The 56,035-nt window shown below is 62.7% G+C and carries 55 protein-coding genes and 6 tRNA genes; 39 read left to right on the top strand and 22 right to left on the bottom strand.

From position 1 onward, the window contains the following. Positions 1–78 precede the first annotated feature (78 nt). From IFU31_RS17265 to minC, 4 genes are all read right to left on the bottom strand, one after another. A complete protein-coding gene (locus IFU31_RS17265) occupies positions 79–714 on the bottom strand; it encodes an RluA family pseudouridine synthase (RefSeq protein WP_122479338.1) in 636 nt (211 codons plus the stop codon). A 90-nt stretch (positions 715–804) separates the two neighbouring features. Continuing rightward, positions 805–1,059 (bottom strand): cell division topological specificity factor MinE, encoded by a 255-nt coding sequence (gene minE / locus IFU31_RS17260; protein ID WP_122479337.1) that lies wholly within the window; start codon positions 1,057–1,059, stop codon positions 805–807. Beyond that, entirely contained in the window at positions 1,059–1,871 is an 813-nt protein-coding gene (gene minD, locus IFU31_RS17255; RefSeq protein WP_122479336.1) for a septum site-determining protein MinD, read from the bottom strand. The genes minE and minD overlap by 1 nt, the downstream gene beginning before the upstream one ends. Positions 1,872–2,023: 152 nt before the next feature. After that, complete coding sequence (minC, locus tag IFU31_RS17250) at positions 2,024–2,761, bottom strand: septum site-determining protein MinC (RefSeq protein WP_122479335.1); 738 nt, start codon at positions 2,759–2,761, stop codon at positions 2,024–2,026. 139 nt (positions 2,762–2,900) lie between these two features. Here minC and IFU31_RS17245 point away from each other — a divergent pair, with 139 nt between their 5' ends. Further along, positions 2,901–3,830, top strand: coding sequence for a lipid A biosynthesis lauroyl acyltransferase (locus IFU31_RS17245; RefSeq protein ID WP_122479334.1), 930 nt, complete (start codon positions 2,901–2,903; stop codon positions 3,828–3,830). A gap of 107 nt (positions 3,831–3,937) precedes the next feature. Here the strand turns inward: IFU31_RS17245 and IFU31_RS17240 are convergent, their stop codons facing one another. The 3 genes from IFU31_RS17240 to IFU31_RS17230 all read right to left on the bottom strand — a co-directional run bounded on the left by IFU31_RS17240 (position 3,938) and on the right by IFU31_RS17230 (position 6,701). Next, positions 3,938–4,717 (bottom strand): MlaA family lipoprotein, encoded by a 780-nt coding sequence (locus IFU31_RS17240; protein ID WP_122479333.1) that lies wholly within the window; start codon positions 4,715–4,717, stop codon positions 3,938–3,940. Next, positions 4,710–6,008: a serine/threonine protein kinase gene (locus IFU31_RS17235; RefSeq protein ID WP_122479332.1), complete on the bottom strand. Its 1,299-nt coding sequence runs from the start codon at positions 6,006–6,008 to the stop codon at positions 4,710–4,712. The genes IFU31_RS17240 and IFU31_RS17235 overlap by 8 nt, the downstream gene beginning before the upstream one ends. 180 nt (positions 6,009–6,188) lie before the next feature. Next, on the bottom strand, positions 6,189–6,701 hold the full coding sequence (locus IFU31_RS17230) for a DUF2062 domain-containing protein (RefSeq protein WP_185793954.1): 513 nt from the start codon (positions 6,699–6,701) through the stop codon (positions 6,189–6,191). A gap of 147 nt (positions 6,702–6,848) precedes the next feature. On the opposite strand from IFU31_RS17230, the gene IFU31_RS17225 reads away from it, so the two are divergent. The 8 genes from IFU31_RS17225 (at position 6,849) to IFU31_RS17190 (ending at position 13,880) form a co-directional block, all read left to right on the top strand. Beyond that, positions 6,849–9,080: a DNA internalization-related competence protein ComEC/Rec2 gene (locus IFU31_RS17225; protein ID WP_192057591.1), complete on the top strand. Its 2,232-nt coding sequence runs from the start codon at positions 6,849–6,851 to the stop codon at positions 9,078–9,080. Between the two features lie 80 nt (positions 9,081–9,160). Then, positions 9,161–9,796 carry a MotA/TolQ/ExbB proton channel family protein gene (locus IFU31_RS17220; RefSeq protein ID WP_192049900.1) on the top strand — a complete coding sequence of 212 codons (636 nt, stop codon included), beginning with the start codon at positions 9,161–9,163 and terminating at the stop codon, positions 9,794–9,796. Continuing rightward, positions 9,793–10,221 carry an ExbD/TolR family protein gene (locus IFU31_RS17215; RefSeq protein ID WP_122479328.1) on the top strand — a complete coding sequence of 143 codons (429 nt, stop codon included), beginning with the start codon at positions 9,793–9,795 and terminating at the stop codon, positions 10,219–10,221. Before IFU31_RS17220 ends, IFU31_RS17215 begins: the two co-directional genes overlap by 4 nt. After that, positions 10,221–11,216: a tetraacyldisaccharide 4'-kinase gene (gene lpxK, locus IFU31_RS17210; RefSeq protein ID WP_192057590.1), complete on the top strand. Its 996-nt coding sequence runs from the start codon at positions 10,221–10,223 to the stop codon at positions 11,214–11,216. The genes IFU31_RS17215 and lpxK overlap by 1 nt, the downstream gene beginning before the upstream one ends. A gap of 25 nt (positions 11,217–11,241) precedes the next feature. Continuing rightward, on the top strand, positions 11,242–11,427 hold the full coding sequence (locus tag IFU31_RS17205; RefSeq protein WP_122479326.1) for a Trm112 family protein: 186 nt from the start codon (positions 11,242–11,244) through the stop codon (positions 11,425–11,427). Continuing rightward, positions 11,424–12,188: a 3-deoxy-manno-octulosonate cytidylyltransferase gene (kdsB, locus tag IFU31_RS17200; RefSeq protein WP_192103916.1), complete on the top strand. Its 765-nt coding sequence runs from the start codon at positions 11,424–11,426 to the stop codon at positions 12,186–12,188. Before IFU31_RS17205 ends, kdsB begins: the two co-directional genes overlap by 4 nt. A gap of 35 nt (positions 12,189–12,223) precedes the next feature. After that, positions 12,224–13,246 carry a UDP-N-acetylmuramate dehydrogenase gene (gene murB / locus IFU31_RS17195; RefSeq protein ID WP_342345293.1) on the top strand — a complete coding sequence of 341 codons (1,023 nt, stop codon included), beginning with the start codon at positions 12,224–12,226 and terminating at the stop codon, positions 13,244–13,246. Between the two features lie 40 nt (positions 13,247–13,286). Next, the gene (locus IFU31_RS17190) at positions 13,287–13,880 is read left to right on the top strand and encodes a nucleotidyltransferase family protein (RefSeq protein WP_192103911.1); all 594 of its coding nucleotides are present in this window, start codon (positions 13,287–13,289) and stop codon (positions 13,878–13,880) included. A gap of 65 nt (positions 13,881–13,945) precedes the next feature. Here the strand turns inward: IFU31_RS17190 and IFU31_RS17185 are convergent. Continuing rightward, positions 13,946–14,022 (bottom strand) — tRNA-Met (locus IFU31_RS17185). A gap of 254 nt (positions 14,023–14,276) precedes the next feature. Between IFU31_RS17185 and dinB the strand changes: the two genes are divergently transcribed. Further along, positions 14,277–15,341, top strand: a complete 1,065-nt coding sequence (gene dinB, locus IFU31_RS17180) for a DNA polymerase IV (RefSeq protein WP_192057586.1) — start codon at positions 14,277–14,279, stop codon at positions 15,339–15,341. A gap of 9 nt (positions 15,342–15,350) precedes the next feature. On the opposite strand, the gene IFU31_RS17175 is transcribed toward dinB, so the two are convergent. The 3 genes from IFU31_RS17175 to IFU31_RS17165 all read right to left on the bottom strand — a co-directional run bounded on the left by IFU31_RS17175 (position 15,351) and on the right by IFU31_RS17165 (position 19,466). Beyond that, positions 15,351–16,301 (bottom strand): hypothetical protein, encoded by a 951-nt coding sequence (locus tag IFU31_RS17175; protein WP_122479322.1) that lies wholly within the window; start codon positions 16,299–16,301, stop codon positions 15,351–15,353. A 15-nt stretch (positions 16,302–16,316) separates the two neighbouring features. Then, positions 16,317–18,032, bottom strand: a complete 1,716-nt coding sequence (locus tag IFU31_RS17170; RefSeq protein WP_192103909.1) for a proline--tRNA ligase — start codon at positions 18,030–18,032, stop codon at positions 16,317–16,319. Between the two features lie 162 nt (positions 18,033–18,194). Next, entirely contained in the window at positions 18,195–19,466 is a 1,272-nt protein-coding gene (locus IFU31_RS17165; RefSeq protein WP_122479320.1) for an OprD family porin, read from the bottom strand. An 840-nt stretch (positions 19,467–20,306) separates the two neighbouring features. On the opposite strand from IFU31_RS17165, the gene IFU31_RS17160 reads away from it, so the two are divergent. After that, entirely contained in the window at positions 20,307–20,738 is a 432-nt protein-coding gene (locus IFU31_RS17160) for an HIT domain-containing protein (RefSeq protein ID WP_192053959.1), read from the top strand. Then, on the top strand, positions 20,735–20,941 hold the full coding sequence (locus IFU31_RS17155; RefSeq protein WP_049861523.1) for a SlyX family protein: 207 nt from the start codon (positions 20,735–20,737) through the stop codon (positions 20,939–20,941). Before IFU31_RS17160 ends, IFU31_RS17155 begins: the two co-directional genes overlap by 4 nt. A gap of 63 nt (positions 20,942–21,004) precedes the next feature. On the opposite strand, the gene IFU31_RS21750 is transcribed toward IFU31_RS17155, so the two are convergent. Beyond that, the gene (locus tag IFU31_RS21750) at positions 21,005–21,595 is read right to left on the bottom strand and encodes a cold-shock protein (protein WP_049861522.1); all 591 of its coding nucleotides are present in this window, start codon (positions 21,593–21,595) and stop codon (positions 21,005–21,007) included. A 314-nt stretch (positions 21,596–21,909) separates the two neighbouring features. Here IFU31_RS21750 and IFU31_RS17145 point away from each other — a divergent pair, with 314 nt between their 5' ends. The 19 genes from IFU31_RS17145 (at position 21,910) to nadA (ending at position 36,935) form a co-directional block, all read left to right on the top strand. Further along, positions 21,910–22,380: a Dps family protein gene (locus IFU31_RS17145; RefSeq protein ID WP_090356750.1), complete on the top strand. Its 471-nt coding sequence runs from the start codon at positions 21,910–21,912 to the stop codon at positions 22,378–22,380. Positions 22,381–22,698: 318 nt separating this feature from the next. Beyond that, positions 22,699–22,986: a ribbon-helix-helix domain-containing protein gene (locus IFU31_RS17140; protein ID WP_122479717.1), complete on the top strand. Its 288-nt coding sequence runs from the start codon at positions 22,699–22,701 to the stop codon at positions 22,984–22,986. Between the two features lie 60 nt (positions 22,987–23,046). Further along, positions 23,047–23,268, top strand: a complete 222-nt coding sequence (locus IFU31_RS17135; protein ID WP_122479318.1) for an FmdB family zinc ribbon protein — start codon at positions 23,047–23,049, stop codon at positions 23,266–23,268. Between the two features lie 101 nt (positions 23,269–23,369). Next, positions 23,370–25,145: an aspartate--tRNA ligase gene (gene aspS / locus IFU31_RS17130; RefSeq protein ID WP_122479317.1), complete on the top strand. Its 1,776-nt coding sequence runs from the start codon at positions 23,370–23,372 to the stop codon at positions 25,143–25,145. Between the two features lie 105 nt (positions 25,146–25,250). Further along, complete coding sequence (locus IFU31_RS17125) at positions 25,251–25,997, top strand: YebC/PmpR family DNA-binding transcriptional regulator (RefSeq protein ID WP_192103907.1); 747 nt, start codon at positions 25,251–25,253, stop codon at positions 25,995–25,997. Between the two features lie 160 nt (positions 25,998–26,157). Continuing rightward, positions 26,158–26,682 (top strand): crossover junction endodeoxyribonuclease RuvC, encoded by a 525-nt coding sequence (gene ruvC / locus IFU31_RS17120; protein WP_122479315.1) that lies wholly within the window; start codon positions 26,158–26,160, stop codon positions 26,680–26,682. 117 nt (positions 26,683–26,799) lie between these two features. After that, a complete protein-coding gene (gene ruvA / locus IFU31_RS17115) occupies positions 26,800–27,408 on the top strand; it encodes a Holliday junction branch migration protein RuvA (RefSeq protein ID WP_122479314.1) in 609 nt (202 codons plus the stop codon). Further along, the gene (gene ruvB, locus IFU31_RS17110; RefSeq protein WP_122479313.1) at positions 27,409–28,464 is read left to right on the top strand and encodes a Holliday junction branch migration DNA helicase RuvB; all 1,056 of its coding nucleotides are present in this window, start codon (positions 27,409–27,411) and stop codon (positions 28,462–28,464) included. A 140-nt stretch (positions 28,465–28,604) separates the two neighbouring features. After that, the gene (gene ybgC / locus IFU31_RS17105) at positions 28,605–29,060 is read left to right on the top strand and encodes a tol-pal system-associated acyl-CoA thioesterase (protein ID WP_192057584.1); all 456 of its coding nucleotides are present in this window, start codon (positions 28,605–28,607) and stop codon (positions 29,058–29,060) included. A gap of 2 nt (positions 29,061–29,062) precedes the next feature. Further along, on the top strand, positions 29,063–29,758 hold the full coding sequence (tolQ, locus tag IFU31_RS17100) for a protein TolQ (protein WP_122479311.1): 696 nt from the start codon (positions 29,063–29,065) through the stop codon (positions 29,756–29,758). A gap of 14 nt (positions 29,759–29,772) precedes the next feature. Beyond that, positions 29,773–30,228, top strand: coding sequence for a protein TolR (gene tolR / locus IFU31_RS17095; RefSeq protein WP_122479310.1), 456 nt, complete (start codon positions 29,773–29,775; stop codon positions 30,226–30,228). Beyond that, complete coding sequence (gene tolA, locus IFU31_RS17090; protein ID WP_446730837.1) at positions 30,228–31,325, top strand: cell envelope integrity protein TolA; 1,098 nt, start codon at positions 30,228–30,230, stop codon at positions 31,323–31,325. Before tolR ends, tolA begins: the two co-directional genes overlap by 1 nt. Continuing rightward, the gene (gene tolB / locus IFU31_RS17085) at positions 31,322–32,626 is read left to right on the top strand and encodes a Tol-Pal system beta propeller repeat protein TolB (protein WP_122479308.1); all 1,305 of its coding nucleotides are present in this window, start codon (positions 31,322–31,324) and stop codon (positions 32,624–32,626) included. The genes tolA and tolB overlap by 4 nt, the downstream gene beginning before the upstream one ends. Before the next feature lie 52 nt (positions 32,627–32,678). Beyond that, positions 32,679–33,182, top strand: coding sequence for a peptidoglycan-associated lipoprotein Pal (gene pal / locus IFU31_RS17080; RefSeq protein WP_043187198.1), 504 nt, complete (start codon positions 32,679–32,681; stop codon positions 33,180–33,182). A 6-nt stretch (positions 33,183–33,188) separates the two neighbouring features. Beyond that, a complete protein-coding gene (ybgF, locus tag IFU31_RS17075) occupies positions 33,189–34,025 on the top strand; it encodes a tol-pal system protein YbgF (RefSeq protein WP_192103906.1) in 837 nt (278 codons plus the stop codon). Positions 34,026–34,187: 162 nt separating this feature from the next. Next, a complete protein-coding gene (queE, locus tag IFU31_RS17070; protein ID WP_122479306.1) occupies positions 34,188–34,835 on the top strand; it encodes a 7-carboxy-7-deazaguanine synthase QueE in 648 nt (215 codons plus the stop codon). Between the two features lies 1 nt (position 34,836). After that, positions 34,837–35,523, top strand: coding sequence for a 7-cyano-7-deazaguanine synthase QueC (gene queC, locus IFU31_RS17065; protein ID WP_122479305.1), 687 nt, complete (start codon positions 34,837–34,839; stop codon positions 35,521–35,523). 60 nt (positions 35,524–35,583) lie between these two features. Continuing rightward, positions 35,584–35,659 (top strand) — tRNA-Lys (locus IFU31_RS17060). A 217-nt stretch (positions 35,660–35,876) separates the two neighbouring features. Beyond that, positions 35,877–36,935 (top strand): quinolinate synthase NadA, encoded by a 1,059-nt coding sequence (nadA, locus tag IFU31_RS17055; RefSeq protein WP_192103904.1) that lies wholly within the window; start codon positions 35,877–35,879, stop codon positions 36,933–36,935. Here nadA and IFU31_RS17050 read toward each other — a convergent pair whose 3' ends face one another. The 4 genes from IFU31_RS17050 to IFU31_RS17035 all read right to left on the bottom strand — a co-directional run bounded on the left by IFU31_RS17050 (position 36,936) and on the right by IFU31_RS17035 (position 44,998). Then, positions 36,936–38,111 (bottom strand): OpgC family protein, encoded by a 1,176-nt coding sequence (locus tag IFU31_RS17050; RefSeq protein ID WP_192053725.1) that lies wholly within the window; start codon positions 38,109–38,111, stop codon positions 36,936–36,938. A 251-nt stretch (positions 38,112–38,362) separates the two neighbouring features. After that, complete coding sequence (locus tag IFU31_RS17045; RefSeq protein WP_192103902.1) at positions 38,363–42,655, bottom strand: DEAD/DEAH box helicase; 4,293 nt, start codon at positions 42,653–42,655, stop codon at positions 38,363–38,365. 114 nt (positions 42,656–42,769) lie between these two features. Then, positions 42,770–43,657, bottom strand: coding sequence for a protease HtpX (gene htpX, locus IFU31_RS17040; RefSeq protein WP_043187206.1), 888 nt, complete (start codon positions 43,655–43,657; stop codon positions 42,770–42,772). Positions 43,658–43,786: 129 nt separating this feature from the next. Then, entirely contained in the window at positions 43,787–44,998 is a 1,212-nt protein-coding gene (locus IFU31_RS17035; RefSeq protein ID WP_122479716.1) for a pyridoxal phosphate-dependent aminotransferase, read from the bottom strand. Between the two features lie 164 nt (positions 44,999–45,162). Here IFU31_RS17035 and msrB point away from each other — a divergent pair, with 164 nt between their 5' ends. Beyond that, positions 45,163–45,570: a peptide-methionine (R)-S-oxide reductase MsrB gene (msrB, locus tag IFU31_RS17030; RefSeq protein ID WP_192103901.1), complete on the top strand. Its 408-nt coding sequence runs from the start codon at positions 45,163–45,165 to the stop codon at positions 45,568–45,570. Positions 45,571–45,590: 20 nt separating this feature from the next. Next, entirely contained in the window at positions 45,591–46,073 is a 483-nt protein-coding gene (locus IFU31_RS17025) for a glutathione peroxidase (RefSeq protein WP_122479300.1), read from the top strand. Positions 46,074–46,105: 32 nt separating this feature from the next. Here the strand turns inward: IFU31_RS17025 and IFU31_RS17020 are convergent, their stop codons facing one another. Then, positions 46,106–48,415 carry a response regulator gene (locus IFU31_RS17020; RefSeq protein ID WP_192053733.1) on the bottom strand — a complete coding sequence of 770 codons (2,310 nt, stop codon included), beginning with the start codon at positions 48,413–48,415 and terminating at the stop codon, positions 46,106–46,108. Positions 48,416–48,541: 126 nt separating this feature from the next. Between IFU31_RS17020 and IFU31_RS17015 the strand changes: the two genes are divergently transcribed. Then, positions 48,542–49,432, top strand: a complete 891-nt coding sequence (locus tag IFU31_RS17015; protein ID WP_192103899.1) for a DUF815 domain-containing protein — start codon at positions 48,542–48,544, stop codon at positions 49,430–49,432. Beyond that, positions 49,429–49,920, top strand: coding sequence for a GAF domain-containing protein (locus tag IFU31_RS17010; protein WP_122479297.1), 492 nt, complete (start codon positions 49,429–49,431; stop codon positions 49,918–49,920). The genes IFU31_RS17015 and IFU31_RS17010 overlap by 4 nt, the downstream gene beginning before the upstream one ends. Before the next feature lie 13 nt (positions 49,921–49,933). Here IFU31_RS17010 and IFU31_RS17005 read toward each other — a convergent pair whose 3' ends face one another. Further along, on the bottom strand, positions 49,934–50,704 hold the full coding sequence (locus IFU31_RS17005) for a hypothetical protein (protein WP_192103897.1): 771 nt from the start codon (positions 50,702–50,704) through the stop codon (positions 49,934–49,936). 329 nt (positions 50,705–51,033) lie between these two features. On the opposite strand from IFU31_RS17005, the gene IFU31_RS17000 reads away from it, so the two are divergent. The 4 genes from IFU31_RS17000 to IFU31_RS16985 all read left to right on the top strand — a co-directional run bounded on the left by IFU31_RS17000 (position 51,034) and on the right by IFU31_RS16985 (position 51,445). Then, positions 51,034–51,109: transfer RNA gene (locus IFU31_RS17000), tRNA-Glu, on the top strand. Between the two features lie 2 nt (positions 51,110–51,111). Next, positions 51,112–51,187, top strand: a tRNA-Gly gene (locus IFU31_RS16995). A gap of 103 nt (positions 51,188–51,290) precedes the next feature. Further along, a tRNA-Glu gene (locus IFU31_RS16990) sits at positions 51,291–51,366 on the top strand. A 3-nt stretch (positions 51,367–51,369) separates the two neighbouring features. Then, positions 51,370–51,445 (top strand) — tRNA-Gly (locus IFU31_RS16985). 149 nt (positions 51,446–51,594) lie between these two features. On the opposite strand, the gene IFU31_RS16980 is transcribed toward IFU31_RS16985, so the two are convergent. From IFU31_RS16980 to IFU31_RS16965, 4 genes are all read right to left on the bottom strand, one after another. Beyond that, a complete protein-coding gene (locus IFU31_RS16980; protein ID WP_192057580.1) occupies positions 51,595–52,461 on the bottom strand; it encodes a TauD/TfdA dioxygenase family protein in 867 nt (288 codons plus the stop codon). Between the two features lie 62 nt (positions 52,462–52,523). Continuing rightward, positions 52,524–53,858 (bottom strand): LLM class flavin-dependent oxidoreductase, encoded by a 1,335-nt coding sequence (locus IFU31_RS16975; protein WP_192053742.1) that lies wholly within the window; start codon positions 53,856–53,858, stop codon positions 52,524–52,526. Positions 53,859–53,870: 12 nt separating this feature from the next. After that, positions 53,871–54,848, bottom strand: coding sequence for an ABC transporter substrate-binding protein (locus IFU31_RS16970; protein WP_192103895.1), 978 nt, complete (start codon positions 54,846–54,848; stop codon positions 53,871–53,873). A 333-nt stretch (positions 54,849–55,181) separates the two neighbouring features. Next, positions 55,182–56,035 (bottom strand): ABC transporter ATP-binding protein (locus IFU31_RS16965; protein ID WP_192103893.1); only part of this gene is annotated, 854 nt, incomplete at its 5' end.

Genomic DNA, 56,035 nt, shown 5'->3' with positions numbered 1-56,035 from the left:
CCCGTGTGGCTGCTGCTCCCACACAGGACCTGGCATACCGGCAGGAGCGGTCATCGGCCGCGAAAGCCTCACCGCTGTTCAGAAGGGTGCGGCGCACTCGAATTTCATCCGCTCGCCCGTCACCGGATGGGTAAACGCCAGCATGCTGGCATGCAGGCAAAGCCGCTCGTGTGCCTGCAACGCCTCGGGGTGGGCATACAGCCGGTCACCCAGCAGCGGATGACCGATCGACAACAGGTGCACGCGCAATTGGTGGGAACGCCCGGTGATCGGCGTCAGCTCCACGCGACACCACTCGCCGCAGCGCTCCAGCACCTTCCAGAAGGTCAGCGCATGCTTGCCGTGCTCGTGATCCACCACGTGCCGTGGCTTGGTCGGCGGATCGTAGCGCAGCGGCAGGTCGACACTGCCACTGTCCAGCGCAGGCTGGCCCCAGGCCAGGGCGGTATAGGCTTTTTCCGTCTCGCGGTCGTGGAACTGACGGGACAGCTCGCGGTGGCTGTCGGCATCGCGCGCCAGCAGAATGATGCCGCTGGTTTCCCAGTCCAGGCGATGCACGATGCGCGCCTCGGGGAAGCCGTTTTCCTGCAGGCGGGTGATCAGGCAGTCCTTGTTGTCGTCGGCGCGCCCGGGCACCGACAACAACAGGGTCGGCTTGTCGATGACCAGCACGGCGGCGTCCTGGTGGATGATGCGAATGTTCGACAACGGCATGAAAGGTCTATCTCTCAGAAACGCCAACGGCGGCGCGTCGACCCTTTTCAGCAAAGGGCCGGCGGGCCGCCGTGGAGCCGAGCGCAGGGCTCAGCGGTCGGGCAGGGTAATGTTCAATTCCAGAATCGAGCAGCTACCCTGATTCTCGAGCGCAACCTGTACCTGGTCGCTCTCGATGTTCACATACTTGCGAATCACTTCCACCAGCTCTTTCTGCAGAGCCGGCAGGTAGTCAGGGGTAGTGCGTTGGCCGCGTTCATGCGCCACGATGATCTGTAGACGCTCTTTCGCGACCGACGCGGTATTGCCTTTCTTGCGGTCACGAAAGAAGTCGAAAATATTCATTAGCGACCTCCAAACAGGCGCTCGACCCAGTTCTTCTTCTTGAAATCAAGGAAGCGGTGGGGCTTTTCCTTGCCCAGCAAACGGTCGACGGCATCGCTGTACGCCTGGCCGGCGTCGCTCTGGTCGTCGAAAATCACCGGCGTACCCGAGTTGGACGCCTTGAGCACTGCTTCGGATTCCGGAATCACGCCCAGCAGGCGGATGGCCAGGATTTCCTCGACGTCTTCCACGCCCAGCATCTCGCCGCGGCTGACGCGCTCGGGGCTGTAGCGGGTGATCAGCAGGTGTTCCTTGATCGGATCCTCGCCGTTCTCGGCGCGTCGCGACTTGCTCGCCAACAGGCCAAGCATGCGGTCCGAGTCGCGTACCGAGGACACCTCGGGGTTGGTCACCACGATTGCTTCGTCGGCGAAATACATGGCCAGGTGAGCACCTTTCTCGATGCCTGCCGGGGAGTCGCACAGAATGTAGTCGTGGGTCTTGGACAGCTCGGTGATGATCTTCTCGACGCCTTCCTTGGTCAGGGCGTCCTTGTCGCGCGTCTGGCTGGCAGCCAGGATGAAGAGGTTCTCGACGCGCTTGTCCTTGATCAGGGCCTGCTGCAGGGTCGCTTCACCGTTCACCACGTTGACGAAGTCGTACACCACGCGGCGTTCGCAGCCCATGATGAGGTCAAGGTTACGCAGGCCGACGTCGAAGTCGATGATGACGGTTTTGTGGCCGCGCAGTGCGAGGCCGGTGCCGATGGCGGCGCTGGTGGTGGTCTTGCCCACACCACCCTTGCCGGATGTAACCACTAGAATCTTGGCCAAGGTGTATCACCCCTACTTAAAAAGGGACTGTTAATCCCCGAGAAAACATGACTTCAAAACATCGGCGGACTGCATGTGTCTGCGGTACCGGAAGCGTACCGCTCGACAACCGCGCTATTTGAAAGTTGCGCTGAAAATGGCGGCAGTATCCGTTAAAGACGGGTGATGTTCAACACATCCCCCGATAAGCTCACCTGAACGGGCGCACCCCACAGCGGGTCGCGACGCAGGTCTTCGGAGACCTTGTACTGCCCGGCGATGGAAAGCAGTTCGGCGCCCAGTTGCTGACAGAAGATGCGGGCCTTGCGGTCGCCCTTGATGCCCGCCAGGGCGCGGCCACGCATCGGGCCGTACACATGAATGTTGCCATCGGCCAGCAGTTCGGCACCCGAGCTCACCGAGCTGATCACCACCAGGTCGCAGCCCTGAGCGTAGATCTGCTGGCCGCCACGGATCGGCGTGGTGATCACGCGAGTCGGCTGGATCAAGGGCTCTGGAGGCTTTTCCGGAGGCTTCTCGGGCTTGCGCTCTTCGACTTCCAGCGGTCGTTCGCGGGCACCCGAGGGTGGCAGCACCGGCAAGTCGATGGCGATTGCCGCCGCGATGTCTTCGATGCGGCTGGCACGCAGCGCCAGGGTCCGCAGGCCATGATGACGGCAGATGCGCATCAGGCCCGGCAGGTCGATGCTGCCCTGGTTGGCGGGCAGTTTGTCCAGCGCCAGCACCAGCGGCGTGTTGCTGAAGAAGTTCGGGGCCTGCGCGACCTTGGCCGCCAACTGGCGGTCGAGGCCGGCAAGATCGTTCTTCGCCAACTCAAGCACGGTGATGGCGAGCATGCTGCCCTTGAGTTGGAACACAGGTTCCTGGTCTAGCTGATCGGTCTGGCTCATGGTCGGCAAAACGCGCCTTGTAACTAAAAAAAGTGCCGAGACTTATAGCGAGAACCACCTTCCCCTGCAAGCCGCGACGCAGCGATGGGTGGTCAACCCATGTAGAATGCCCCGCCTTGTAGCCTGTTCGGAATCGTCAATGGACCGCCCGCGTTTTCGCCGATCTTTTCTTCATCCGCGCTTCTGGCCCCTGTGGCTGGGGCTCGGCGCGTTGTGGCTGGTCGTGCAATTGCCCTATCGCGCCTTGCTCAGGCTGGGCCGCTGGCTGGGGATGGGCATGTACCGCGTGGCCAGTGAACGTCGCCGCGTGGCGGCGCGCAACCTCGAGTTGTGCTTCCCGCAGATGCCGCCCGTCGAAAGAAAACGCCTGCTCAAGGAAAACTTCGCATCCACCGGCATCGCATTCTTCGAAATGGCCATGAGCTGGTGGTGGCCACAGGCGCGCCTGGCAAGGCTGGCGCACATCGAAGGGCTCGAACACCTGCAGGCGGCGCAACGTGAGGGCGAGGGCGCGATTCTGATGGCGCTGCATTTCACCACCCTGGAAATCGGCGCAGCGTTGCTGGGCCAGCGCCACACCATCGACGGCATGTACCGCGAGCATCGCAATGCACTGTTCGATTTCGTCCAGCGCCAGGGCCGCGAACGGCACAATCCCGATTCGCTGGCGGTAGAACGCGAGGACGTGCGCGGGATGATCAAGCTGCTGCGCAAGGGCCGCGCTATCTGGTACGCACCCGATCAGGACTATGGCGCCAAGCAGAGCATCTTCGTGCCGCTGTTCGGTATCGAGGCGGCCACGGTGACGGCTACCACGCATTTCGCCCGGCTGGGCAAGGCACGGGTCATCCCGTTCACGCAACGGCGACTGGAAGACGGCTCTGGCTATCGGCTGGTTTTGCATCCACCGCTGCAGGGGTTCCCCGGCGAGAGCGAAGCGGCCGATGCGTTGCGCATCAACCAGTGGGTGGAACAGGCCGTGACCGAATGCCCCGAGCAGTACCTGTGGGCCCACCGCCGCTTCAAGTCGCGGCCTGTCGGCGCACCGAAACTGTACGAGAAGCGCTGAGCGGGGTGGGGTGGACGAACCAGCGTCGACCCCGCTCTCACAATCGCCTGAAGCTCAGCTCTGGTTGGAGCGGTTGCTACCGGCGAAGAGGCCCGTGCGCGATGCGCTTACTCGGCGATCTGCAGCTTGCGCGACTCGGTGTACACGTAACGCACCTTCTCGTACTCGAACGGTGAGTTCAGCTGACCGTAGCGGAAGCTGTTGCTGTAGCGCCGATCCACGGCACGCAACGCCCACAACTCTGGATGATTGCTGCTGACCTCGGACACATTGAGGAAATTGATCTGGTTCTCGACGGCGAAGTCGAACACCAGGCCGGTGGTGTCGCGCAGGTTGGACGGCCCCAGGATCGGCAAGACCAGGTAGGCGCCGTTCGGCACACCGTAGAAGCCCAGGGTCTGACCGAAGTCTTCGGCCTGCTTCTGCAGGCCGAACCAGGTGGCCGGGTCCCACAGGCCCGCCACGCCCAGCGTGGTGTTCACCAACAACCGTCCAGATGTATCCAGGGCACGCTTGCCCTTGAACTGCAGCAGGCTGTTGACCAGGCTCGGCACTTCGCCCAGGTTGCTGAAGAAGTTGCTCACCCCGGTGCGCAGGAACGACGGCGTGATGTACGTATAGCCGTTGACCACCGGCAGGAATACCCACTCGTCGAAACGATAGTTGAAGTGGTAAAGGCGCCGGTTCAGGTTTTCCAACGGGTCGTAGACGTTCAACGCCGTGAGCGTGGAGCGCTCGAACTCGCGCTGGTCCAGGCCAGGGTTGAACTTGAGTACCTGCAACGGTTGCTTGAAGCCGTCGCTGTCGACCTTCTGGACGGTGCTGTCGTCGGCCTGGGCAACGCCTGCGCACAGCAGCGTTGCCATCAACAGGAATGTTCTAGCCACGGAAGAACTCCAGCATAGCGTCGCTGTTGACGCGGTAATTGAGGTTGCCGCAATGGCCGCCATAAGGGTAAACGGTCAAGCGATCGCCAAAGGTCTTGCGCAGGAAGCCCAGATCGCCAGGGCCCAGGATCACATCGTCGGCGTTGTGCATGACGCTGATCTTGGTGCTGTTCTGCAAGTAGTCCTTGATGCCATACAGGCTCACCTGATCCACCAGCTGCAGCAGGCTGCCACCGTCGGTGCGGGCGCGCCACATCGGAATCACCTGCTCGGTCAGGTAGCAGTCGAAGTCGCACTGCAGCGCCCGGCGCAGGAACGGCGTTAGGCTGGTGCCTTCGCTGATCGGATACTTGGGCGGCGTGATCAGCCCACGGCGGTTGATCAGGTCGGAGGTGAAGGCAATGTCGGCAGCCGAAAACCGGAACGAGGTGCCGATCAGCATGGCCATCTGCTCGTTGGAAAGGTGCTGCTTGGACTGCTGGAAATCGTAGAGCAGCGCATCGTTGAGGTCGATATAGCCCTTCTGCTGGAAGTAGCGCGTCAGCTTGTTGAGGACCAGCTCATAGAACGTCGTGCTGTTGTTGATGCCCTTGACCTGGGTCTGCACCAACTTGTCGAGGTTGGTGATCGAGGTGTAGAGGTTGACCGGCGGGTTGAGCAGCAGCACTTTCTTGAAGTTGAAACTGCGCCGGGTCTCATCCAGCTGGCTGACGAACGCTGCGTCCAGCGCGCCCAAGCTGTACCCGGTCAGGTAGAAATCGGTGATCGGCAACTTCGGATGCTGGGCACGCACGCCCTGCATGACCCGGTACAGGTCTTCGGCATCTTCGCGGGTCACGCCCGGAGTGGCGAAGCGCGACGCGGCGCTGATGAAGTCGAAGCTGGTGGGTGAGGACAGCTGCACCACGTGGTAGCCGGCCTGGTAATACAGCTTTTTCAGGTATTCGTTGAGCGAACTGCTGTAGGGCGCACCGGTGCCGGCAATGAGGAAGATCAGTGGCGCGGCATGGTCCTGCTGGGCCAGGCGATAGCGCAGCTTCTTCACGGCCCAGAAATTGTCCGGCAGGATGAACTCTCGCTCCGGGCGCACGTTGAGGCTGTAGTCGGCCTGATCGATGTCTTCGTCCAGGGGCAGCTTGGGCCGCAGCTCCGGCGGTGTCGAAGCGATCGTGGCCTCGAACGGGTTGGTGAGCGGATAGCCATAGGTGGCGGGGTCGATATCCTTCGCCAACGCGGACGCACTCATGATGAGGCCGCCAAGCAGGGCAGCGAAGCGCAATGATCGGAGCATGACGGAGTCCCTAGAGGAGAATGCTGTGTTGACGTTCGAGGCTAGGACAAGCGCACTGGTGGCAAGTTGCCAAGCCGCTGGGTTTTTAACACAACAACTCGTCCTGACCGGCGGCAAGATACACTGAATTTACCACTCGATGCGCGTGCTCCGACCTGCTGCACGCCACAGTGAGCAGTGCTACCGCCGCTGCTTGCGTCGCCGCCATTGGCGACTGACCCACCAGCGCCAGTAAAACATTGTCAGGAAGTATGCCAACGCCCCCAGTACCACGCCAGTCACCACCGAGCCGAGCAGGAACGGCTGCCACAGCGTGGACATCTGGCTCATCACCCAGTCCCAGCTGTAGGAGTCAGGTAGCTGCCGCGGTGGCTGACCCAGCAGCCAGGACCCTACCTTGTACGTGCAATAGAACACCGGAGGCATGGTGATCGGGTTGGTCAGCCACACCAGGCTGACCGCGATGGGCATGTTGCCGCGCACCATGATGGCCAGGGCCGCCGCCAGGAGCATCTGCAGCGGGATGGGCATGAACGCGGCGAACAGGCCGACCGCCATCGCCCGGGCCACGGAATGACGGTTCAGGTGCCAGAGGTTGGCGTCATGCAGGAGGCGACCCAGGAATCGCAGCGACTTGTGTTCACGAATCGTCTCTGGGTCCGGCATGTAGCGCTTGAACAGGCGACGCGGCATAGCGGTCTCGCACGTATCTGTCTGGATGTGTCCGGCAGTATGCACAAGTTGCCTGAAGTCCGAGCTCAGACTTTGTGACATTTGATAAGGCGCGACGCGGCCTGTTTGCCCTTAGCCTTGCCCGGCGGTTTTTCCAGGGAGGAAGGTATGCGCACAGCGATGTTGGCGTTGGCGACCGGGATGGTGTGTCTGCGTTGGCTGCCGACGCTTCCATCATTGAGCTGGCTGGTAGGCATGGGTGCAGGTGCGATGTTGTTGCTGGCAGCGCGCCGCTGGCATTGCGCGCTCGTTCTGCTGGGCCTGTGTTGGGCCTGTCTGCACGCCCACTGGGCGACGAACGGACAGTTGGCGTCTGCGCTGGACGGACAAACCCTGTGGCTCGAAGGGGAGGTGGTGGGCCTGCCGGCAACCAACGGCAGCACGGTGCGCTTCGAACTGGCCGAGGCCTGGTCGCGTCGTGCGCAGCTACCGTCGCACCTGCGCCTGGCCTGGTATGGCGGCCCGCGGGTCGTCAGCGGCGAGCGTTGGCGGCTGGCCGTGAAACTCAAGCGGCCGCGGGCATTGGTCAACCCCGGAGGTTTCGACGCCCAGGCCTGGGCCCTGGCCAAGGGCATCGGCGCCACCGGCAGCGTCAAGGCCGGCCAGCGGGTGCGGGCGGCCCGTCTGGCCTGGCGCGATGGCGTGCGCCAGCGGCTGCTGGCTGTGGACAGCCAGCAGCAGGGCGGCACGCTCGCCGCCTTGCTGCTGGGCGACGGTTCGGGCGTGTCCCGCCAGCAGTGGGACGTTCTCCAGGCCACGGGGACCGTGCATCTGTTGGTTATCTCCGGCCAGCACGTCGGCCTGCTTGCGGGGTTGCTGTATGGCCTGGTTGCCCTGTTGGCAAAACTCGGTGTCTGGCCGGCGCGTTGGCCCTGGTTGCCCTGTGCCTGCGCATTGGCGTTCACCGGCGCGTTGGCGTATGGGCTGTTGGCCGGCTTCCAGGTGCCGGTACGCCGAGCCTGCATCATGATCGGCCTAGTGCTGTTGTGGCGGCTGCGCTTTCGCCACCTGGGCGTGTGGTCGCCGCTACTGCTGGCATTCACCACGGTCTTGCTGGTCGACCCCCTGGTCAGCCTGCAGCCGGGATTCTGGCTGTCGTTTTGCGCGGTGGGAGTGCTGCTGCTGACGTTTTCCGGACGTCTGGGCGGTTGGCGCTGGTGGCAGGCCTGGACGCGCGCGCAGTGCTGCGTGGCGGTGGGTCTGCTGCCGGTGATGGTGGCCCTGGCGTTGCCGGTGAGTATCAGCGGGCCGCTGGTGAATCTGCTGGCCGTGCCCTGGATCAGTCTGCTGGTGCTGCCGGTGGCCATGGCCGGTGCCGTGCTGCTGCCTGTGCCCTGGGTGGGCGAAACCCTGCTGTGGCTGGCCGGCGGCGCACTGCGCGGCCTGTTTCAATGGCTGACCTGGGCCGCCGAGTGGGGGCCTTCCTGGCTGCCGCCGGGGCTGTCGCCCGGGGTATGGCTGGTGCTGGTCATCGGCGTGCTGTTGCTGTTGCTGCCGGCCGGTACTCCATTGCGCTGGTTGGGCGTGCCGATGGTCGGGCTGCTGTTGTTCAGCCCGCGTCAGGCACCGCCCGTGGGCCAGGCCGATATCTGGGTGCTGGATGTCGGCCAGGGGCTGGGTGTGCTCGTGCGCACCGCCCACCACCAGTTGCTCTACGACACCGGTCCCGGCCTGGGCGAAATCGACGCCGGCGCCAGTGTGGTGGTGCCCAGCCTGGTAGCCCTGGGCGTGCGGCGCCTGGATGCGATGATCATCAGTCATGCGCACCTCGATCATTCCGGTGGTGCTGGCACCGTTATGCGACGCCTGCCGGTCGACCAGACGCTGGCCGGTGAGCCCGACCTTTTGCCCGCCGCGTGGCAGGCGCAGCCTTGCGAGCCCGGGCGCAGTTGGGAGTGGGACGAGGTGAAGTTCGTCTTGTGGCGCTGGCCGTCGGCCGTGCCCGGCAATCCCGCCTCGTGCGTACTCTGGGTCGAAGCCAATGGCGAGCGCCTGCTGCTCAGCGGCGACATCGACGCGGCGGCCGAAAAAGCCCTGGTCGCGAGCGGTTTGCCGGTTCAGGCGCACTGGTTGCAAGTGCCGCACCACGGCAGCCGGACGTCATCGAGCAAGCCCTTGCTGGATGCAGTGCGTCCACAGGCAGCGTTGATCTCTAGGGGGCATGGCAATACCTTCGGCCATCCCCATGCCTCCGTACTGGCGCGTTTTCAGGCATTGGGCATCGCCACCCACGACACCGCCGAGGACGGCGCGTTGCGTGTCCGCCTGGGTACCTTTGGCCCGGTGCAGCGGCAGCGCTCCCAGCGACGTTTCTGGCGCGAGGCACCCGACCACCCCTGAGCTTTCCAACGGTCATCGCACGCTTCGACGCGCCTCACCCCTATGGTAGAGTGGCGAACTTTTTCGAGGGGATCGTACCTGTGTGGGAATTGGTTAAGTCTGGCGGCTGGATGATGTTGCCAATCATAGTGAGCTCCATCGTCGCCCTGGCTATCATCGCCGAGCGCTTGTGGACCTTGCGTGCCAGCCGTGTTGCGCCTGCCCATCTGGTCGGCCAGGTCTGGCGCTGGAAGAAAGACAAGCAACTGAGCAAGGAAAAGCTCAAGGAGTTGCGTGCCCACTCGCCGCTTGGCGAGATCCTCGCGGCTGGCCTGGCGAATTCTCGCCATGGCCGCGAAATCATGAAGGAAAGCATCGAGGAGGCGGCCAGTCGAGTCATCCACGAGCTGGAACGCTACATCAGCACCTTGGGCACCATTGCCGCCATGGCGCCGCTGCTCGGTCTGCTGGGCACCGTGATCGGCATGATCGAGATCTTCGGCTCGTTCACCGGAGGCACCGTCAGCGGCAACCCCGGTCTCATGGCAGGCGGTATTTCCAAAGCGCTGGTCACTACGGCGTCAGGTCTCATCGTCGCGATCCCGGCGCTGTTCTTCCATCGCCTGTTGCAACGGCGCATCGACGAGCTGGTGGTCGGCATGGAGCAGGAAGCCATCAAACTGGTGGAAGTCGTGCAGGGGGATCGCGAGGTCGACCTGGCCGAGGAAAAAGCGTGAAGTTTCGTCGTCGCAGTCGGGAAAACATCGAGCTCAACCTGATCTCGCTGATAGACGTCGTGTTCGTGCTGCTGCTGTTCTTCGTCATCACCACTACGTTCACTCGCGAAACCCAGTTGCGTGTCGAGCTGCCCGAAGCGGTGAACGGCGCGCCGGAACAGGCCAGCAACCTCAAACGCATCGACATCGCCATCAGCGCCGAAGGCGTCTATGCGGTGAACAACCAGTTGCTACCGAAAAGCGACCTGCCGACCCTGCTCGACGCCCTGCGTACCGCATCGGCCGGTGACAGCTCGCTGCCACTGTCGATCAGCGCCGACGGCAAGACGCCGCATCAAGCGGTCATCAGCGCCATGGACGCGGCCGGCAAGCTGGGTTTCAGCCAGATCAGCATGATCACCGTCGAGGCGCAGGCGAATCCCTGATGAGCTTCGCCGACCGATTGTCCGCCGCCTGGTATGCCGGCCATCGCGCGCTGTGGCTGTTGCGTCCGCTGGAATGTCTGTACCGCAGTGTCGTGGCGCGCAAGCGTCGGCGATTCGAGGCCGGGCAGGGCGCAATCTACCGCGCCCCGGTGCCGGTGCTGGTGGTCGGCAACATCACCGTCGGTGGCACCGGCAAGACCCCGATGATCCTCTGGCTGATCGAGCACTGCCAGGCGCGCGGCCTGCGCGTTGGCGTGGTCAGTCGCGGCTACGGCGCCAGGCCACCGAGCCTGCCATGGCGGGTCCGCGCCGATCAGGACGCTGCCCAGGCGGGCGACGAGCCGTTGCTGATCGTGCGGCGCAGCGGGGTGCCGCTGGTGATCGACCCCGACCGTGGCCGCGCCGTACGTGCGCTGCTCGAAGCCGAGCCCGTGGACCTGGTGCTCAGCGACGATGGCTTGCAACACTACCGCCTGGCGCGCGACATCGAACTGGTGCTGATCGACGCTGCGCGCGGGCTGGGCAATGGCCGCTGCCTGCCTGCGGGTCCGTTGCGCGAGCCCGCCGAGCGATTGCGTTCGGTCGATGCCGTGCTGTTCAACGGTGCCGCCGACGATTCGCCGCGTGGCTACGGCCTGACCCTGCAAGCCCGGGCGTTGATCAACGTGCGCAGCGGCGAGCGCCGGCCATTGAGCCATTTCCCACCAGGGCAGGCAGTGCACGCCGTGGCCGGGATCGGCAACCCACAACGTTTCTTCGACACCCTGCAGGCGCTACACTGGCAGCCTGTCGCTCACGCTTTCGCCGATCATGCCCGGTTCACGCCGCAGGCCCTGTGTTTCGAGCCACCGTTGCCCGTGGTCATGACCGAGAAAGATGCCGTGAAGTGCCGCGAGTTCGCCGCTGCGGATTGGTGGTACCTGGCCGTCGACGCCCAGCCTTCGCCCCATTTCATCGGTTGGCTCGACCAGCGCCTGACCAGCCTTTTGCCCTGATCCCCTTGCCCTGAAGGATTTTTCCATGGACACCAAACTGCTCGATATCCTCGCCTGCCCGATCACCAAGGGTCCGCTCAAGCTCAGCGCCGACAAGCGCGAGCTGATCAGCAAGGGCGCCGGCCTGGCCTATCCCATCCGCGATGGCATTCCGGTGATGCTGGAAACCGAAGCGCGGACCCTGACCGACGACGAGCGCCTGGATAAATGAGCACGGCTTTCACCGTAGTGATACCCGCGCGGTACCAGTCGACCCGCCTGCCGGGCAAGCCACTGCAGATGATCGCCGGCAAGCCGATGATCCAGCATGTCTGGGAACAGGCCTGCAAGAGCACGGCGGCGCGAGTCGTGGTTGCCACCGACGATGTGCGCATCGAGTCCGCCTGCCGGGCGTTCGGCGCCGAGGTGGTGATGACCCGGACCGATCATGAGTCCGGTACCGACCGTTTGGCCGAGGTATGCCAGGCATTGGGGCTGGATGCCGAGTCCATCGTGGTCAACGTGCAAGGCGACGAGCCGTTGATTCCGCCGGTGGTCATCGACCAGGTGGCGGCCAATCTCGCTGCCAGCCACGAGGCCGCCATGGCAACCCTGGCCGAGCCGATCACGGACGTGGAAGCGTTGTTCAACCTCAATGTGGTCAAGGTGGTCACCGACCTGAACGGCCTGGCGCTGACCTTCAGCCGAGCACCGCTGCCGTGGGCGCGCGACGAGTTCGCCAACGATCGCGATGCCCTCCCGGCCCAGGTGCCCTACCGTCGTCACATTGGTATCTATGCCTACCGTGCCGGCTTTCTGCAGGACTTCGTGCAGTGGGGCCCGTGCTGGCTGGAAAACACCGAGCGCCTCGAGCAGCTGCGTGCGCTCTGGCACGGGGTACGCATCCATGTGGCCGATGCCGTGCAGGCGCCGCCCGCCGGTGTCGACACCGAGCAAGACCTGGAGCGCGTACGGCGCCTGCTGGAGGCTTGATGGCAGCCCATGGCAACGTTCCGGCAGGTGAGCTGGTGAACCTGGACATTCGCGCCAATCAGTCGCTCAAGCCGTACAACACCTTTGGTATCGAGGTGAAGGCGGCGTTTCTGGTCGCGGTGCATGACGATATCGAGCTGATCCAGGCGTTGGCCTGGGCCACCACGAACGGTCTGCGTGCGCTGGTGATCGGTGGTGGCAGCAACCTGTTGCTGACCGCCGACCTCTCCGACGTGCTGGTGGTGCGCATGGCCAGCCGCGGCGTGCGCGTGCTCGCAGAGGCCGGTGATCAGGTGGTGCTGGAAGCCGAAGCCGGCGAGCCGTGGCACCCTTTCGTATTGCAGACGCTTGAACAAGGTCTGGCAGGTCTGGAAAACCTCAGCCTGATTCCTGGAACCGTGGGTGCAGCGCCCATGCAGAACATCGGTGCCTACGGCGTCGAGATCAAAGACGTGTTCGCCGGCCTCACTGCGCTTGACCGGGATACGTTGCAGATACGCGACTTCAGCGCCGCCGAGTGCGCATTCGGCTATCGCGACAGCCTGTTCAAGCGCCAGCCCGGCCGTTGGGTGATCCTGCGCGTGCGCTTCACGCTTTCACGTTCCGCGCCGGTGCATCTGGACTACGGCCCGGTGCGTCAGCGGCTGGCCGAACAGGGAATCCAGCACCCGACGCCCACCGACGTCAGCGCCGCCATCTGCAGCATCCGTCGAGAAAAGCTTCCCGACCCTGCCGAGCTGGGCAATGCCGGCAGCTTCTTCAAGAACCCGGTCGTGACCGCCTCGGTGCTGGACGCCATTCGCAGCGAGCATCCCGATGTGGTTGCCTATCCCCAGGCCGATGGCCTGTACAAACTGGCGGCGGGTTGGCTGATCGAGCGCGCCGGCTGGAAGGGCCATCGCGAGGGCGACGCCGGCGTGCACCGCTTGCAGTCATTGGTGCTGGTCAATCACGGCAATGCATCGGGCAAGCAGCTGCATGCCCTGGCCCAGTGCATCCAGGACGATATCCAGTCACGCTTCGGTGTGGTGCTGGAGATGGAACCCAATCTGTATTGAGCGTCCGTACGGCGCATCGTGACTATCGGAGCCTACCCCCATGTCAGCCATCACCGCCCCCTGTGCCTTGATTCTCGCTGCAGGGCAAGGGCGCCGTTTCCAGGATGCCGCAGGGCAGGGCAGCGACAAACTGCTTGCACCCTGCAGCGGGTTGGATGGCATCGAGCGCAGCGTCATCGAACAGGTCATGCACAACCTCGGTGATACGCTAGAGCGACGTGTGCTGGTCACCCGTGCGCACAAGAAGCAAGTGATACAGCTGGGCGAAGCCTACGGCTGCGAGGTGGTATTGCTCGACTCCGCAGGCATGGGCGACAGCCTGCGCACGGGTGTCGAAGCCAGTCTGGATGCCGATGGCTGGCTGGTGTGCCTGGGCGACATGCCGTTCGTGACTCCCGCAACGTTCGCCAGGGTACGCCAGTGCATGGCGCCGGAGCGTATCTGCGTTGCCCATGGCGCTCGAGGTCACGGGCATCCGGTAGGCTTTGGCCGCACCTTTCGTGAGCAGTTGCTGTCGCTGCAGGGTGATCAGGGGGCTCGACGATTGTTCGCCGAGGCACACACGCAACGGGTGGCGTGCGCCGACCCAGGGATCTACCGCGATGTGGATCGGCCAGGCGACCTCGTCGGGTAACCGGTCGGCGAACAAATTGCAGGCAACAAAAAAGGCCACTTTTTCAAGTGGCCTTCTTCGTTGTTTGGTTGCGGGAGCCGGATTTGAACCGACGACCTTCGGGTTATGAGCCCGACGAGCTACCAGACTGCTCCATCCCGCGTCTGTGTGGGCTATTCTACAGCGCAGCGCCTGCTTGTCAAACCCTGATTTCAAGAAAACTCTTTTCCATCAATCGCTTAGCTTTGCCGATAGTGCTACGAGTCAGGCGGGGCGGGGCTTCCAGCGGTATTGGGCGGATTTGTCGATGGGCAAAAGAATGCGCGCCGGGCTTTGGCCATGGCGCTTATCGCTGCGAGTGAGATAATACTGTTGTTTTTGTACGATCTTTTACCAGCTTGGTACCCCGCCCAGACCATGACGCAGCGCAAGATCATCCATGTCGACTGTGACTGCTTCTATGCCGCCATCGAAATGCGTGACGACCCCCGGCTGGCCGGCAAGCCACTGGCCGTCGGCGGCTCGGCGGAGCGTCGCGGGGTGATCGCCACCTGCAACTATGAAGCTCGCGCCTATGGCGTGCGTTCAGCCATGAGCTCGCGGCACGCGATCAAACTGTGCCCCGACCTGACCATCGTCAAACCGCGCATGGATGCCTATAAAGAAGCGTCGCGGGAGATTCAGGGGATTTTTCGCGAGTACACCGACCTGATCGAGCCGCTGTCTCTGGACGAGGCCTACCTCGACGTTTCCGACTGCCCGCATTTTTCCGGCAGCGCCACGCGAATTGCCCAGGACATCCGGCGCAAGGTATCCAAGCGCCTGCACATCACGGTTTCGGCGGGGGTGGCGCCGAACAAATTTCTGGCCAAGATCGCCAGCGACTGGCGCAAGCCGGACGGCCTGTTCGTCATCACCCCGGCACAGATCGAAGACTTCGTCGCCGCCTTGCCGGTCACCAAGCTGCATGGCGTAGGCAAGGTCACCGCCGACAAGCTGGCCCGCCTGGGGATCGACAGCTGCCTGGAACTGCGTGAATGGACCAAGCTGGCGTTGGTCCGCGAATTCGGCAGCTTTGGCGAGCGTCTCTACAGCCTGGCACGCGGCATCGACGAGCGCGTGGTGCAGAACGACAGTCGGCGCCAGTCCATCAGCGTGGAAAACACCTACGAGGCGGACCTGCCGGATCTGGCCAGTTGCCTGGACAAGCTTCCAGAGCTGATGCAGACCCTGGCCGAGCGCATCGACCGGATCGACAGCAGCTATCGTCCAGGCAAGCCTTTCGTCAAAGTGAAGTTTCACGACTTTACCCAGACCACCCTGGAACAGGCAGGGGCGGGCAGGGACCTGGAAAGCTACCGGCAGCTACTGGGTCAGGCCTTCGCCCGGGGTGGCAAGCCGGTGCGCCTGTTGGGCATCGGCGTGCGCCTGCTGGACCTGCGTGGGGCCCACGAGCAGCTGGAACTGTTCAGCGACGGCTGACCGGCTGGCTCAGGTCCCGGGATCGGCGACCAGTCGGCCGGTGTCCCTGCGCAGCGACTTGAGAAAATCCTGCTGCAATTCAGGGTCGTTGCGGGTCAGCTCGATCAGGCTCTGTTCCAGTTCGCTGGCTTCGTCTTCCAGGCCCAGTTCGGCCAGGCGCTTGACCCGATACACCCACTGACCGACCTCGTCACCTTCCAGGTCATCGAAGATCAGCGTGTGCGCTTCGGCCAGTTTGCCGCGCAGGTCCGGGCTCACCGGCAGCAGGGCGCTGGCCCGGGTCTGGCTTTCCTCGTCCACCACACTCAGTTGCAGGCGTGTGACGTGGGTAAGATCCTGTTCCGCAAACGGGTTGTCGAGCAGGTTGATGCGCAACACACCGTTGGCGTCGGTTTCCAGGTCATAGGTCTTGCGGCCGGTGCCCACTTGTACAGGCCGCTCGCTCCATGGCGTGCTGTCGTGCTCCACGCGCCTGTCTGTCTGCACCTCGTCGATACCAGCAAGGTTCTGCTCGGCACGGCCGTTGGACTGCACGTTCATGAACGGATTGAGCCCGGCGAAACCGTAGCTGACCCAGTCCTTGGTCACGCTGTCGGGCAGGCTGCCGAAGGTCGCCACGTTCACCACGTTGGCGCCGACGCCGGCGACCACGGCCACCACCCCTAGCGGAATCTCGTAGACTTCACGCCAGGGTTGATAGGGTGTGTAGCGGTCGTAGTGACGTGTGGTCTCGAACGCCGTGACCTCGAAATCCTTGAGTTCACGAATGCGCACGCGACGTTGCGGCGTCTGCAGCACCTCGGGCTTGCCCAGGTCGATCTGCACGCTGTGTTCGAGCAGCTTGCGCTCGATGCGCTCTTCGTGTTCGTTGCGCTGCGACATCTGGTTGGCACAGCCACTGACCAGCAGGGTGCTGCACAGGGCAGCACCACCGAAGGCCAAGGTAGTTCGCTTGAACATGGTTTCTCGAATCTGTCAGCGGCGCACGCGAGCCTGGATGAAAGACAGGACGTCGTCGACAGGCAAGGCCTGTGCGGCGTCCTCGGTACGGCTCTTGTATTCCAGGTTGCCTTCGGCCAGGCCACGGTCGCTGATGACGATCCGATGGGGAATGCCGATCAGCTCCATGTCGGCGAACTTGATGCCGGGGCTGGTTTTCTTGTCGCGGTCGTCCAGCAGCACTTCGAAGCCCGCCTCGGTCAATTCCGCGTACAGCCGGTCGGTGGCTTCGCGCACTTGCTCGGTTTCGTAGCGCAACGGCACCAGGGCGATCTGGAAAGGCGCCAGGGTATCGCTCCAGATGATGCCGCCAGCATCGTTGTTCTGCTCGATGGCAGCGGCCACCACGCGCGAGACACCAATGCCATAGCAGCCCATGGCCAAGGTCACCGGCTTGCCGTTCTCACCCAGTACCTGGCACTTCATGGCTTCGCTGTACTTGGTGCCCAGCTGGAAGATGTGACCCACCTCGATACCGCGCTTGATGGTCAGCGTGCCCTGGCCATCCGGGCTGGTGTCGCCGTCGACCACGTTGCGCAGATCGGCAATCTCGGGCAGCGGCAGATCGCGCTCCCAGTTGACGCCGAAGTAATGCTTGTCGTCGATGTTGGCGCCCACGGCGAAGTCGCTCATGAAAGCCACCGAGCGATCGATGATGCAGGTCAGGGGCAGGTTCATTGGGCCCAGGGAGCCCGCGCCCGCGCCGATGGCATCACGCAGTTCGGCCTCGCTGGCCATGACCAGCGGATTGGCAACCAGCGGTTGGTTGGCGGCCTTGATCTCGTTCAGCTCGTGATCGCCACGGATGATCAAGGCAATCAACTTGCCTTCTTCGGCGGCGTGGACCACCAGCGTCTTCACGGTCTTCTCGATCGGCAGGCCGAAGTTTTCCACCAGTTGGGCGATGGTCTTGGCGTTGGGCGTGTCGACCAGGCGCAGTTCCTCGAGTGCGGCGCCACGCTCTGTTTCACGGGGGATCGCCTCGGCCTTCTCGATGTTGGCTGCGTAGTCGGACGTGTCGCTGAAGACGATGTCGTCTTCGCCGGACTCTGCCAGCACATGGAATTCGTGGGAGCCGGCGCCGCCGATGGAGCCGTTGTCGGCTTCCACCGCGCGAAATTTCAGGCCCAGGCGGGTGAAGATGTTGCTGTAGGCCAGGTGCATGCGGTCATAGGTGGCCTGCAGCGAAGGCTGGTCGGCGTGGAAGGAGTACGCATCCTTCATGATGAACTCGCGACCGCGCATCAGGCCGAAGCGCGGACGGATCTCGTCACGGAACTTGGTCTGGATCTGGTAGAGATTGATGGGCAACTGCTTGTAGCTGTTGAGCTCGTTGCGCATCAGGTCGGTGATGACTTCTTCGTGGGTGGGGCCGGCGCAGAAGTCACGGTCGTGGCGGTCCTTGAGGCGCAGCAGCTCGGGACCGTACTGCTCCCAGCGCCCCGACTCCTGCCACAGTTCGGCCGGCTGGATGCCGGGCATCAGCACTTCGAGAGCGCCGGCGGCGTCCATTTCCTCGCGCACGATCCGCTCAACCTTGCGCATCACCCGAAGACCCATCGGCAACCATGTGTACAGGCCCGAAGCGAGCTTGCGGATCATGCCGGCACGCAGCATCAGCTGATGGCTGATCACGACCGCATCGGAAGGGGTTTCTTTCTGTGTGGCGAGCAGATATTGACTGGTGCGCATGGTTGACCGTTGTCTTCGCGAAATTTTATCGAGGTCTGGCATTGTACGGGGGTGATTGGGCGACGTACAGGCGTAGGGCCGGGCTTTGCCGGGCGCCGCGATCCAGACGCAGAAAAGCCCGGCAGGGCCGGGCTTTTCGAGGTGAAGCGACCTGCTGGGCTGTTACATAATGCTCAGAGGGTACTCGACGATGAAGCGCAGGTCGTTGTTCGACGGACCGTAGTCGGCATCGTAGGCGTTGTTGGCGCGGTAGATGGCGCTACGCAGGCGGAAGGACATGTCCTTGATCGGGCCTTGCTGAACCACGTACTTGGTTTCGAAGTCCCACTCGTGCTCTTTGCCTTCTTCACCGTTGCTGGCTTCGATGTTGTCGCCAGTGATGTAGCGAGTCATGAAGCTCAGGCCGGGTACGCCGTAGGTTGCCATGTTGATGTCGTAGCGAACCTGCCACGATTTCTCTTCGGCGCCGACGAAGTCGGAGTACTGAACGGAGTTGTTCAGGAACACGGTGCCGCCGCCGTCCACGCCGTAGGCGTAGCCGGTGTCGCCGGAACTGCGCTGGTAGCCCAGGGTGAACTTGTGCGCGCCCAGGCTATAGGCAACCGCGGTGCTCCAGATCTTGTTGTCGACGTCGCCGCCCAGATCTTCGCCCTGGCTCTTGGTGCGATAGGCGTTGAAGTCGAAGTTAAGCGACTGCAGGTCGTCGATCGGCAGGGTGTAGTTCAGGTTGACGTACTGACGCTTCCAGTAATCTTCCACGTCGGACGCAGCGACCGTACCGGTGAAGTTCTTGGTGAAGGCGTAGGTGGCGCCGGCGATGTCGGCGGACTTCAGGCCCAGGGAGTCGTGACCCATGCCGGTCTGCGCGCTCATCGAGGTGAAGCGACCGATGTTCAGGGTCAGGTTGTCGATTTCGTTGCTGGTGATCGACGTGCCGGTAGCGACTTCAGGCAACAGACGGCCGTCGTCGGTCGCGAAGACCGGGCTGGCAACGATCTGCTGGCCGTATTTGAGTACGGTGTTGGAGAAGCGGAACTTGACGGCCGCGCCGCCCTTGGTCTGGCTGTGTTCCAGGTTGCCTTCGTCGTCGGCTGCGAACAGGCCGTTGCTGCGGCGACCGGTACCGCCGTCCAGGCGTACCGAACCGAAGCCCATTGCATCGACACCGGCACCGATGGTGCCTTGGGTGAAGCCCGATTCGTAGAACATCTGGGCGCCAAGGCCAGTGTCTTCACGATAGCCCTTGTCGCTGCCTGCGGTAGGGTTGCCTGCGCCGTGCTTGTAGTCACGGTTCATGTACAAGGCACGCAGCTTGAGGTTCAGGGTGCTGTCTTCCACGAAACCCTTGGACTCGTCCTGGGCGGAGGCCAAAGCCAACTGCGAGGTGCCGGCTGTTACAGCCAGTGCGATCATGCTCCACTTCATCACGCGCATCGTGATTTGCTCCTTTGGTTTTTAAGAAGAGTAACCACTGCCTCACCTGTTTTTTTATCTGAGGCAGTTCTTTCTTTTTATGACGGCGCGGAACGTATACCACGCCGGTCATGTTGGCGATACTTCAAGTCCGCTGTTGCATGTCCAGGCTTACAACCACACTTGGGTTGTGTGCCTGCACTAACGTGCGTCATTGATTCACTGTTTCCGTTTGTTCCGGTTTCGTCTTCCCACGTCCCCGGTGACCGTGCTGGGATGAATGCAACAAGCGTGCACAAACGTGCCAGCAGTTCACATATTTTTCACTTTTCTTCCAGTGGTTCGGCCAAGCCCGCGTAAAACCGGCGCATCGGGCCATTCCTGCTTTCCTCGGCAACGAATACCGCTGTGCGAGTGAATCCTGTTTCGCGGCGCAAACGTTACCGCAGGGTGACAAGAGTGGGTAGATTGCGAGGCCTTGATGCACCGAGACCTTCCCTGGTGGACCTTTTTGGTGCGAAAGGTGACGTCCTGAATGGCAAGGCTAGACCACCGACAGGAATTGGCAACGCTGTGCCCACGTAAAGAAGGACCGCTTGTCAGGCAGTTACGCGCGGTACTGCATAAAGCGCGTGAACTGCAGCGAAAGGCGGTTCGGCAAGCCCTGATGCCGCGGGCGATCCTGGGGCGGAAGGCACCAAAACCGTGCTTCCCTTACGACTCGGTGCGAGATGCGCCGGTTGCAGGCATGTCGAGTTGATGCCGGTGGGTTCGGAAAAAACCGATCAGGCACGCTATCCTTGGCATTCGATGATTCGCGGCCATGCCTCGATCCCCCATTCCTTCCTGTGGAGAACGCCCGTGTTCAGCCTGGATGCCCGACTTGCCGGAGACGCTCATGTCATCGGTGACTTCGCACTTTGTCGCCTGCTGCTCAGTAATGACGCCAGGTATCCCTGGTTCATCCTGGTGCCGCGACGCCCGGAGATCACCGAGGTGTTCGAACTCGATGACGCAGACCGTGAAGTGCTGTGGAGCGAAACCAATGCATTGGCCAAGTTGCTTCACCAGCACTATGGCGCCGACAAGATCAACATCGCGACCCTGGGCAATGTCGTGAGTCAGTTGCATATGCACGTGATCGTTCGCTACCGGGCCGACGCGGCCTGGCCTGCGCCCGTGTGGGGCAAGCTGCCGTCCATGCCTTACACTGCCGAGCAATTGGTGGCGGTTCGCCAAAGGCTGGCAGGCGTGCTGGGCACCGATTTCGTTTTCACGGAGGGCAGGGCATGAGTCTGGAAGATCGCGTGATGGAGCTGGAGACACGTCTGGCTTTTCAGGATGACACCCTGTCTTCGCTCAGCGACGAACTGATCCTGCAACAGCGGGCGATCGAGCGCCTGCAGATGCAGCTGGCCGCGCTGCTCAAGCGTCAGGAGGAAATGGTCGGCCAGTTCGAAACGGCTACCCAGGAGGCGCCGCCGCCGCATTACTGAAATCTTTTTTTCGGCAATGAAAAACGCGGGCAATGCCCGCGTTTTTTTATTGCTGCATTGGAGTCAGCGACGTGGCGATGCCGCAATCACGTCTTCGGCCTGCAGACCCTTGTCACGGTTCATGACCGAGAACTCGACCCGTTGGCCTTCGACCAGCACGCGATGGCCTTCGCCACGAATGGCACGAAAATGCACGAAGATGTCGTCGCCGGAATCGCGGGAAATGAAGCCGAAGCCCTTCGACGTGTTGAACCACTTCACCGTACCGGTATCGCGGTTGGTCATGTCGTACTGCACGGCGCTGGGTGCCGGTGACGCGCGGTAGAAGCTGATCGACAGGTGCGCCAGGCACGCGAGCAGTGCGCACAACAGGCCCGGCAGGATGCCGATGGCCGGCAGCGGCACCAGCAACGTCAGGGTCTGGGTGATCACCGAGGCAACCAGCAGCACACTGACCAGATTTTGCAACAGATGACGTGGCCCTTTGTTCCAGCGCGGTATCACTGGAGCCAAAAGCAGGTTGAGCAGACCGAACAGCGCCAGGTAGATTGCGTCGGGTTGTTGCAGGTAAGGCGCTACATCGGCCCGCAGGCTTGGTATGAACGACAGCAGCACGGCCGCTGCGCCCGTCAGGAGGTGGACGATTTTCAACATTTGATTGGCTCACTCTAAGATCAGGCATCAGGAAGAGCTGATACCGCAACAAGCACAGCGTTGGGGTGACAATAATTGCCGAGCATCTGCAGGGATCAGCCTATGCGCCACGGCTTGATGAATCGCCCCGGCGGCACGCGGTCTATTTAACAGCAAAGCCCGATCCTTCTCAAATCGGCCAGAGCGGCGCCCGACGCCGTCGGGCGGATAGCCTGCGCAACTTGCCCGAGGCCGGAGCTGCGTGGGTCGATGGGTCTTGGTAAAGTGGGCATCCACCCGTGGTGGTATACATTCATCGTCATCAAGGACATCACATGGCAATCGATATCGGCATCAGCGAAGAAGATCGCAAATCGATCGTGGACGGCCTGTCCCGTCTGCTTTCCGACACCTACGTCCTGTACCTCAAGACGCACAATTTCCACTGGAACGTGACCGGCCCGGCTTTCCGTACCCTGCACCTGATGTTCGAAGAGCAGTACACCGAACTGGCGCTGGCCGTGGACTCCATCGCCGAGCGTATCCGTGCCCTCGGTTTTCCCGCGCCTGGCGCCTATTCGGTCTATGCCCGCCTGTCTTCGATCAAGGAAGAGGAAGGGGTGCCCTCGGCCCAGGACATGATCAAGCAACTGGTCGAAGGCCAGGAAGCCGTCACCCGCACGGCCCGCGGTATCTTCCCGCTGCTGGACAAGGTCAGCGACGAGCCGACGGCCGACCTGCTGACCCAGCGCATGCAGGTGCACGAGAAGACTGCCTGGATGCTGCGTTCGCTGCTCGAAGGCTGATCCCTGGCGACACGGCGGCGTCTTTTGCACTGCTGCGCCCGCCGTGTCGATCCAGCTTTTCCTGCTTGCCACCGGCCTGGGTACGGGGGGTTCGCTCCTACCCAACGACGCCGCTCTTCGTACGTATGCACTTCCGTATTCCCCTGTCGTCATCGTTCGCCGATACGCTTCCATAGATCCGTCAGCACACCTCCAGGGTTGGAGGGGCGATCATCAAGGAAGCACTGATCCATGGAACGGAACATCATCGTCACCCGGGCGCGCCAGCTCGATCGATCGAGCAAGCTTGCCGTCGATCCCTACTCGGACAACTTCGACATGGGCCTGGCCAGGCCTGTCTCGCGTTCGGTTCGCTTGAACGGTTTCGCCACCTGCCTGCGCCTGGAACGGATCTACTGGGAGATTCTCGAGCGCATCGCCCTGGCCAATGAATGCACGGTGAACGCGCTGCTTTCCTACGTCGACCGCGAAGTGCACCTGCGCCATGGCGGCGTCAAGAATTTCAGCGGACTGGTGCGGGTAGTCTGTGTCACCTACTTGATGGGACGTGATCGAACGTCGTCTGTTACCTTGGACGGCTGCGCAGCGTCGATTAACCGGATATAATCCCGCGTTTCGCCCTGGCGCCGCTTGCGCCGCGGTCATTTGGTTGCCGAGACACTACCCATGCCGATGTACGACTATCAATGTGCTTCCTGCGGTCATCAGATGGAAGTCATTCAAAAGATCAGCGCCGAGCCTTTGACCGATTGCCCTGCCTGCCAGGCGCCACAACTGAAAAAGGTGCTTTCCATGCCGGGCTTCCGCCTCAGCGGCACCGGCTGGTACGAGACCGATTTCAAGACCGGCAACAAGAAGAATCTGGCAGGCGGCGACAAGGCCGAGTGAATTGCCCGGCCCCGGCCTGCTCCTGCACTATGTCCAGGGTGCCGCGTGTCCAGCTACACGCCGTCATCGAATCATGAATTACGAGAAGTGAAACCACTACTATGATGCGCAGCCACTATTGCGGCCAACTGAACGAGACCCTGGAAGGTCAGGAAATCACCCTGTGCGGCTGGGTCCATCGCCGTCGCGACCATGGCGGGGTGATCTTCCTCGACATTCGGGATCGTGAAGGCATGGCCCAGGTGGTCTTCGACCCCGATCGCGCCGACAGCTTCGCCGCCGCCGATCGCGTGCGCAGCGAGTACGTGGTCAAGGTCACCGGCAAGGTCCGTGCGCGGCCCGCCGGCGCAGTCAATCCGAACATGGCGTCTGGCGCCATCGAAGTGCTGGGCTACGAGCTCGAAGTGCTGAACGAAGCGGAAACCCCGCCGTTTCCGCTCAACGAGTACTCCGACGTGGGTGAGGAAACGCGCCTGCGCTATCGCTTCATCGACCTGCGTCGTCCCGAAATGGCCGAGAAGCTGCGCCTGCGCTCGCGCATCACCACTAGCATTCGCCGCTACCTCGACGAAAACGGTTTCCTCGACGTCGAAACGCCGATCCTGACCCGTGCCACCCCCGAAGGCGCACGTGACTACCTGGTGCCCAGCCGTACCCACCCCGGCAGCTTCTTCGCCCTGCCGCAGTCGCCCCAGCTGTTCAAGCAGTTGCTGATGGTGGCCGGTTTCGACCGTTACTACCAGATCGCCAAGTGCTTCCGCGATGAAGACCTGCGTGCCGATCGTCAGCCCGAGTTCACTCAGATCGACATCGAGACAAGTTTCCTCGACGAGAGCGAAATCATCGGCATCACCGAAACCATGGTGCGCAAGCTGTTCAAGGAAGTGCTCGACGTCGAGTTCGGCGATTTCCCGCACATGACCTTCGAAGAAGCCATGCGCCGCTACGGCTCGGACAAGCCCGACCTGCGCAACCCGATGGAACTGGTCGACGTCGCCGATCAGCTCAAGGACGTCGAGTTCAAGGTCTTCAGCGGTCCGGCCAACGACGCCAAGTGCCGCGTTGCCGCACTGCGCGTTCCAGGCGGGGCGAGCATGCCGCGCAAGCAGATCGACGATTACACCAAGTTCGTCGGCATCTACGGCGCCAAGGGCCTGGCCTACATCAAGGTCAACGAGCGCGCCAAGGGCGTCGAGGGCCTGCAGTCGCCGATCGTCAAGAACATCCCGGAAGCCAACCTCGATGTGATCCTGGATCGCGTTGGCGCGGTCGATGGCGACATCGTGTTCTTCGGTGCCGACAAGGCCAAGATCGTCAGCGAGGCACTGGGTGCACTGCGCATCAAGCTGGGCAACGATCTCGACCTGCTGACCTGCGAGTGGGCGCCGATGTGGGTCGTCGACTTCCCGATGTTCGAAGAGAACGACGACGGCAGCTTCAGTGCGCTGCACCATCCGTTCACCGCGCCCAAGTGCACGCCTGCAGAGCTGGAGGCCAACCCGGCCACTGCCCTGTCGCGCGCCTATGACATGGTACTCAACGGTACCGAGCTGGGCGGCGGTTCCATCCGTATCCACCGCAAGGACATGCAGCAGGCCGTGTTCCGCCTGCTCGGTATCGAAGCTGCGGAACAGGAAGAGAAGTTCGGCTTCCTGCTCGACGCGCTGAAATACGGTGCACCACCCCATGGTGGCCTGGCCTTCGGCCTGGACCGTCTGGTCATGCTGATGACCGGTGCGCAGTCGATCCGTGAAGTCATCGCCTTCCCGAAAACCCAGAGCGCCGCCGACGTCATGACCCAGGCGCCTGGCGTGGTCGATGCCAAGGCGCTGCGTGAACTGCACATTCGCCTGCGCGAACAGCCCAAGGCCGAGTAACTGCTGACAGGGCGCATCTTCGGATGCGCCCTTGCGTTGGGCGGTGGAAAAACCTTGCCAGGGGCAGGGTTCGTATGGGTAACACACAGAAACTGGAGTTGCGTTATGGCTGGTCATTCCAAGTGGGCGAACATCAAGCACCGCAAAGAGCGCCAGGATGCCAAGAGGGGCAAGATCTTCACCAAGTGGATTCGTGAGCTGACCGTCGCTGCCCGCCAGGGCGGCGGCGAGCCAGGTTCCAATCCGCGTCTGCGCCTGGCGCTGGACAAGGCTCTGAGCGCCAACATGAGTCGCGACATCATCGATCGCGCGATTGCGCGGGGCACCGGGGCAGCCGGCAGCGACGACGTGGTCGAGCTGAGCTACGAGGGCTACGGTCCCGGTGGCGTCGCCGTACTGGTCGAATGCATGACCGACAACCGCAATCGCACCGCTGCCGCCGTGCGTCATGCGTTCAGCAAATGCGGGGGCAATCTGGGTACCGATGGTTCGGTGGCGTATCTATTCGAGCGCAAGGGGCAGTTGTCCTTCGCCCCGGGCGTGGACGAGGATGCGTTGATGGAGGCGGCCATGGAAGCCGATGCCGACGACATCGTCACCCATGGCGACGGCTCGATGGACGTGTTCACCTCGTTCGCCAGCTTCTACTCGGTGGGCAATGCGCTGCAGGCGGCCGGTTTCAATGCCGATGAAGCGGAGATCGTCATGGCGCCGACAACCGGTGCCGAACTCGATGCGGAAGGTGCCGAGAAGGTGCTGAAGCTGATCGACATGCTCGAAGATCTGGATGATGTGCAAAACGTCTATTCCAACGCCGAGATATCCGACGCCGTGATGGAGCAGCTTGGCTGATCGGCCCGTGTGTTTCATCTAAGCCATGCTTTACCAGTGCCGGCCTCTTGGCCGGTAGATGGCTCGCCGCCCGCGGCGCTCCCACATGCTATGCACACCCATGTGGGAGCGGGTTCTACCCGCGAAGGCGTCAGCCGTGTTCCTCACTACTGCAGGCTTTATGACTTTAATTCTTGGAATCGACCCAGGCTCGCGCATCACCGGGTTTGGCGTCGTGCGTGAAACCGGACGCGGTTGCGAATACGTGGCTTCGGGCTGTATTCGTACCGGCGGCGGACTGCTGCATGATCGTCTGCAAATCGTTTTTCGTGGGGTGCGTGAGGTGATCCAGACCTACGGTCCGGTGACCATGGGCATCGAGCGGGTGTTCATGGCGCGCAACGCAGATTCGGCCCTGAAGCTGGGTCAGGCGCGCGGCGCTGCCATCGTCGCAGCGGCGGAGGAGGGGCTGGAGATCGCCGAGTACAGTGCCACCCAGGTCAAGCAGGCCATCGTCGGCACCGGTGCCGCCAACAAGGAGCAGGTACAGATGATGGTCATGCACCTGCTCAAACTGACCCAGAAACCCCAGATCGATGCCTCCGATGCCCTGGCCATCGCACTCACCCACGCGCATACCCGGTCCAGTCTCATGCCCCACGGCCTGAGCGCCGCCCGCAGTCGCGGTGGGCGCCTGCGCCTGTAGCGGCTTACATCGTTTCAAACTTTTTTGCTTGCAGCTCACCTCAGTCCTGTAATGATGGCCCTTGAACTGGCCCGCATGAACAGGGCGTGACTGCGCCTTCCGACAAAGGATTCATACGTGATTGGACGCCTGCGCGGTACCTTGGCTGAAAAGCAGCCGCCGCACCTGATTCTCGACGTCAACGGGCTGGGCTATGAGCTCGAAGTGCCGATGACCACGCTCTATCGGCTGCCGCCGGTCGGCGAAAGCGTGACCCTGCACACCCACCTGGTTGTGCGTGAAGACGCTCAGTTACTCTATGGCTTCTATGAAAAGCGCGAGCGCGAGCTGTTCCGTGAGCTGATCCGCTTGAACGGCGTCGGCCCCAAGCTGGCACTGGCGCTGATGTCGGGGTTGGACGTCGACGAACTCGTGCGCTGCGTGCAGGCTCAGGACACCTCGGCGCTGGTGAAGATACCTGGCGTGGGCAAGAAGACCGCCGAGCGGCTTCTGGTCGAACTAAAGGATCGCTTCAAGGCCTGGCAGACCACGCCGAGCATGTTCGAGCTGGTGCCCAGCGGGCCGCAGGGGCCGGCGCCGGTCAACAGCGCCGAAGCCGATGCCGTCAGTGCGCTCATCTCCCTGGGCTACAAGCCCCAGGAGGCCAGTCGCGCCGTGGCGGCCATCGACGCCAAGGGGCTGAGCAGCGAAGAATTGATCCGCCGCTCGTTGAAGGGAATGATCTAAGTGATCGAAGCCGACCGTCTGATCGCCGCCACCGGCCGCGATCGGGAAGAAGTACAGGATCGGGCCATCCGCCCGCTCAGCCTGGCTGACTACATTGGCCAGCCCACCGTGCGCGAGCAGATGGAGCTGTTCATCCAGGCCGCGCGCGGGCGCAGTGAATCCCTGGATCACACCTTGATCTTCGGCCCGCCCGGGTTGGGCAAGACGACCCTGGCCAATATCATTGCCCAGGAAATGGGCGTGTCGATCAAGAGCACGTCGGGGCCGGTACTGGAACGGCCGGGCGACCTGGCTGCCCTGCTTACCAACCTGGAACCCCACGATGTGCTGTTCATCGACGAGATCCACCGGCTGTCGCCCATCGTCGAGGAAGTCCTGTATCCGGCCATGGAGGACTTCCAGCTCGACATCATGATTGGCGAGGGTCCCGCGGCACGTTCCATCAAGCTCGATCTGCCGCCGTTCACCCTGGTCGGGGCCACCACCAGGGCGGGCATGCTGACCAATCCGCTGCGTGACCGCTTCGGTATCGTCCAGCGCCTGGAGTTCTACAGCACCGCGGACCTTGCAACCATCGTCAGTCGATCGGGTAACATCCTCAACCTGGAGATCGAGGACGAAGGCGCCTTCGAGATCGCCCGCCGCGCCCGCGGTACGCCGCGAATCGCCAATCGCCTGCTGCGCCGCGTGCGCGACTTCGCTCAGGTGCGTGGCAAGGGGCACATCACCAAGCCCATCGCCGACCTGGCGCTGAACATGCTCGACGTCGACGAGCGCGGCTTCGACCACCAGGATCGCCGGCTGCTGCTGACCATGATCGAGAAGTTCGACGGTGGGCCGGTGGGTGTCGACAGCCTCGCCGCAGCCATCAGCGAAGAGCGCCACACCATCGAGGACGTCCTGGAGCCTTACCTCATTCAGCAGGGCTACATCATGCGCACCCCGCGCGGCCGGGTCGTGACGCGCCACGCCTACCTGCATTTCGGTCTGAACATTCCCAACCGGCTGGGCGACATGCCGGGCAGCGATGCCATGTCCGAAGAAATCGACGCATGAAAGGCCCCTCGCACAGCGACCTAATTCGGCTTTCCGTGGTCCTAGGGGCTGACACGGCTTTTGCATGGCCCTTGCCTGCACACGCGACGAAAAAACAGTTGCCCGGGCGGATTGGCAACCTGAGGAGTAAGCACTAGAGTATGCGCGCGCAAAACGGGGTTCAGGCGTTCGCCCATCAGTGTCGGGTCTATTACGAAGACACCGACGCCGGCGGCGTCGTCTATTACGTCAACTACCTCAAATTCATGGAGCGGGCTCGTACCGAGCGCTTGCGTGCGCTGGGTTTCGTCCAGTCGCAGCTGGCAGGTGAGAACCTGCTGTTCGTCGTGCATTCGGCAGAGGCGCGCTACCATGCGCCGGCGCGGTTGGACGACGAGCTCGCGGTGACCGCCGAAATAACCGAATTGAATCGCGCCAGCCTGCGTTTCAAACAGCAGGTATGGCGTGTGAAAGATACAACGCTGCTCTGCGAAGGGCAGTTCATGGTGGCCTGTGTGCGCGCCGATAACTTCAGACCCCGGGCCATTCCCCCAGCCTTGCGTACGGCCTTTGCCGACGCAGGCGGCCTGGGCAAACAATCCAGTGCAGGAGATTAAGCGTGGAAGCTAACGTCGTCGACCATACCTCCATGTGGAGTTTGGTCAGCAATGCCAGTGTCGTGGTGCAGTTGGTAATGCTTATTCTGGTGGCCGCCTCGGTCACCTCGTGGGTCATGATCTTTCAGCGCAGTTCGATGCTGCGCGCCGGTCGTCGTGCCCTGGACAGCTTCGAGGAACGCTTCTGGTCGGGCATCGACCTGTCCAAGCTGTACCGTCAGGCTGGCAGCAATCCCGACCCTGATTCGGGTGTCGAGCAGATTTTCCGTGCTGGCTTCAAGGAGTTTTCCCGCCTGCGCCAGCAGCAGGGCGTCGATCCCGATGCCGTGATGGAAGGCGTGGGCCGTGCCATGCGCGTGGCGATTTCCCGTGAGGAAGAGAAGCTCGAACAGGGTCTGCCATTCCTGGCAACCGTCGGTTCCACCAGCCCCTACGTGGGTCTGTTCGGTACCGTATGGGGCATCATGAACTCGTTCCGCGGCCTGGCCTCGGCGCAGCAGGCGACTCTGGCTACCGTTGCGCCAGGTATTGCCGAAGCACTGATTGCCACGGCCATCGGTCTGTTCGCAGCGATTCCGGCGGTCATCGCCTACAACCGTTTCGCTGCTCGCAGCGAAACCCTGATCAACCGCTACTACACGTTCGCTGACGAGTTCCAGGCCATCCTGCACCGTAAAGTGCACACCAGCGAAGAGTGAGCAGGGATAACCCAATGACTCGAGGTCGTCGCCCAAAACGCAAGCCGGTCGCCGAGATGAACGTGGTGCCCTACATCGACGTGATGTTGGTACTGCTGGTCATCTTCATGGTCACCGCTCCGATGATCAACCAAGGTGTGAAGGTCGATCTGCCCAAGGTTTCCAGCGAAGCGTTGCCGCAGGACAACAACACTCAGGTGCTCACCATTTCCATCAAGGCCGACAAGACCTACTACTGGAACGTCGGCAAGGAAGTAGACACTGAAAAGCAGCAGGACAAGGCCATGACGCTGGCGCAGATGACCCAGGCCGCCACCGCGATCATCAACCAGGGCAATGCCAGCGGCAAGAAGACCCAGGTCTTCATTCGCGGTGACAAGACCGTGGATTACGGGGCTGTCATGGGCGCCATGGGTGGTTTGCAGCAGGCAGGTGTCGGTAACGTTGGCTTGATTACCGAGGCCCCCTGATGCGAAAGCGAGAGCATTCAGCCTCGGAAAGCTTCTTCTGGCCCACGGTCTGGGCGGTAGCCCTGCACGTGCTGATCTTCGGGATGCTGTTCGTCAGTTTCGCCATGACGCCCGAACTGCCTGAAGCGCGACCCATCGTGCAGGCTACGCTCTATCAGCTCAAGTCCAAGAGCCAGGCCACCACCCAGACCAACCAGAAACTGGCGGGCGAGGCGAAGAAGTCGGCTGCGCGGCAGACCGAAGTCGAGCAGATGGAGACCAAGAAGCTGGAGCAGGAAGCCATCAAGGCCGCGGAACAAAAGAAAGAGGAAACCGCTCAAAAGGCCGAAGCGGCGAAGAAGGCCGACGAAGCCAAGAAGTCCGATGCTGCGGCCAAGGCGGAAGCCGCCTCTGCAGCAGCGGCCAAGGCTGAGGCTGCCAAGGCCGAAGCCGCTGAAAAAGCGGCCGAAGCCAAGAAGAGCGAGCTGGCCGATATCGCCAAGAAGAAGGCCGAGCAGGAAGAGGCGAAGAAGGAGGCAGCCGAGGACGCGAAGAAGAAGGCTGCCGAGGACGCCAAGAAAAAGGCCGCCGAAGACGCGAAGAAGAAAGCCGAAGACGACGCCAAGAAGGCCACTGCGGCCGAGGAAGCGAAGAAGAAGGCCGCCGAGGACGCGAAGAAGAAGGCTGCGGCCGATGCTGCGAAGAAGAAGGCTCAGGACGCAGCTCGCAAGGCAGCGGAGGACAAGAAGGCGCAGGCATTGGCCGATCTACTTTCCGACAAGCCTGAACGCCAGCAGGCGCTCGCCGACGAGCAGGGTGATGAGGTCGCGGGCAACTTCGACGATCTGATCCGCTCGCGAGCAGCCGAAGGGTGGGCGCGTCCGCCTTCGGCACGCAAGAACATGACCGTGGTATTGCAGATCAACATGTTGCCCGATGGCACCGTCACCAATGTCAGCGTCTCACGCTCCAGTGGCGATGGTCCCTTCGACAGTTCGGCGGTTGCTGCGGTCAAGAACATTGGCCGTTTAACGGAAATGCAGGGTTTGAAACCAGCTGACTTCAACCCCTATCGTTCCTTCAAGATGACATTTACACCTGAGGATCTTGCCTTGTGATTACCCTTCTTCGAGGACTGCTCGTCGTCCTTTGCTGCGCAGCCGGCATGGCCTCTGCGGACGAAAAGAACATTCTGGTCACCAGCGGTGCCGACCGTGCCACGCCGATTGCCGTCGTGCCGTTCGGTTTCCAGGGCGGCAGTGTGTTGCCTGACAACATTGCCGAGATCGTCGGCAACGACCTGCGCAACTCGGGCTACTACGCACCCATTCCACCGCAGAACATGATCAGCCAGCCTTCCCAGGCCAGCGAAGTCATCTACCGCGACTGGCAGGCGCTGGGTGCCCAGTACGTCATGGTCGGCAGCATCACGCCGGCCGGCGGCCGCTTGCAGGTGCAATACGCGCTGCTGAACGTCAACACCCAGCAACAGGTATTGACCGGCAGCGTCTCGGGCACTACCGACCAGCTGCGTGACATGGCCCACTTCATCTCCGATCAGTCGTTCGAGAAGCTGACCGGGATCAAGGGTGCGTTCTCCACGCGCATGCTCTACGTGACCGCCGAACGGGCCGGCACCAATGCCACCCGTTACACCCTGCAGCGTTCGGACTACGACGGCGCACGTGCGGTGACCCTGTTGCAGTCGCGCGAGCCGATCCTGTCGCCACGCTACTCGCCCAACGGCCGCAACATTGCCTATGTATCGTTCGAACAGCGTCGTCCGCGGATCTTCCTGCAGAACGTCGACACCGGTCGCCGCGAGCAGTTGACCAACTTCGAAGGCCTAAACGGTGCACCGGCGTTCTCGCCGGACGGCAATCGCCTGGCGCTGGTGCTGTCCAAGGACGGCAACCCGGAGATCTACGTGATGAACCTGGCCTCGCGCGCGCTGACCCGCGTGACCAACAGCCCGGCCATCGATACCGAACCCTTCTGGGGTAAGGACGGTTCGACCCTGTACTTCACGTCGGACCGTGGCGGCAAGCCACAGATCTACAAGACCAGCACATCCGGTGGCGCCAATGCCGAGCGTGTGACGTTCGTGGGCAACTACAATGCCAACCCGAAACTTTCGGCTGACGAAAAGACCCTTGTAATGATCCATCGGCAAGATGGTTTCACCAATTTCAAGGTGGCGGCGCAGGACCTGGAGCGCGGAAGCGTAAAGATCCTCACAGATTCAACTCTTGATGAGTCGCCTACTGTTGCGCCCAACGGCACCATGGTAATCTACGCCACCCGCCAGCAGGGCCGGGGAGTCTTGATGCTCGTGTCGCTAAACGGCCGCGTGAGGCTCCCGCTTCCTACCGCTCAAGGCGAAGTCAGAGAACCGTCCTGGTCCCCTTACCTGAACTGACGCGGCGTAATACGTTGTACTTAACACATTGGGGTTCATTAGGAGTTTCACGATGGAAATGCTGAAGTTTGGTAAGTTCGCTGCGCTGGCCCTGGCCTTGTCCGTAGCTGTAGGTTGCTCGTCCAAAGGCGGCGAAGATGCTGGTCAAGGCGGCGCTGCTGTCGACCCTAACGCTGGTTACGGCGCAAACACCGGTGCCGTTGACGGTTCCCTGAGCGAAGAAGCTGCTCTGCGCGCTATCACCACGTTCTACTTCGAATACGACAGCTCGGACCTGAAGCCAGAAGCCATGCGCGCTCTGGACGTTCACGCCAAGGACCTGAAAGCCAACGGCGCTCGCGTCGTCCTGGAAGGTAACACCGACGAGCGCGGTACTCGCGAGTACAACCTGGCACTGGGCGAGCGTCGTGCCAAGGCCGTTCAGCGTTACCTGGTACTGCAAGGCGTTTCGCCAGCCCAGCTGGAACTGGTTTCCTACGGTGAAGAGCGTCCAGTGGCTACTGGCAACGACGAGCAGTCGTGGGCTCAGAACCGTCGCGTCGAACTGCGTAAGTAATTCGTCATGCGAACGTGCCGTCGTGCTGTAACTGTTCTGGCTTTCGCCCTGCCTGTGATGGCTTGGGGCGCGGTGCCTGTGGTCGATAGCAACAACAATGGAGGCTACGGTAACAGTGGCGCCGTTGGTGGCAGCTATCCGCCCTCAGGTTACGGTACGAACGGCGCCTCGGCCGGGACAGTCGCGCAAGCGCCTGTCTCGGCTCAGGGCGAGCTGTTCATGCAACTGCAGCAAATGCAGGAAGACATCGCACGTCTGCGAGGTCAGGTCGAAGTCCAGCAGAACGATATCCAGCGCCTGAAACAGGAAGGGCTCGAGCGGTATCAGGAACTCGATCGTCGGATTGGCTCGGGGGTTGCACCTGCGCCCAGTCCTCAACCGGATAATTCTTCAGCCAGCGGCGCGTCTAGCGGCGCTGGTGCTTCATCGGCTGCCGGCCAGTCGTCCGCAGGTGCCGAGCCTGGCGATCCGGCCAAGGAGAAGCTGTATTACGATGCAGCCTTCGACCTGATCAAGGCCAAGGATTTCGACAAGGCCAGCCAGGCCTTCGCCGCGTTCCTGCGCAAATACCCGAACAGCCAGTATGCGGGCAATGCCCAATACTGGCTGGGCGAGGTCAACCTTGCCAAGGGTGACCTGCAGGGCGCAGGCCAGGCTTTCGCCAAGGTCAGCCAGCTCTATCCCAAGCACAACAAGGTGCCGGATTCGCTCTACAAGCTGGCCGACGTCGAGCGCCGCCTGGGCCACACCGACCGGGTCAAGGGCATTCTGCAGCAGGTAGTCACCCAATATCCGGGTACGTCCGCTGCACAGTTGGCGCAGAAAGACCTGCAAAGATTGTGAAGCTTGCCGTGTGATTCGAAGAAACCCGCGCCTGTCGCGGGTTTTTTCGTTAGAATTTGCCGCCATTTTATGAACACGCTTCCTGGGGCCGCGCGATCGCGGGCCGCCTGAAGTGCCCAACGGAGGCGGTCAGCCTGTTTCGCTGTCACGCCCGTGGACCCTATGCAAGACACACTACGTATTACCGAAGTCTTCTACTCGTTGCAGGGTGAGACGCGGACCGCCGGCTTGCCCACGGTTTTCGTACGCCTGACCGGTTGCCCCTTGCGCTGCCAATATTGCGACAGCGCCTACGCGTTCAGTGGGGGAACCCAGCGCACGCTCGACTCGCTCATGGAGCAGGTGGCCAGCTACAAGCCCCGTTATGTGTGCGTCACCGGAGGCGAGCCGTTGGCTCAGCCCAATGCCATCCCGTTGATGCAGCGGCTTTGCGATGCCGGCTATGAAGTTTCCGTGGAAACCAGCGGCGCACTCGACATCAGCGCGGTCGACACCCGCGTCAGTCGCGTGCTCGACTTGAAGACACCGGGTTCTCTCGAAGTCCATCGCAACCGTTACGAGAACATCGAGCTGCTGACCCGCAACGACCAGGTCAAGTTCGTCCTGTGCTCGCGCGAAGACTATGACTGGGCCGTGTCCAAGCTGATTCAGTACGGGCTGGACGGTCGTGCCGGCGAAGTGCTGTTCTCGCCGAGCAAGGATCAACTGCGCGCTACCGATCTGGCCGACTGGATCGTGGCCGACAACCTGCCGGTGCGCCTGCAGATGCAGCTGCACAAACTTCTTTGGAACGACGAGCCGGGGCGCTGAGATGAACCATACCCAACACGAGAAAAAGGCAGTCATTCTGCTTTCCGGCGGCCTGGATTCCGCCACTGTCGTGGCGATGGCCAAGGCCCAGGGCTATGCCTGCTATACCATGAGCTTCGACTATGGCCAGCGCCATCGGGCCGAGCTCGATGCCGCGGCACGTGTGGCGCGGGACCTGGGCGTGATACAGCACAAGGTCATCGGGCTCGACCTGGATGGCATGGGCGGCTCGGCACTGACCGACACCTCGATCGACGTCCCGGAAACCTTGGGTGAGGGCATCCCGGTCACCTACGTTCCAGCACGCAACACGGTGTTTCTGTCTCTGGCGCTGGGTTGGGCCGAGGTGCTCGAAGCGCGCGACATCTTCATTGGCGTCAATGCGGTGGACTATTCGGGCTATCCGGATTGTCGACCCGAGTTCATCGAGGCTTTCGAGCGCCTGGCCAACCTAGCCACCAAGGCGGGAGTGCAAGGCAATGGCTTCACCATACAGGCACCGCTGCAGAACATGAGCAAGGCTGACATCGTCAAGGCAGGCGTGGCGCTAGGTGTGGACTATGGCCTGACAGTGTCGTGCTACCAGGCCGATGATCAGGGTCAAGCCTGTGGCAAGTGTGACAGCTGCCGCCTGCGTGCCGAGGGCTTCGCTGCGGCAGGTGTGAGCGATCCGACACGCTATTTTTGATTTATTTTCTGTAGGGTGTTGAATTACCAAAAGAATTCGGTATTATACGCCCCACGAAACGGGTCGTTAGCTCAGTTGGTAGAGCAGTTGGCTTTTAACCAATTGGTCGTAGGTTCGAATCCCACACGACCCACCATTTCGAAACCCGCAGCTTGCAAAGGCTGCGGGTTTTTTTATGCCCGTGATTCGGCGCTGGTGCCTGCCACGTCTATAAGGCTTTGCTAACGGCTTGTTTCTCTGTAGCCTGCGCCAGCCCTCAAAAACCTCACGAAAGCCAGGGCATATACTCCCAGGCCGTCGCCGGCCCGGCCTATACTCGACTTTCGCGCATCAGCGCCCGCAGGTCTTGCCCCATGACGCAGATATCCGAACGCCTTCTGGTCCAGGCTCACCTGGATGCCAAGCAGCCCCGGCCACTGACACCGGAACAGGAGGCTGACTACCGTGCCGCCATCGCCGCCGAGCTGAAGGCTCAGGACGCGGTGCTGGTTGCCCATTACTACTGCGATCCCGTGATCCAGGCATTGGCAGAGGAAACCGGTGGCTGTGTTTCCGATTCGCTGGAAATGGCGCGCTTTGGCAATCAGCACCCGGCGCGGACGGTGGTGGTGGCAGGCGTCAGGTTCATGGGTGAAACGGCAAAGATTCTCAATCCGGAAAAGCGGGTGCTGATGCCCACCCTGGAGGCGACCTGTTCGCTGGACCTGGGTTGTCCGGTGGATGCGTTCTCGGCATTCTGCGACCAGCACCCCGAACGCACCGTGGTGGTCTATGCCAATACCTCGGCCGCCGTGAAAGCCCGTGCCGATTGGGTCGTGACCTCGAGTTGCGCGCTGGAGATCGTCGAAAGCCTGATGGACAACGGCGAGAAGATCATCTGGGCGCCCGACAAGCACCTGGGCAACTATATCCAGACCCACACTGGCGCGGACATGTTGATGTGGGACGGTGCCTGCATCGTTCACGAGGAGTTCAAGGCGCGGCAGTTGGCCGACATGCGTGCGCTGTACCCCGACGCCGCGATTCTGGTGCATCCCGAGTCGCCGGCCGAAGTGATCGCGCTGGCGGACGCCGTGGGTTCGACCAGTCAGTTGATTGCCGCTGCGCGCACCTTGCCGCAGCAGACCCTGATCGTGGCCACCGACCGCGGTATCTTCTACAAGATGCAGCAGGCAGTTCCCGGCAAAGCCTTGATCGAGGCCCCTACGGCCGGCAACGGTGCCGCCTGTCGCAGTTGTGCGCATTGCCCGTGGATGGCCATGAACACCCTGCAGCGCACGCTGGAATGCCTGCGCGCGGGCAGCAACGAAATCACCGTGGACGCGGCGCTGATTCCCCAGGCCATCCGGCCGCTCAAGCGCATGCTGGACTTCACCCAGGCCGCGCGCCTGAAACTGGCCGGTAACGCCTGATCAGAGGCTTTTGCCCAGCGCTACCACAGGCCGTTCGGACTTCGCCAGCTCAAGCTTCGGCAACTCTGGCCGCGGACGGCCCAGTCGTTTGTTCAGTTCCAGCCATTCGGCCAGGGCCAGCATCAGGCCCGCGCCCACCAGCGCACTTGCGATCTGCATCGCGAGTTGGTCGTCGGCCAGGGCATTGGCCATGTCGGCCAGCGGTGCCAGGACCACGCTGAGGCAGAAGACCTCGAGCGAATAACGTCCCATCAGCGCGACTTTGCGTGCCAGCAGGTTATTCACCCACTCGCCTTGAGGTATCAGCTTGGCCACGCAGTAGGCCAGGGCCACGAAATGCAAAAGGCGTGACGGCGACAGGTTGGTCTTGTCGATGGGGTAGAGCAGTTCGCCAAACCAGCCGGGCACCAGCGCCTCGTGCAGCACCGGCCAGCGCCAGCCCAGGGCGACCAGCGCGCTGAATGTCACCAGTGTGGCGCACGCGAGAAACAGCGGCTGGCGGCCCAACGGGCGTGCCACCGCGACTGGCGCGCGTGCCGCATGCAGCGCCGTGGCGCCACCCAGTACGAACAGCACTTGCCAGGCCAAGGGGTTGAAATACCACAGGCCGTTGTCGTGCGCCGGGATGTTCCAGCCCAGCCATTGCACTGCCAGGTACAACACCAGCGACAAGCCGATGGCCTGCGCTGGCCGCTTGATCAGCAGTGGCAGGACGATCGGCAGGCCGAGCAGCAACACGATGTACAGCGGCAAAGGGTCCATCAGGTTGGGTTTGAAGCGCAGCAGCAGTTCGTCGACCATGGCCTGTTGCGGGTTGGAGACGAAATAGGTGAGGTTCATTTCCTGGATCATGTCGCGCGTTTCGACGTGATTGTTGGCAACGAAAATGATGCCCATCAGCACCGCCAGGAGGAAGATGTGCACCACGTACAACACCCAGGCGCGGCGCAGTATGCGCACCGTGGCGACAAGGTAGCCGTCTCGCAGGGCGATCTTGCCGTAGGCCAGCACGGCTGCGTAGCCGGCGAGAAACACGAACACCTCCGCCGCATCGCTGAAGCCGAAGTTGCGCAGCGTGAAGCTGGCCAGTGGGTTTTGCGGTATGTGATCCCAGAAAATGAAGATCAACGCCAAACCTCGATAGAAATCGATCCGATGGTCTCGATCGTTAGTCATGGCGACAGGCTCTTGCGAATAGGAAGGATGTAGTAGGGATTGGGCACCGGGCATTACGGTTCCGTATCGGCGGCCATTATCGATCAGCGGCGCGGAGGTTGGCCGGTTTCGCAACGAATTGCAAAAGTTTGGCTATTACGGAATGTCACAAGGCTGAGTTGACGCAGCCCTTGTGGTCGCGGCGCAAGCTGTGTCCGGCCTCACCGCTTTCAGGCTCACCGTGCGCACCCATGACCCGGCTTGCGCCGCTGCTACAGGGATGGGTGGATCAGTTGCCGGCGCACTTCCGTGGTTTCTTCGCTCCAGTACACCGGTTTGCCTGCGATCAACGCCGCCACGGGCAGCCCGTCGCGGTACAGCACGCGGTTGCCCGGCAGCGCCGGCACACTTTTCTGGATCTGCAGTGGGTCGGCTCCGGGCAGTGGCAGCAGGGTACCGACCAGGTTCAACGGGTCGCTGGCCGTGATCGACACCAGGGTGCCATCGACCGGTCGCTTGCGCACCTCGCGCAGGGCTGGGATAGCCTCGGGCAGTGCGAACTGCTCACCGGACAAACCATCGATGAAACGCCCCCCGCGGATCTGCCCACGTGCCTCCAGGCGCTGCAGCGCGCGCAACAGGTCGCGCCAGCTGGGCAGCCAGTCGGCTTCGCGTTGCAGCAGACGCCAGAACACCACGCCGTAGCGGCGCAGCAGCACCAGCGCGACCTGTTCCACGGCTTCATCGGGCGCGCAACCGGGCGCCTGCAGCAGAGCCCAGCGGCCGGCATCGTCCATGCCACCGATGAACGCGCCACGACCGCGGCGACTGCTGCGCACCTGGCGTTTGCCGGCCGGGGTGATCAGCGCGCGCAGGCCGGCGAAACTGTCGGCATTCACGCGACCCGCGGCGACCAGCTCCTGCAGGGCGTTCTCGGCTTCGGTGCGCAGCAGGCGTGTCTGGTGGACCAAGTCGTCGAAAAACATGGCGCCTTGCGCGGCCAGGGTCTGCTCCAGCTTCTGCGCACGCATGGACAGTTCCTGCGGCTGCACTGCCGCAGCCAGGCTGCGCCACAAAGGCAGGCGCGCGCGCGGCAGCAGCACGATCGGCGTGTTGCGCAGGGTCGCACCCTTGCCACTGCTGGCCAGCCGCGCCCAAACCGTTTTGCCGCTGCGGCTGGCGCGGTCCAGCCACGACGGATCGTATCCGCGCAGTCGAGCCGGCAGCAGGTCGTTTTCCCAGGCGCTGGCCGGCGCGCTGTAGCCTTCGAGCTGGTCGAGCAAGCGGCTCATTGCCGCTTCGCCTTGCAGGCGCGTACCGGGCGCGAGGCACTGCCAGTCGAGGAGGAAGCGCATGAACACTTGCAGGCTGACCGGTTCGATCTCGCGGCGCAGACGCTTCACCGTGTAGCGGTGGATGCGCGCCAGCAGGTGCCGTTCGCACCACTGGGTTTCCTCGATGTGTGCGATAAACCGGCCACGCATGACGTAGCCCTGGTTTTCCAACACAAGCAGGGCTTGTTCGACGAGCGCGGGATGCAGGTTCAGCGGGGCGCCGATTTCACCCAGCCGCTGCGGGCCGAACCCGCTCAAGCGGGCGCGGATCAGTTCCACTGTCGCTTCCTGCTTCGTCCACGTCTGCGCCAAGTGCGCGGGCATCCGCAATGCTGGCGACAGCTCGATACCCCCATAGATGGCCTGCAGGCAGGCCACCCGTTCCAGGGCCAGCCACAGGTGGCTGCCGTCGCCCAGGGTCAGGCGTGCCGCGCGACCTGTACCGGCCAGGGCCTTCAACAGGGGTAGCTCGCTGGCCCCAACCTCGCGTTCGGCCAATGCGCCCAGGCTCATCAACGCCTCGTGCATCTCGTCATTGCTGACAGGGGAGGGCCATGCTTCGGCGGCCACTGCCGCGATGGCATCCTTGTCTAGTTCGCCCATGTCGTCCGCTGTGCGCGGTTCCTCCCAGCGCCGGTTGAGCACCGCCTGGGTACGTCGCTCTTCCAGCGGAGCGTCGTCGAGAAACGCATACGGCCTGGCATTGAGGATCGCTGCCGCCAGTGGCGAAGGGCGGGGCAGATCACGCTGGATGAGGCTGATCTGACCGGTTTCGATGCGCCGCAGCAGGGCCAGCCAGCCCTCGCTGTCCATGGCGTCGTGCAGGCAGTCGTCGAGGGTTTGCGCGACCAGCGGGTGGTCGGGAATCTCCCGTTCGCCGACGATGTTCTCCAGGCAGGCGATCTGGTCGGGGAATACCGTGGCGATCAGGTCCTCGCTTTTCATTCGCTGGAGCTGCGGGGCCACCTTGCGTCCGCCACTGTAACGGGGCAGGGCCAGGGCCGTTGCGGCGTTCCAGCGCCAGCGCACGCCGAACAGCGGAGCGTCGAGCAGCGCCTGGGTCAATATCGATTCGGCACTGTTGCTGTGCAGGTAGTGCCAGACGTCCTCCAAGGCGAAGCTGTGGCTGGTCGACAGCGACAGCACGATGGCATCTTCGCTGGCTGCCGCTTGCAGCTCGAAATTGAACGTGCGACAGAACCGCTTGCGCAAGGCCAGGCCCCAGGCCCGGTTGATGCGGCTGCCGAATGGCGTGTGGATGACCAGCTGCGTGGCACCCGAGGCATCGAAGAAACGCTCCATGATCAGCGTGTCCTGGGACGGCAGCGCGCCAAGCGCCTCGCGCGTACGGGAGAGATAATCGAGCAATTGCCCAGCGCTGTCCTGGGCCAGGTCGAGCGCGTCCTGCAGCCACGGCAGCACGGGCTCGGGTAGCCCGTCACTGAGCGCCAGGCGTTGGTCTATCGAGGCCTGCAGGCGCGCCACGCCCGCTGACAGCTCGGCGCTGCGTCCGGGTATTTCGCCGAGCCAGAAGGGGATGTTCGGCGCCTGACCGTGGGCATCTTCGACCCGTACCTTGCCGCCTTCGATGCGCAGGATGCGGTAGGAGCGATTGCCCAGCTGGAAGATGTCGCCAGCGAGGCTTTCCACGGCAAAATCCTCGTTGACGCTGCCGATGCTCAACGCCTGGGGCTCCAGCAGCACCGCATAGTCGGCGTTGTCGGCTATGGCGCCTCCGCTGGTGACCGCAGTCAACTTGCTGCCGCGCCGGCCGCGCAGGCTCTGGGTGACTGCATCACGGTGCAGATAGGCGGCGCGCACGCCCTGACGCCCGCTGTAACCTTCGGCCAACATGCGCAGCAACGCTTCATAGCGCGTATCGTCCAAGGCCGCATAGGGCGTTGCCTGACGGAACATCTGCAGCAACGCCTGCTCCGGCCATTCCTGGCAGCTGACCTCGGCGATGATCTGCTGGGCCAGTACGTCCAGCGGCGCCTGGGGAATGCGCAGGATGTCCAGTTCGCCGCGCCGCACGCAGTCCAGCAACGCTACGCATTCGATCAGGTCATCCCGAGAAATTGCAAACAGGCGGCCCTTGGGAATACCGCCGACGTGGTGGCCGGAACGGCCCACCCGTTGTAGAAACGCTGAAATGGAGCCGGGCGAGCCGATCTGGCAGACCAGGTCCACGTCACCGATGTCGATGCCCAGCTCCAGCGAGGCCGTGGCGACCAGCACCTGCAGGTCGCCACGCTTGAGCCGTTGTTCGGCATCCAGACGCTGCTCCTTCGCCAGGCTGCCATGGTGGGCCGCCACTTGCTCGCGCCCGAGCCGCTCGCTCAGATGGCGCGCCAGACGCTCGGCCAGGCGCCGGGTATTGACGAACACCAGGGTGGTCCGGTGCGCCTGGGCAAGCTCGGCCAGGCGGTTGTAGACCAACTCCCAGACGTCATTGGGCATGACCGCCGCCAGCGGCACCGCGGGCACTTCGATGGCCAGGTCGCGGGGGCGGGCGTGACCGATGTCGACGATCGAACACATCCGCTGCGCACCGACCAGGAACTGCGCCACCTGAGCGATCGGCTTTTGCGTGGCGGACAGGCCGATACGTCGCAGCGGCTTGCTGCACAGTGCCTGCAGACGCTCCAGGCTCAAGGCCAGATGGCTGCCGCGCTTGCTGCCGGCCACTGCATGGATCTCATCGACGATCACCGTGCCGACATCCGCGAGCATGCGGCGGCCGGAGTCGGATCCGAGCAGCACATAGAGCGATTCGGGCGTGGTAACCAGGATGTGCGGAGGGTGCCGGCGCATGGCGGCCCGCTCTTTCTGCGGCGTATCGCCGGTACGTACCCCGGCGGTGAGGGTCAGCGCGGGCAGGTCCATGCCGGCCAATTGCTCGGCAATACCCTGCAGTGGACGTTGCAGGTTCAGCTGGATGTCGTTGGACAAGGCCTTGAGCGGTGAGACGTACAGCACCAGGGTGCGTCGCGGCAGCTCGCCTCCTTGCGCGAGGCCCAGCTGCACCAACTCGTCGAGAACGGCCAGGAAGGCCGTCAGGGTCTTGCCCGAGCCGGTGGGTGCGGCGATCAGGGTCGAGTGGCCCTGCTGGATCAACGGCCAGGCCTGGGCCTGGGCGGGAGTGACGGCAGCAAATTGCCGGCGGAACCAGGCGCTTACTGCTGGATGGAAGTTGGCCAGTGCCGAATCGTGCTGTGCAGGTAGGTTCATGATCTATTGATGGGGAACGCGCAGCGAAGTTGCAACCGGCAGGGGGTCGCAGGTGCATTGCCGCAACCCACAAAAAAGGGCGACTCGCGTCGCCCTCGATCAAGCCCGTTGCATTCAACCGCGACGGCGCAGCGCTTCGATACGGTCTTCCAGTGGCGGGTGGGTCATGAGCAGGCCGGCCAGGCCATGCTTGAGTCCACCGTTGATGCCGAAGGCGTTCAGCGAGTCTGGCATCTGCACGGGAACGCCCTGCTCGGAGCGCAGGCGCTGCAGCGCACCGATCATCGCGTTGGTGCCGGCCAGCCGGGCACCGGCTTCGTCGGCGCGGAACTCACGGCGGCGCGAGAACCACATGACGATGACGCTGGCCAGGATACCCAGCACCAGTTCGGCGACGATGGTCGCGATGTAGTAGGCGATGCCCTGGCCTTGCTCGTTCTTGAAGATCACCTTGTCGACGAAGTTGCCGATGATTCGTGCGAAGAACATCACGAAGGTGTTCACCACGCCCTGCACCAGCGCCAGGGTGACCATGTCGCCGTTGGCCACGTGGCCGATCTCGTGGGCCAGCACCGCCTTGACTTCGTCGGGGGAGAAACGCTCGAGCAGGCCCTGGCTGACGGCCACCAGGGCGTCGTTCTTGTTCCAGCCGGTGGCGAAGGCGTTGGCCTCGTAGGCCGGGAAGATGCCGACTTCGGGCATCTTGATGCCTGCCTCGCGCGACAGCTCCTCGACGGTCTGCAGCAGCCATTGTTCGTGACGGGTGCGCGGTTGGGTGATGATCTGCGTGCCGGTGCTCATCTTCGCCATCCACTTGGAGATGAACAGCGAGAACAGCGAACCGGCGAAGCCGAACACGGCGCAGAAGATCAGCAGCTGATTGAGGTTCAGATCCACCCCGTTGGCCGCCATGAACCCATTGAAGCCAAACAGGCTCAGGGTAATGCTGGCAATCAGCACAACCGCAAGGTTAGTGGCCAGAAACAGCAAGATGCGCATCATGGTTGTAACGTTCTCCTGACGGATAGAAGTGTTGCGTATGCGCTATATAAGGCCCGAGCCCGGTCGATTCAACCGGGGGACTATTTCAAACTGTGTATATGCGCACGGACACTTGAATACGTTCGGTTTTTACTGGCGATAATTCTTCAGGAAGCGGCCGATGCGACCGATGGCCTGCTCGAGGTCGTCGACCCGCGGCAGCGTTACTACCCGGAAATGGTCCGGGTTGGGCCAGTTGAACGCCGTGCCCTGGACCACCAGCAGCTTTTCCGACAACAGCAGGTCGAGCACGAACTTCTCGTCGTTGAGGATCGGGCAGACCTTGGGATCGATGCGCGGGAAGGCGTAAAGCGCACCCATGGGCTTGACGCAGCTGACGCCGGGAATGTCGTTGAGCAGCTCCCAGGTGCGGTTGCGCTGTTCCAGCAGGCGACCGTTGGGCAGGACCAGGTCGTTGATGCTCTGGTAGCCGCCCAGCGCGGTCTGGATCGCGTGCTGGCTCGGCACGTTGGCGCACAGGCGCATGTTGGCGAGGATGTCGATGCCTTCGATGTAGCTCTGGGCGTTGTGCTTGGGCCCCGAAATGGCGATCCAGCCGGAACGGAAACCGGCTACGCGGTAGGATTTGGACAGGCCGTTGAAGGTCAGGCACAACAGGTCCGGGGCCAGCGAGGCGGTGCAGATGTGTACGGCATCGTCGTAGAGGATCTTGTCGTAGATCTCGTCGGAAAACACCACGAGGTTGTGCTGGCGAGCGATTTCCAGCATGCCCAGCAGCACTTCCCTGGAATACACGGCGCCGGTGGGGTTGTTCGGATTGATGATCACCATGGCCTTGGTGTTGGGGGTGATCTTGGCTTTGATGTCGTCCAGGTCTGGCCACCAGTTGGCCTGTTCGTCGCAGAGGTAGTGCACGGCATGGCCACCGGCCAGGCTGACCGAGGCTGTCCACAGCGGGTAGTCGGGCGCCGGGATCAGCACTTCGTCGCCATTGTTGAGCAGGGCCTGCAGCGACATGACGATCAGCTCGGAGACGCCGTTGCCCAGGTAGATGTCCTCGATGCCGACCCCTTCCACCTGCTTCTGCTGGTAGTACTGCATGACCGCCTTGCGCGCACTGAACAGGCCCTTGGAGTCGCTGTAGCCCTGGGCGGTGGGCAGGTTGCGGATGACATCCTGAAGAATTTCCACGGGTGCCTCGAAACCGAACGGCGCCGGGTTGCCGATGTTCAGCTTGAGGATGCGGTGGCCTTCCTCTTCCAGGCGCTTGGCGTGCTTGAGCACCGGCCCGCGGATGTCATAGCAGACGTTGGCGAGCTTGTTCGATTTGCTGAACTGCATGGTGAGGTCCCGAAAGATGGCAAGGCCCGCGCCGGCCCTGATGATGAAAAAAACGATTCGCTGCAACGCGGGTGACAGATTGCTGTCCAAAGGCGCAATCATACGTGCCGCCTGATCGTTGCAAAAGACACAGATCGGGCTTTTTGAACTGCCGAGGTGTACCGATGGGCAAGCTCACGCGAAGCGAAGAAGAATGGAAGAACATGCTCGATCCCGAGCAGTACAATGTCTGTCGCCTGAGCGCGACCGAGCGGCCTTTCACGGGCAAGTACAACGACTTCAAGGGTGACGGCATCTTCACTTGCGTCGGCTGCGAAGAGCCGTTGTTCGACTCGCGCAGCAAATTCGATTCCGGCTGCGGCTGGCCGAGTTTCTCCGCACCGATCGGCGAGCAGGCGATGGTCGAGATCCGCGATACCACCCACGGCATGGTCCGTACCGAGGTCAAATGCGCCACGTGCGACTCGCACCTGGGTCACGTGTTTCCCGATGGCCCGGCCCCGACCGGCCTGCGCTACTGCATCAACTCGGTGTGCCTGGACTTCCAGCCGCGGGCCGACCAGCCGGCATGACCTCTGACAAGAAAGCGACCATGAGCAAAGATCTTCTTTCCATCCCGTGCATCACCCTGGACGGCCAGCACAAGACCATCGGCGATTTCGCCGGCAAGGTCCTGCTGGTGGTCAATACGGCCAGCCAGTGTGGCTTTACGCCACAGTACAAGGGGTTGGAGGAGCTGTGGCAGACGTATCGCAAGCAGGGCCTGGTGGTGCTGGGGTTTCCCTGCAATCAGTTCGGCAATCAGGAGCCCGGCGATACCCTGGATATCGTGCAGTTCTGTGAAAAGAACTTCGGCGTGAGCTTCCCGATGTTTCGCAAGATCGATGTCAATGGCGACCTGACCCATCCGCTGTTCGTGCAGCTCAAAAAACGCGCGCCGGGGCTGTTCGGGTCGGAGAAGGTGAAATGGAATTTCACCAAGTTCCTGGTGGCGCCCGACGGCAGCGTCAAGCGCTTCGCGCCATTGACCAAACCCGCCGCGCTGGCCCACGAGATCGAAATGGCGCTGCGCTGAATCTGGAAATAGCGCTGCGCTGAACCTGGTTGCTATTCAGGTACCCACTGGTCGATCAGCATGACCAGTTCCTCTCGGCGGAACGGCTTGGCCAGATAGTCGCTCATGCCCGCCGCGCGGCAGCGCTCGCGTTCTTCGGGCATGGCATTGGCCGTCAGCGCCACGATCGGCAGCTGCGGCCAGCGCCCGCTTCGACGAATCTGCCGGCTTGCTTCGTAGCCATCCATGACCGGCATGTTGCAGTCCATCAGCACCAGGTCGAACTCGTGCTTCTCCAGCTCGCTGAGTGCCTCGCCGCCGTGCGCGGCCACGGTGACCTCGCACCCCAGCTTGCTCAGCATGCCTTTGGCCACCAGCTGATTCACCGGGTTGTCCTCCACCAGCAGGATGCGTGCCCGCCGTTGCGCGCTGCGCCGGTTGGCCAAGTGGTCGAGCGCGGTGGGTTCGTCACCCACCAGGCTGCGGCGCAACGCCTGATACAGCGCATTGCGTGCCAGCGGCCGGGCTTGCTGCTGCAACGGCATCAGCGCGTTGGCCTGCTCGGTGGGCAGGAAGTTGCCGTAGGCGGTCACCAGCAGAATCGGTGCCTGGATGCCGGGACGCAGGCCGAACAGGCAGTCCAGGCTGTCGGTGACGACCAGGTCTGGAGTGATATTGGTAAGGTCCGCGCCCAGGTCGTAGCGCTGGTAATCGATGCCCCATAGCGGCAGCAGATCGTGCAACAGTTCTGCCAGGCCGCTGCCGGCGTGCCCGACCAGCAACACCTGGCCACGCAGCAACGGCGGAACGTAGGCCGGACTGTGCGCCATGAGCGGCAGGTCGGCATAGAACTGGCTGCCGAAACCGGCCTCCGAGCTGATGCTCAGGCGTCCCTGCATGGCCTCGCAAAGGTTGTTGGTCAGGGCCAGGCCCAGGCCCGTGCCGCCGAACTGCCGGGTGATGCCGGCGCCGGCCTGGGTGAAGGGCTGGAAGATCTTGACCTGCGCTTCCTGGGCGATACCGATCCCGGTGTCGCTGACTTCGATGCGCACGCCACCCGGACGGGTATAGAGGCGCACGTCGACGCGGCCGAAGCGTGTGAATTTCAATGCGTTGGACAACAGGTTGCTGACGATCTGCCGCACCCGGGTGGGGTCGCCCAGGACCAGGGCGGGAAAGTGCGGATCGATCAGGCAGGTCAGCTCGACGCTGGGCGCCGCGTTCTGCGACAGCAGGTTGGCGGTGTCTTCGATCAGGGCGCCGAGGTCGAAGGGGATGCGCTCCAGCTCCAACTGGCCGGCGTCGAACTTGGACAGGTCGAGGATATCGTTGAGCAACTCGACCAGCACCTTGCCCGAGTCGTGCGCGATGGACAGCTGCTGACGCTGCTCGGCGTTGAGCGGGCTGTCCAGCGACAGAGCAATCATGCCCAGCAGGCCGTTGAGCGGGGTACGAATCTCATGACTCATGTTGGCCAGGAAGGAGGCGCGCGCCTGGGCCATGTCCAGGGCCGTGCGACGAGCCTTTTCCAGCTCTTCGTTGGACATGCTCAGTCGGGTGTTGCTGGCCTTGAGCTCGGTGGTCCGCGCCGACACGATGTTTTCCAGCTCACCCAGGTACTCGGTCAAGCGATTCTCGGCGCTGCGCCGCTGCTGGATCTCCGTGGCCATGCTGATGAACTGCTGGTTGGCGACCTTCACCAGCACGCCGATCTCGTCGTGCTCGTGGCCGGGCGGGTAGTCCAGGCGTGCCGGCTTGGGCTGATGCGGATCGCTGCTGCTCAAGGCTCGGATCACCCGGTTGAGGGGCTTGGTCAGCATCAGGTAGAAAAAGCCAAGCAGCATGCCGGTGAGCAGCGCCGTGCGCAGGAAGCCGCTGGCCAGGGTGATTTCAGCGCGGCGCAGGAAACGGTTGCCGATGGCGAAGGTGTCGACGCTCAGTTGCAGGGTGCCCAGGCGGTCGTTGGGCATGTGCGACAGAAACAGGGGGTCTTCGTACTGGCGCTGGGCGTCGAAGAGTATGTCGCTGAGGAAGCGGTAGCTGCTTTCCAGGCGCGGTCGTTGCACGCTGGCCAGCACATTGCCGTTGTTGTCCGTCAGCCGCGCGCCGGTGATCGACTCCGACTGCAGCAGGCCCAGGGTGAGTTCCTTGGCGAGTTCGGCATCGATGTTGTAGGCGATGCGCGAAGCCGGGTTGTGACTGATTTCGAGCAGCGAGCGCATCTGCCGATCGATGGCTTCGTTGACATTGGAATAATCGATGCCGATCTGGATAACACTGAGCAAAGCCCCCAGAATGAAGCCGACCAGTACCGTCAGGCGTGCTTGTTTATAGGACAGCCGCTGGGTGAATTTTATATCCATGGGTACTGGGCCAATTTCCATTCCGTGCGCAGGGCCAAAGCATGGACCATGTGTGTGCGCCGCAGCGTGCGACGGCATGTCCGCCTTGCCGAACCTTTTACACGCAACTTGCCTTGAGGAAAAGTCGTGGACTCTCGTTTGAATGCCTTTCTTGAGCGCGCCGAATCCGTGCTGGCGCGGCTCGAGCCGTTGCTGCCCGCGCTTCGCGGCGAAATCGACTGGAATCATTGCCTGGCCGCGCGCTGGCAGCGCGAAGGCCGCAGCGGCTACCTGTTGCCGCTGGAGGTCAGCCTGAACATGCGTCTGAGCGACCTCATCGGTGTCGACCAGCAGCGCCAGCAGCTGGCGCGCAACACCCAGCAGTTCCTTGATGGCCACCCAGCCAACCATGCGTTGCTGTGGGGATCGCGCGGTACCGGCAAGTCATCGCTGGTGCGAGCGCTGCTTGCCGAACATGCGGGCGCAGGGCTGCGCCTGATCGAAATCGAGCGCGATCATCTGGCCGACCTGCCGCGGGTGGTCGAGCAGTTGCAGAAACTGCCGCAGCGTTTCGTGCTGTTTTGCGACGACCTTTCGTTCGAAGCGGGCGAGGGCGACTACCGGGTGCTCAAGAGCGTGCTCGACGGCTCCCTCGAGCAGGCGCCTGACAATGTGCTGCTGTATGCAACCTCCAACCGTCGCCATCTGGTCCCCGAGCATCAGAGCGACAACGAGAACTGGTCCCGGGTCGACGGCGAGTTGCACCCCAGCGAAGCGGTCGAAGACAAGATCGCCCTGTCCGACCGGTTTGGCCTGTGGCTGTCGTTCTATCCGTTCACCCAGGAGCACTTCCTGCGTGTGGTGGAGCACTGGATCGGCGAACTCGCTCGCGACAGCGGCCTGCAATGGTCGCGTGACGAGCAACTGGATATCCTTGCCGTGCGCTGGGCGACCGGACGGGGTAACCGCAACGGCCGCTGCGCCTATCAATTCGCCCGTTACTGGGTAGGCCTCAAACTGCTGGAGCAACAAGCATGATCGATTTGCACGCCGCAGGCGCGGGGCTGGAAGGCTACCGCATGCTGTGCGCTCAACTGCAATCGCTGTTGGCCGACGAGCGTGATTTCGTCGCCAATGCGGCGCAATTCTCGGCGTTTCTGTTCAACCAGGTCGACGACCTGAACTGGGCGGGCTTCTACCTCAACCGCAACGAGGAGCTGGTACTGGGGCCCTTCCAGGGGCAGGTGGCCTGCGTGCGCATTGCGTTTGGCCGTGGCGTCTGCGGGGCCGCTGCGGCGACCCGGCAGACCCAGCGGGTCGAGGACGTGCATGCGTTCCCCGGGCACATCGCCTGCGACAGCGCATCGAACAGCGAACTGGTGATTCCGCTGGTCAAGGACGGCGTGCTGATCGGCGTACTGGATCTGGACAGCCCACGTACTGCCCGCTTCAGCGAAGCGGACCAGCAGGGCCTGGAACAGCTGGCGGCGATCTTCCTCGAAGCGACCGATTGCAGCCGCTACTGAAGCGCCAGCCTGTTCAGTCGTAGTTGGTCTTCTTCTGGAACGGGTCTTCCTTCTCGTCGGCCTTCAAGCCGTCGGTGAGTTCGTTGACTTCGTTCCCGGTCGGCTCCATCTGGCTGAGCACCATGGCATTGGTGCGCTTGAGCATCTTCTGCAAGTACTCCAGCTGCTCTTGGTAGAGCGCAGCGTCGGGTTGGCCCTTGAGGTATTGTACACCCCGCTCGAATGCCAGCCGCGCGCGGCCCGGCTGGCCCTCTCCCAGCAGTTGTTGGCCCAGGTTGTTGAAGAACTCGATGTGCAGCAGGACCAGAATGCTGCGGATCTCGCGGCCCCAGTGCTTGGTTTCGGCCGCGTTCAGAAAGCCCTCCTGAGCGGCACGCGTTACCTGCGCATGCAAAGCTTCGAGCAGAAAGCGCACTTCCTTGGCCTGGTCTTCGGTCAGGATCGGGAAGGGCGGATTGCCGATTGCAATGTCATCGCCCTTGGCGATCTCACCTTGCAGCTCTTCAAGGCGCGTCTTGAGCGGCGCGTTCTGCCTGTCGAGCAGCAGCAGGCGCTGGCTGATGTTCAGCTCCAGCCGGGTAAGCAGTTGCTTTAGGGCAGGGGTCATCAGCTGGCCGGGGAACGTCTCGCCGATGCGCCCGCAGCGGCGCAGGCGGTCGGTGAGCTCGAGCTTGTCGCGCGCCTTGGCCAGCTTGTTGCTCTCGACCATATTATTGAGCAGGCCGATGACGATAAGGATGGCGATCCCCGTTACGATGAACAGGGTGATCATGAGTGGAGTCACCGGGGAGCTCTCGAGGTTGAGTGAGGTTGAAGTGTAGGGCCGGTCTGCCGACACCGATAGCACAACACGCTGCAACGCATTTATAGAGGTACCAGCGCTGCCTGTCGCAACTATGGCTTTGTGCTATTACTGCTGTCAAAAGCTTATTCATCTCCACGTGTCTCGCTGCTTCATCAGCACGCCCGGCTGGCCCGCAAAGCACGGTGAAGTCATTGATTTAAATAAATTTATAACAGGGGGTTGACGACCCTCGAAAGCATCCATAGAATGCGCGCCACTTGCAGCGTAAAGCACACAGCGAAGCGCGGTAGGGAGTGAAGTTGTAGCGTGTCCCCTTCGTCTAGTGGCCTAGGACACCGCCCTTTCACGGCGGTAACAGGGGTTCGAGTCCCCTAGGGGACGCCATTGCGGGAATAGCTCAGTTGGTAGAGCACGACCTTGCCAAGGTCGGGGTCGCGAGTTCGAGTCTCGTTTCCCGCTCCAGTTTAAGCAGTGTGGCCTTCGGGCGGCACTGAGTGAAACCAGCACCCAGTCTTCGGACTTGGGTCTGGGCGCCGGAATACACACCATGTGTTTCGGTCAGCGTGTCCCCTTCGTCTAGTGGCCTAGGACACCGCCCTTTCACGGCGGTAACAGGGGTTCGAGTCCCCTAGGGGACGCCATTTGCGGGAATAGCTCAGTTGGTAGAGCACGACCTTGCCAAGGTCGGGGTCGCGAGTTCGAGTCTCGTTTCCCGCTCCAAATTCAATGAAAACGCCGCTCAGAGATGAGCGGCGTTTTTGTTCGTGCGTGATTTATGAGTCATGCACCGTGGCGTGCCTTTCGCGGCCGATGACCGCTCCTGCGCAGTAGCGAGCCGACCGTAGGAGCGGTCAGCGGCCGCGAAGGGTTCACTGCGGGCTGTCGGGCTGAACCCGGCGCCGATGGGGAATGTCGTCGTCGGCAATCAATACCCGTTCCATTGCCCGCGGGAAATCACCGTAGTTGTACACCGGGTAATGCAATGCCCCACGGTTGTCCCAGAACGCTACATCTCCGGCTTGCCACTTGAAACGCACCTGGTACTCCGGGTTGCTCACTTCCTTGAGCAACAGGCCGACGATCTCGCGGCTTTCTTCCAGTGACAGACCCAGAATTTGCGGTGACATCGAAAAGTTGATGAACAACGCATCTTCGCCCGTCTCCGGATGCGTACGCACCAGCGGGTGCGCGAGGATCGGGTAGTTGTAGCCGACCTTGTCCAGCGCGGGTTTGAAGTTGTGGGTGACGAAGGCATTGTCGATGCGCTCGCGCAGGGCCGCCGGCAGGCTGCGGTACACCAGCCCGGTGTCGGCCCAGAGCGTGTCGCCGCCGGTTTCGGGCAGCGACACCGCGCGTAGCACGGCGCCGAAGGTGGGTTTGAGCATCCAACTGGTATCGGTATGCCAGCGGCCCTTGCGGGCGTCGCCGTAACGGTCGCGGGCTTCACTTCCCAGAATCAGGTGGGCGTTGGGACGCTCGTGGTCCTGCTTCTGGGTGGTCGGATGCTGGTACAGCTCGCCGAACTGACGGGCGAACGCCAGTTGCTGGGCGGTATCGATGTGCTGGTCACGGAAGAACAACACTTTGTGCTTGAGCAGCAAGGCACGTATTTCATCACGGGCGTGCACGTCGAGTGGGCGTCGCAGATCCACGCCCTCGATCTGCGCGCCGATGGTCGGCTCCAGCGCAGTGGCGCGGATCGCCGTGCCAGGGCGCGGTATTTTTTCGGCAAACATGGCAGATGTCCTTTGCAATCGAGTGCCGGAGCCCACGGCCACGGCGGGTGGGGGAAGGGAATTCAGGCCACTTCTTCGTTGCGGCGCGCGGTTGCGTTGCGATTGGTCGGCACCTCGAGGCCGAGGCTGTCGCGCAGGGTCAGGCCGGGGTACTCGGTGCGCAACAGGCCGCGTTGCTGAAGGATCGGCACCACGTAGCGGGTGAAGTATTCAAGGCCGTTGGGCAACAGCGAGTTGATGATGAAGCCATCGGCGGCGTGACCCTCGAACCAGGCTTGCACCGCGTCGGCGACTTCTTCTGGCAGGCCGACGAAATCCCGGTCGGGCTTGGCGAAGCGCAGCGCCACTTGGCGCAAGGTCAGGTTCTCTTCACGGGCCACGTGCTTGATACGCTCGGACGTACCTTTGTGGCTATTGGCGCCCAGGTCGCCCAGATCGGGGAAGGCCGCGTCCAGGTCATGCCCGTTGAAGTTGTAGTCGTTGAACGGGCGGCCGAGGGCGACGATGGCGTCTTCGATGCCCACCAGGTCTGCAGCTTCCTGATAGCGGCGCTCGACCTCGTCGCGGTCCCGCCCCACGATCGGGCTGATGCCGGGCAGGATGAACAGTTTGTCCGGGTTGCGACCGGCCTTCGCAGCACGTTGCTTGAGGTCTTGGTAATAGGCGTGCGACTCGGTGAACGACTCGTGCCGGCAGAAGATCGCATCGGCGTTCTGCGCCGCGAATGTACGGCCGTCTTCGGAAACGCCGGCCTGGAAGATCACCGGTTGACCCTGGCGCGAGCGGGCGATGTTCAGGGGTCCCTTGACCTGGAAGAATTCGCCCTGATGGTTCAGTGCGTGCAGCTTGCTGCGGTCGAAAAACTCGCCGGTGGCCTTGTTGCGGGTAAAGGCGTCGTCTTCCCAGGAATCCCACAGCCCCTTGACCACATCCACGTGCTCCCGGGCGATGCGGTAGCGAACGGCATGGGGCGGGTGCTCGGCCTTGCTGAAGTTGTCGGCGGTGCCGGACAGCCAGGAGGTGACCACGTTCCAGCCGGCGCGCCCGCCACTGATGTGGTCGAGCGAAGCCAATTGCCGCGCCACCTGGTAGGGCTCGGTGTAGCTGACCGTGATGGTAGCCACCAGGCCGATGTGCTCGGTAGTGGCGGCCAGCGCCGAGAGCAGGGTGAGCGGCTCGAAGCGATTGAGGTAGTGCGGGCTCGAGCGTTCGTGAATGTGCAGGCTGTCGGCGATGAAGGCGAAGTCGAAGCGCGCCTCTTCGGCCAGCCGCGCCTGCTGTTGGTAGTAGCGCAGGTTGGTGCTGGCGTCGGCCAACGCCTGCGGATGGCGCCACTCGCCCCAGCCGTGCCCCACACCGTGGATCATGGCGCCCAGTTTCAGTTGTCGTGTGCTCATGGAAATCTCCTGTTATGGCGCGCTGGCCAGTGGGGTTTGGGTGGGTCCACGGTAGGCGTTGAAATGCTTGTCGAAACCTTGGGCAACCTTGACCGGCTGGGCCAGCACGCCTTCCTCCAGATAGATGTCGGCGGTTTGCTGCAGGTCGGCGATCACCGCGTCGGTGATCTCGGCGCGGGTGTAGCGGGTCTCGTTGACCGAGGCCAGGTGCACCGCCAGGGGCAGGCGGGTGACCTGGGCCTGGGCTGCGGCGAACTCGTCGTGGTGAGTGTTGGCCCATTGGTAGGCACGCTCCAGGCGCACGACGAAGTCCTCGACCTGCGCGCGCTTGGTTTCAGTGGCTTGCTGGGTGGCGACCAGGTAGGTGTTGTTGGTCAGCAGGTCGGTGCCCTTGCGCAGGATGCGGGCGTTTCCTTGGTTCAGCGCAATGGTGGTGTAGGGGTCCCAGGTCGACCAGGCGTCGGCGTCGCCGGACTGCAGGGCGCCTTGGGCATCGCTGGGCAGCAGGTTGACGAAGGTGATGTCGGACGTCTTCAGGCCCGCGTCACGCAAGGCCTTGATCACCAGGAAGTGGCCGATGGAACCGCGATTGGTGACGACCCGCTTGCCCTTGAGGTCGGCGACCGACTGCAGCGGCGAGTCCTTGGGCACCAGGATGGACGTGGTATAGCGGCCTTCGAAATGGGTAATGCTGACGGCCTTGAGCGGCGCGCCGGAACCCAGCGCGAAGACATAGGGCGCATCGCCCAGATAACCCACGTCCACCGCGCCGGCGTTCAACGCTTCGCCCAGCGGCGCGGCGGCTGCGAATTCCGAGAACTCGATGGGGTAGGGAACGTTCTTGAGTTCACCGGCGGCGGTGAGCAGCAGCTTCAGGGTGGACTTCTGATTGGCAACGCGCAATGGTTCGAGCTTGTCGGCCCAGGCCAGGGGGCCGGTGGCCAACAGCCCGACGGCCAGGACGAAAGTAAGGACACGGGAACGGGTCATGGACAGCGACTCCTGAAGAGGGATTGAGTTACCTCCACCAGGCGAGGGGTCGGTCTGCATTCAAGCTAAAGCTCTAACGAGGCGCTGTGAAATGACATTTAGTTCTAAGTTAATTATTCTTTTTATGAATTCTTAGGTGATAGCAATATGCGTAGCTAGCATATTTTTGTATGGGTCTGTCTCGTAGGAGCGGTCCGTGGCCGCGAAGGGGCGCTCCGGTCGTTCAGGCGTACCGCGGTGCTTTCTTCGCGGCCGATGACCGCTCCTACGGGGATTGCGCGGAGTATTGTAGGAGCGGTCCGTGGCCGCGAAGGGGCGCTGGGATGACGTGGCTCAGGCCAGGACGCGTTGGCGCTTGCCGGGGACAGCATCCAGCAGGGCCTGGGTGTAGGCATTCCCCGGATGGTTGAACAGCTGCGCAGTGGGGCCGTGGTCGACGATGCGGCCCTGGCGCATGACCAGCACCTCATCGGCGACGTTGGCGATCACCGCCAGGTCATGGGAGACGATGACGTAGGCGATGCCCAGCTCGCGTTGCAGCTCGTCGAGCAGATCCAGGATCTGCCGCTGCACCGAAACGTCCAGGGCCGACACCGGCTCGTCCAGCAGCAGAAGGTCGGGCTGCAGTGCCAGGGCCCGGGCGATGGCCACACGCTGGCGCTGGCCGCCGGACAGCTCCCTGGGCAAGCGGTCGAGGAAGTGGGCCGGCAGATGCACCCGTTCGATCAATTCACGCGCAGCCCGATCGAGCTCCGCCCCTCGGGCCAGGCCGAACGAGACGAGAGGTTCGACGATGCTGTCGAAGATCGACAGGCGCGGGTCCAGCGCTGCGAACGGGTTCTGCTGCACCAGTTGCATGCGCCGACGCAGCGGCCGGAATTGTCGCCAGCCGAAATCGGTCACGTCCTGCTCGGCAAACTCGATGCGGCCGCTGTCGGCTTTCTCCAGCCTCAGGGCAATGCGCAACGCCGTGCTTTTGCCCGACCCGGATTCGCCGACGATGCCCAGGGTCTGCCCGGCGCAGACCTTGAAGCTGACATCGGCCAGCGCCTGGAAGCGGTCGGCCTGGCCACGGACCCGTGGCAGCCGGTAATGCTTGTTCACCGCAGTCAGCGCCAGCAGCGGCGGTTGCCCTGGCGCAGCCGCAGCGCGCGGTGCGCGGGGCTCGGCGAAGGCCGGCGCGGCGG

The organism is Pseudomonas sp. CFBP 13602 (genome assembly GCF_014842725.1).
Lineage (GTDB): Bacteria > Pseudomonadota > Gammaproteobacteria > Pseudomonadales > Pseudomonadaceae > Aquipseudomonas > Aquipseudomonas baltica.
This window is presented reverse-complemented; position numbering and strand designations above follow the sequence as displayed.

What these genes read in the sequence shown, in the direction of transcription:
- IFU31_RS17265 (WP_122479338.1), bottom strand. Translation starts at nt 714, where the DNA reads ATGCCGTTGTCGAACATTCGCATCATCCACCAGGACGCCGCCGTGCTG.
- minE (WP_122479337.1), bottom strand. Translation starts at nt 1,059, where the DNA reads ATGAATATTTTCGACTTCTTTCGTGACCGCAAGAAAGGCAATACCGCG.
- minC (WP_122479335.1), bottom strand. Translation starts at nt 2,761, where the DNA reads ATGAGCCAGACCGATCAGCTAGACCAGGAACCTGTGTTCCAACTCAAG.
- IFU31_RS17245 (WP_122479334.1), top strand. Translation starts at nt 2,901, where the DNA reads ATGGACCGCCCGCGTTTTCGCCGATCTTTTCTTCATCCGCGCTTCTGG.
- IFU31_RS17235 (WP_122479332.1), bottom strand. Translation starts at nt 6,008, where the DNA reads ATGCTCCGATCATTGCGCTTCGCTGCCCTGCTTGGCGGCCTCATCATG.
- IFU31_RS17230 (WP_185793954.1), bottom strand. Translation starts at nt 6,701, where the DNA reads ATGCCGCGTCGCCTGTTCAAGCGCTACATGCCGGACCCAGAGACGATT.
- IFU31_RS17225 (WP_192057591.1), top strand. Translation starts at nt 6,849, where the DNA reads ATGCGCACAGCGATGTTGGCGTTGGCGACCGGGATGGTGTGTCTGCGT.
- lpxK (WP_192057590.1), top strand. Translation starts at nt 10,221, where the DNA reads ATGAGCTTCGCCGACCGATTGTCCGCCGCCTGGTATGCCGGCCATCGC.
- IFU31_RS17205 (WP_122479326.1), top strand. Translation starts at nt 11,242, where the DNA reads ATGGACACCAAACTGCTCGATATCCTCGCCTGCCCGATCACCAAGGGT.
- kdsB (WP_192103916.1), top strand. Translation starts at nt 11,424, where the DNA reads ATGAGCACGGCTTTCACCGTAGTGATACCCGCGCGGTACCAGTCGACC.
- IFU31_RS17190 (WP_192103911.1), top strand. Translation starts at nt 13,287, where the DNA reads ATGTCAGCCATCACCGCCCCCTGTGCCTTGATTCTCGCTGCAGGGCAA.
- dinB (WP_192057586.1), top strand. Translation starts at nt 14,277, where the DNA reads ATGACGCAGCGCAAGATCATCCATGTCGACTGTGACTGCTTCTATGCC.
- IFU31_RS17175 (WP_122479322.1), bottom strand. Translation starts at nt 16,301, where the DNA reads ATGTTCAAGCGAACTACCTTGGCCTTCGGTGGTGCTGCCCTGTGCAGC.
- IFU31_RS17170 (WP_192103909.1), bottom strand. Translation starts at nt 18,032, where the DNA reads ATGCGCACCAGTCAATATCTGCTCGCCACACAGAAAGAAACCCCTTCC.
- IFU31_RS17165 (WP_122479320.1), bottom strand. Translation starts at nt 19,466, where the DNA reads ATGCGCGTGATGAAGTGGAGCATGATCGCACTGGCTGTAACAGCCGGC.
- IFU31_RS17155 (WP_049861523.1), top strand. Translation starts at nt 20,735, where the DNA reads ATGAGTCTGGAAGATCGCGTGATGGAGCTGGAGACACGTCTGGCTTTT.
- IFU31_RS21750 (WP_049861522.1), bottom strand. Translation starts at nt 21,595, where the DNA reads ATGTTGAAAATCGTCCACCTCCTGACGGGCGCAGCGGCCGTGCTGCTG.
- IFU31_RS17145 (WP_090356750.1), top strand. Translation starts at nt 21,910, where the DNA reads ATGGCAATCGATATCGGCATCAGCGAAGAAGATCGCAAATCGATCGTG.
- IFU31_RS17140 (WP_122479717.1), top strand. Translation starts at nt 22,699, where the DNA reads ATGGGCCTGGCCAGGCCTGTCTCGCGTTCGGTTCGCTTGAACGGTTTC.
- IFU31_RS17135 (WP_122479318.1), top strand. Translation starts at nt 23,047, where the DNA reads ATGCCGATGTACGACTATCAATGTGCTTCCTGCGGTCATCAGATGGAA.
- aspS (WP_122479317.1), top strand. Translation starts at nt 23,370, where the DNA reads ATGATGCGCAGCCACTATTGCGGCCAACTGAACGAGACCCTGGAAGGT.
- IFU31_RS17125 (WP_192103907.1), top strand. Translation starts at nt 25,251, where the DNA reads ATGGCTGGTCATTCCAAGTGGGCGAACATCAAGCACCGCAAAGAGCGC.
- ruvC (WP_122479315.1), top strand. Translation starts at nt 26,158, where the DNA reads ATGACTTTAATTCTTGGAATCGACCCAGGCTCGCGCATCACCGGGTTT.
- ybgC (WP_192057584.1), top strand. Translation starts at nt 28,605, where the DNA reads ATGCGCGCGCAAAACGGGGTTCAGGCGTTCGCCCATCAGTGTCGGGTC.
- tolR (WP_122479310.1), top strand. Translation starts at nt 29,773, where the DNA reads ATGACTCGAGGTCGTCGCCCAAAACGCAAGCCGGTCGCCGAGATGAAC.
- tolA (WP_446730837.1), top strand. Translation starts at nt 30,228, where the DNA reads ATGCGAAAGCGAGAGCATTCAGCCTCGGAAAGCTTCTTCTGGCCCACG.
- pal (WP_043187198.1), top strand. Translation starts at nt 32,679, where the DNA reads ATGGAAATGCTGAAGTTTGGTAAGTTCGCTGCGCTGGCCCTGGCCTTG.
- ybgF (WP_192103906.1), top strand. Translation starts at nt 33,189, where the DNA reads ATGCGAACGTGCCGTCGTGCTGTAACTGTTCTGGCTTTCGCCCTGCCT.
- queE (WP_122479306.1), top strand. Translation starts at nt 34,188, where the DNA reads ATGCAAGACACACTACGTATTACCGAAGTCTTCTACTCGTTGCAGGGT.
- queC (WP_122479305.1), top strand. Translation starts at nt 34,837, where the DNA reads ATGAACCATACCCAACACGAGAAAAAGGCAGTCATTCTGCTTTCCGGC.
- nadA (WP_192103904.1), top strand. Translation starts at nt 35,877, where the DNA reads ATGACGCAGATATCCGAACGCCTTCTGGTCCAGGCTCACCTGGATGCC.
- IFU31_RS17050 (WP_192053725.1), bottom strand. Translation starts at nt 38,111, where the DNA reads ATGACTAACGATCGAGACCATCGGATCGATTTCTATCGAGGTTTGGCG.
- IFU31_RS17045 (WP_192103902.1), bottom strand. Translation starts at nt 42,655, where the DNA reads ATGAACCTACCTGCACAGCACGATTCGGCACTGGCCAACTTCCATCCA.
- htpX (WP_043187206.1), bottom strand. Translation starts at nt 43,657, where the DNA reads ATGATGCGCATCTTGCTGTTTCTGGCCACTAACCTTGCGGTTGTGCTG.
- IFU31_RS17035 (WP_122479716.1), bottom strand. Translation starts at nt 44,998, where the DNA reads ATGCAGTTCAGCAAATCGAACAAGCTCGCCAACGTCTGCTATGACATC.
- msrB (WP_192103901.1), top strand. Translation starts at nt 45,163, where the DNA reads ATGGGCAAGCTCACGCGAAGCGAAGAAGAATGGAAGAACATGCTCGAT.
- IFU31_RS17025 (WP_122479300.1), top strand. Translation starts at nt 45,591, where the DNA reads ATGAGCAAAGATCTTCTTTCCATCCCGTGCATCACCCTGGACGGCCAG.
- IFU31_RS17020 (WP_192053733.1), bottom strand. Translation starts at nt 48,415, where the DNA reads ATGGATATAAAATTCACCCAGCGGCTGTCCTATAAACAAGCACGCCTG.
- IFU31_RS17010 (WP_122479297.1), top strand. Translation starts at nt 49,429, where the DNA reads ATGATCGATTTGCACGCCGCAGGCGCGGGGCTGGAAGGCTACCGCATG.
- IFU31_RS16980 (WP_192057580.1), bottom strand. Translation starts at nt 52,461, where the DNA reads ATGTTTGCCGAAAAAATACCGCGCCCTGGCACGGCGATCCGCGCCACT.
- IFU31_RS16975 (WP_192053742.1), bottom strand. Translation starts at nt 53,858, where the DNA reads ATGAGCACACGACAACTGAAACTGGGCGCCATGATCCACGGTGTGGGG.
- IFU31_RS16970 (WP_192103895.1), bottom strand. Translation starts at nt 54,848, where the DNA reads ATGACCCGTTCCCGTGTCCTTACTTTCGTCCTGGCCGTCGGGCTGTTG.